This window comes from Rhodococcus tibetensis, assembly GCF_024438035.1.
GTDB lineage: Bacteria > Actinomycetota > Actinomycetes > Mycobacteriales > Mycobacteriaceae > Rhodococcus_F > Rhodococcus_F tibetensis.
Map to the genome: position 1 here is coordinate 1 of NZ_JANFQF010000025.1, position 57,671 is coordinate 57,671.

Genomic DNA, 57,671 nt, shown 5'->3' on the forward strand with positions numbered 1-57,671 from the left:
ACGGGCAGGGGCACGATCTTTTTCAGGACTCCAGGTCCAGGGGGGAAGAGTGCTCACCTGCCCGCCGCTACCGGTGACGAGTCTGCCGTATGAGCGGACTCGCTGACTCTCATTAGGGGGGGCTCACTGACCGGTCCCAGCCCGGTCGACCGCGGTAAGAAGGGATCGAAGATCCACGTCCTGTCCGAAACGAATGGAATCCCACTGGTCGTGGGCGTGACCGGAGCGAACACCCACGACAGCACGATGCTGCAACGATTGGTGGCAGCGATTCCGGGGGTGAAGTCTCGGCGTGGACGCTCGCACATCGGACCGTAGTGTTGGAGTGGTCAGCGGGGTTCACCGCGTTCTGTGCGCGGTTCGCCCAACGGTTTTCGCGGGTGGAGTCGCGGCGCCGGATGGGCGCGTACATGCGCGGACTGCTCGATGAGGTCGAACGCAAGAACGGATGGACACTGGCCGAGGCGGCCGGTGAGCAGGCCCGGAGGGCATGCAGCGGCTGCTGAACTTCTACTCCTGGGACTGCGAGGGACTCCGCGACGACGTGCGTGAGGTCGTGGTCGAGACGATCGGTGACGCTGACAAGGGCGTGTTGATCGTCGACGAGACAGGGTTTTTGAAGAAGGGCACGCGCTCGGCCGGGGTGGCCTGGCAGTATTCCGGCACGGCGGGGCGGATCGAGAACAGCCAGATCGGGGTATCTCTCGCCTACGCCTCCGACCGGGGTCAGGGGCAGAACGACCGGGAGTTGTACCTACCGAAGGCCTGGATCGGGGACCGCGATCGCTGCCGGGCCGCCGGGATCGCCGACGAGGTGGCTTTCGCGACGAAACCCGAACTGGCGCAGACGATGATCGAACGAGCCCTCGACGCCGGTGTGCCGTTCGGGTGGTTCACCGGCGACGAGGCCTACGGGCAGGTCGGCCGACTCCGGCTGTGGCTCGAATCCCGCGGTGTGGCCCACGTTCTCGCCGCTGAAGAAGTCGCAGATGGTGATCTCGATGGAGTTGCGCCAGCGCCGAGCCCACGCCGTGATCGCCGACCTGCCGGCGACCGCGTGGCAGCGGATCAATTGCGGCGACGGCGCCCACGGACCCAGGTCTACGACTGGGCGGTCGTAGACATCCGGCCACTGCGAGAACGCGGTCGCGGTCACTGGCTGCTGGCCCGACGGTCGATCACCGACCCCGACGAGATTGCCTACTACATCTGCTATGGCCCCGCCGACACCGAACCCGCCGATTTTGGCCGGGTGGCCGGCAGTCGCTGGGCGATCGAGGAGTGCTTCCAGACCACCAAGAACGAGACCGGACTCGACCACTACCAGGTGCGCGGGTACCCGGCCTGGTACCGGCACATCACCTTGTCGATGGCCACCGCCTTCCTGACGATTCTGCGCCGCGGCGCTCAAAAAAGGGATCTCCAGCCGGTACCCGAGATCTAATACCTCTGACAATCAACGAGATACGGCGATTGTTTGGGCCGCGCCGCCTGTCCGGTGCAACACGCCCTCATCCACGTCTGGCACTGGTCGAACTGGCGCCGCGCCAGCCAGGCCAGAGCACGCGCCAGCCACTACAAACGTCGACATCACAAACTGTTGTTGCAGTATTACCCGAACCTCGTTCGTGGTGTCTTCGGCGCCGTTTCACTCGGGGAACTGCATCAACCTTTGTGACGCCGTCATGGTGGCGGTAGGTGAGGACGGACCTGTTTCGATTCCCGCCTTAGCGCGAAAAGCGCTCGAGAACTTGCGGCTTTGAGTCCGAGTTGCCGGTTCCTGACCGAATCCTCTCACGCTTGCCTTACGACAGGCTCTGGTCGACGAAGGTCTGGAAAGCCCAGGCGAGCGCCTCTCGGGAGTGAAAGCTGCCGCTCTCGTAACCGACGAGCAGGTACATTGCCACCGTCGCGTTACGCTCGGCCAGCTCCCGGTCATTCGTTGCCTCGAAGTAGGCGTCCGCGATGAACCGTCGTCGTTCCTGGTCCACTTCGATCTGGATGGCCTGGACGTCCGGGTCATGAGCCGCCCACACGCGGATCGCGGCTTCGGACTCGTGAGGCAGATGCAGTCCGATGTCGATCAGGAACGTCAGGCGCTTGGCCGGGTCGGTGATCTCCCGAGCGTTACTGATGAGGCGGCCGCTCTTTTCCGTACGCCAGTACTGAATCAGCTCGGACGTGTAATCGCCCCAGTTCGCGAACGCGTGGTAGAAGGAGCCGGTTGTCGCCCCGACCGCTTCGCACACGGTCGCCAGTCTCAATCCTGCGTGCCCCTTACTGCCGAGCACGTCCAGGCCACCGTCGAGAAAGCGCAACTGGGCGCCTCGCGTGGGCACCTTCTTCTTGGCGTCGGAAGTCACACCCTCTTCTATCAGGCGAGTGGGTCCGGTCATGCGTCACCCCCCTCGTGAAATGTGACCCCTTGCATAAAAGTGTAAGTCTACTTACACTCGCTGAACGACCGCTAAAGGAGTGTGACGTGAGCAAGCCCAATCGCAACATCGGCCTGGACCCCGAAACCGAGTTCATCGAGATCTACCGAAATCTGGCCACCTACGAGTTCCCCTGGGACCTGAACCAGGCACTAAGCTTTGCCCTGTTCCGCACCTATGCGGTCCCGAGCGTCGGCAGATTGCTCGACGAGACCGGCGCCTTCACCCAGAACACCCAGAAGCGGTACGACGACACCTCGATACTGCTCGAGGTTCCCCTGCTCGAAGGTTTCGACAGCCCCAACGGAAAAGCGGCGATACGGCGCATCAATCAGATGCACCACATGTACGACATCTCGAACGAGGACTACCTCTACGTCCTCGCGACGTTCGTCGTCGTTCCCCAGCGATGGATTCAGAACTACGGCTGGCGTCAACTAACGGACGACGAACTGCTCGCCTCGGTTCGCTACTACCAGACCCTCGGCCGCCACATGGGGATCAAGGACATACCAGCCTCCTACGCGGAGTTCGAGATCCTCATGGATAGCTACGAGGCCGAGCACTTTGCGTTCGATCCCGGCGCGCGACGGGTCGCCGACGCCACGATGAACTTGCTCGCGTCCTTCTACCCCGCCTTCGCCAAACCGATCATCGATATCTTCAGCCGGGCATTGATGGACGAGCCCCTTCTGGCGGCGTTCCGTTACCGCGATCCGGGGAAGCTCGCACGGCGCCTCTCGACAGGTGGACTGCGGTTGCGTGCCCGTGTCGTCGCCGCTCTCCCGGCACGCCGCAAGCCGCAGTACGTCTACGAAATGCCACGTATCCGCAGCTACCCCAACGGTTTCGAGATCACGATGCTGGGAACATTCGCCCCCGGGTGCCCTGTTCCGCATCGTCAGTCACCGCAAACCTGACACAACCACCAGTCGACACTGCGAAGCCCTCATTTTCTTTCATCATCAGATCCAGGAGACTCCATGGGACTCGACCGCCCACACCTGTTCATCAACGGTGAGTTCGTCACCGGCACCGACACCCTCGTGGACGTCGTCGACCCGAGCACCGGCAAGGTTCTCGGAGCCGCCGCCACCGCCGGCCTCGCGGACATCGACGCAGCGGTCACCGCGGCCAACACTGCACTGCCCGGCTGGTCCGCCACCCCGGCGCACGAGCGCGCCGACGTTCTCGATCGCTTCGCCGCCGCTCTTGCTGCGCGAGGCCAGGACACCGCGACGCTGTGCAGCCAGGAGAACGGCATGCCAATCACCTTGTCGGCATCGGCCAACGGACTCGCCCCGGCGGCATTGCTCGGCATCTACGCAGGCCTCGCCCGAGAACTCACCTGGGTGCAATGGCGCCCGAGCCTCACCGGAACCACCGAACTTCTTCGAGTACCGGTCGGCGTCGTTGCGGCCATCTCCCCCTGGAACTACCCCCAGACGCTGGCGATGATGAAGATCGCACCCGCGCTCGCGGCAGGATGCACGGTCGTCTTCAAGGCCGCCCTCGAAACCGCCCTGGACGCGTTCGTCTTCGCGGACGCCGCGGTAGAGGCAGGGTTGCCGGCGGGTGTGCTCAATATCGTCCCCGCCGGCCTCGAAGCCAGCCAGCACCTGGTCGCGCATCCGGATATCGACAAAGTCGCCTTCACCGGATCGACTCCGGCGGGTCGGGCCATCGGCGAGGTCTGCGGGCGCCTGTTGCGTCCGGTCACACTCGAGCTCGGCGGCAAGTCGGCCGGCATCGTGCTCGACGACGTCGATCTCGACGTCCTCGCCCGAGGCCTCTATGGCGCCTCCTTCCCCAACAACGGCATGACCTGCTACGCGAGCACCCGACTGCTCGTGCCGGCGAACCGTTACACCGAGGTCGTGGACACCGTCACCTCCGTGGTGAAGTCCTTCACAGTCGGAGACCCACTCGATCACGGCACCCTGATCGGCCCGATGGTCACCGCACTCCATCAACAACGCGTCCTGAACTACATCGAGACCGGTAAGTCGAGCTCCGCCCGACTGACCACCGGTGGTGGCGCTGTCACCGGCCTCGACGGCTACTTCGTCGCTCCGACCGTATTCGCCGACGTCGACAACGGCGACACCATCGCCCGAGAGGAAATATTCGGCCCCGTGCTGTCGATCATCAAGTACGACGACGACGCCCAGGCCGTCCGAATCGCCAACGACAGCGAGTTCGGCCTGGGTGGGACAGTATGGTCCACCGACGCCGACCGCGCCGACGCCATCGCACACCAGGTCAAGACCGGGACCGTCGGAATCAACTCGTACACCCTCGATCTCGGATCCCCCTTCGGCGGCGTGAAGGCCAGCGGGCACGGGCGCGAACTCGGCCCCGAAGGTATCGAGCCCTACCTGACCTACCAGTCCGTCTACAAGACCCCTGCAGTCATCGGCTGAATGACCCCGCCGACTATCAGCGGCACGTCGACAGGCATGCCCACGTCGCCTGATCGATCGCTATCACTAATGTTAGGACTGAACGTGTCTAGTCAGCAGAGCAGCCGCCCCCTCGACGGCATTCGGGTACTCGACCTCACCGCAAATGTCGCCGGCCCCTTGGCTTGCCAGGTGCTCGCTGATCTCGGCGCCCACGTCGTCAAGATCGAGCCTCCGGCAGGAGAAGCCGCTCGGCGGATTACTACCACCATCCCGGGGATCGAGCACATCACTCCATACTTCTCACCGAACAATCGCGGCAAGCAATCCGTCCGTCTCGAACTCGGCAGTCCGGAGGGCGCTGCCGCCTTCCGGAAGTTGGTGAAACAGGCGGACGTCGTCGTTCAGGGAATGCGCCCCGGCACCATGGAGCGCCACGGTCTGGGACCCGACGACGTCTCGGCGGTGAACGAGCGATGCATCTATGCCTCCCTGGCCGCGTACGGCGGTGGCAGCCCACTCGAGGACCGACCAGGTATCGACATGACGGTACAAGCCGAATCCGGTTGTCTCAGCGCCCAATCCTCCGATCATGCCCCTCGCCTGATTCCGTTCCAGTTGGTCGACAGCGCGACCGGTCACGTCCTGGCGCAGGCAGTTCTCGGTGCCCTGCTCCACCGGGAGCGATTCGGGGTCGTCAATCGAGTGGACGTGTCACTCTACGACGTAGCGTGCAGCCTTGCCGCCAACTACATCACCCTGCAGATGAACCTCCCGGCGAGTACCTCCACCCAAGCACCGACCGGACGTCGTGCCGTCGCCGTCGAACCTTCGGGTGTCTTTCCCGCCTCGGACGGTCACCTCGTGCTCGCAGCGTACGTCCCAGCGCACTGGCGCAGATTCGTCACTGTCCTCGGCCGCCACGAACTCCTCGACGACCCCCGATTTGCCGATCAAGCAGCTCGCTCCAGCAATTCGGCAGCACTGCGGAAGGTCCTCGAGCAAGTACTGTCCACGAAAACTACTGACGAATGGGTCGAGTTGCTGACCGCAGCCGGTTTGATGGCAGCGCGGATCAACACCTGGAGCGAGGTGGTCCGGTCGGAGCTGTTCGACCGGCGGGGCCTGCGAGCCAGAGCCGTTCAAGATGGGCGCGACATCGAGGTTCTGGCCACGCCCGCCCGCTATTCGACATTCACCGCCGCGGACGTGACCGCTCTGCCCGCCCTCGGTGAGCACGAGACCGAGCTGCTTTCGTCCGCAGAGGACACGGTCGATCGGGTGCGCGCATGACCGCCGCAACCACAGACCTGCCGTCGAGGGGTGGCCGACACGCAAGAGCAACACCATCGAAAGGTTCCCACGACATGTCCGATCTCTACACCCGACGCGCGCTCTTCGATGACGAGCACGAGGCGTTTCGCCTCAGCGTCAGACAGTTTCTCTCCCGGGAGGTCAACGACCACATCGAGGAATGGGATGAGGCCGGTGACATCCCCCGCGAGATCTGGACTCGCGCCGGCGCACCGGGATTTCTGGGATTGCCGGTTCCCGAGGATCTCGGGGGCTCGGGGGTAGAGGACTATCGGTTCCGACTCGCCATGATCGAGGAGAGCGCCCGGGTCGGTGCCACCTCGCTTGCCGCCGGATTCTCCACGCACGCCGACATCACACTGCCGTACCTGATCGACCTCACGACACCGGAACAGGCCAAGCGGTGGCTGCCCAAAATGGCCACCGGCGAGTTCATCGGCGCCATCGCGATGACCGAACCCGGTGCCGGCTCCGATTTGCAGGGAATCCGCACCACCGCCCGCCGCGACGGTGACGACTGGATTCTCACCGGTTCGAAAACGTTCATCAGCAACGGAATCAACGCCGATGTCGTCGTGGTCGTCGCCCGCACCAACAGTGCCCCCGACGCAGGCAGTAAGGCCTTCAGCTTGTTCGCGGTCGAAACCGGCACCCCCGGATTCACCCGCGGCCGACGTCTGAAGAAGGTCGGCCTGCGGGCACAGGACACCGCGGAGTTGAGCTTCGACGACGTCCGACTGGGACCGGACGCCCTGCTCGGGCAGGAGGGGCACGGCCTGTACGCGCTGATGTCGCACCTACCGCTCGAGCGGATAAGCATTGCGGCCACCGCGTGCGCCGGTGCACGGGCAGCGCTCACGTGGACCATCGACTACATCCAGCAGCGCAAGGCGTTCGGCAAACCGATCGCCGAGTTCCAGAACACCCAGTTCGCCATCGCCGAGATGGTCACCGAACTCGAAGTCACCCAGGCCTACGTCGACGACGCCGTCCTTCGGCTCAACCGCCGCGAACTGACCGCCGTCGATGCGGCGAAGGCCAAGTGGTGGGCCAGTGAAATGCACAAGCGCATCGTCGATCGATGTGTCCAGTTGTTCGGCGGATACGGCTACGTCCTCGAATACCCGATCGCCCGCGCCTACGCCGACACCCGGATCACCACGATCTTCGGCGGAACCACCGAAATCATGAAGATGATCATCGCCCGCGACATCCTGCAGGTGCGCTGATGCCCGTGACCACCTCTTCCGCCGCGATCGTTGGCCTCGGTATGAGCGAACTCGGCAAGGTCTACGGATATAGAACCGAAGACCTCGCCGCCGCGGCAGTTCGGCGGGCAGTGGCCGACGCCGGCCTGACCATGGAAGACGTTGACGGACTGCTCGTCAGTTCCGGAATGAAGCAAGAGCTCACCCCGCAGTTCGCCGGCGACCTCGGCCTACACGAGCTCGGCCTACTCGCCTCACTGAACGCCTACGGCGCCACCGCGGGGGTCATGGTGGCCCAGGCCGACAAAGCCATCAGCGACGGCACCGCTTCCACGATCGTCTGTGTGTTCGCCGACACCCCCCTGCGCGAGAACAAGCGCACCGGCGCCGCCTGGAGCTCATCGGCAACCCACCTGTCCGGCTACCGCGGCTGGCAAACGGCCAGCGGCGCCGTGACACCCAACATTCTCTACGCGCTGGCCACCCGTAGGCATATGGAAACGTTCGGCACGACCTACGACCAATTGGCCACCATCGCGGTCGGTCAACGTCAGTGGGCCGCAGCAAACCCCCTCGCCCAGATGCGCGAGCCGATCACCCTCGACGACCATCACAATTCTCCCTGGGTGGCCGACCCACTCCGACGCCTGGACTGCTGTCTGGTCAGCAATGGTGCCGTCGCGATTGTGCTCACCAGCGCCGACCGGGCCGCCGACCTCCCCCAGCAACCGGTCCACGTCTGGGGCTACGGACAAGCTCACCGGCCACGGCTGCTCGCCAAAGACTCCCACTGGGGACTCGAAACCGGAGCGGTCGCCTCCGGTGCGCACGCGATGACGCGAGCCGGGGTGACCCACGCCGACATCGATTTCCTCGAACTCTACGACTGCTACACCTATACCGTGCTGGTGACGCTCGAAGACTACGGCTTTTGCCCGAAGGGCGAGGGCGGACCGTTCGCTGCCGAAGGACATCTCGCACCCGGCGGATCGTTGCCCTGCAACACCGGCGGCGGCCAACTGTCGAGCTACTACATGTGGGGCTTCACCCCTCTCAGCGAAGCGATCATTCAGATCCGCGGTGACGGAGGCGAACGTCAAGTGCCCAACAACGGTCTCGCGATGGTGAGCGGCAACGGCGGCATCCTCGAATACCACTCCACTGTGATCCTCGGACGGGAGGCCAGGGCATGACCGACTTCCCCACCCCCGTACGCCCGACCGAGGACAGCGCCGACTTCTTCGCCGCCGCGGCCGAGGGCAACCTTTTGCTGCGCCGATGCTCGATCTGCGGTGCCGTCCGCGGCCCACAGGTTTCCACGTGCCCCGCCTGCCACGCCGAGTCGCACAACACGATTCACTCCGAAAGTACCGGCACCCTCGTCTCGTGGAGCGTCGTGCACCGCTCACCTTTGCCGGACGTCGACGGGCCGTACACCGTCGGAATCGTCGAGGCGAGAGAAGGCCCCTGGGTCGTGCTTCGCCTCCTCTGCCCGGTCGACCACCATCTTCGGGCAGGCCAAGCCATCGCGTACGTCGGCCGGCACAGCGGCGACGACGGCGAATACATCCTTGCGGGATCTCCCGTGGAGGCAGCGCACCGGTGATCAGTCGCACTGGCGTTCCGACTGAGGATTTCGACGCCGCCACACTTCCTCCTCCTCAACACGCCGAAAGGTGAAGCACGTGCACCAGATCGAATTCTTCGACCAGCCCCATCGCGCCCGGCGATCGCACTGGATGAACCATGTAGAACGCCACGCCGCCACACTCAGCGACCGCGCCGCGATCCGGTTCGACGGATCGACCACCACATGGACCGACCTTCGGGACCGGGTGCATACCTTGGCAAAGGCCTTGTCCTCACGAGGCATCGGCTTCGGTGACCGAGTGGCGATCATCACCGGAAACCGCCCGGAGTTCATTGAAACAGTGCTCGCTGCAAACCTTCTCGGTGCCCTTGCCGTTCCCGTCAACTTCCGGCTGACCGGACCAGAAGCCGCCTACATACTCGCCGACTCCGGCGCAAAGATCGCCATCGGCGACGAGCTGGGCACCCCGATCCTTCTGGCCGCCCTGAAAGACCTTCCTGAAAGCCCCCGGCTCGTCACCATCACCCACCCCACCAACGGATTCGAGCTCTACAGCGACCTCATCGATGAGACGAACACCGAGGCGGCGGCTCCGCTACCGGACGTCCCCGAGGACTCGCCCGCCCTGATCATGTACACCTCCGGTACCACCGGACGCCCCAAGGGCGCCGTGCTGACCCACCTGAACCTGCAGGCCCAAGGTGGCACCGTGACACGGGCCTTCCAGTACGTGGACGAAGACGAGGTCAACCTGATCGCCTCCCCACTGTTCCACATCGGTGCAATCGGCTCCGTCGTCCCGACCCTCTTCGTCGGCGGCACACTCGTCCTCCATCCCACCCGAGCGTTCATCGCCGACGCGGTTCTCGACCTGCTCGAGAATGAAGGCGTCACCAGCGTATTCTTGGTCCCCACCCAGTGGCAGGCACTGTGCGCAGAACCCGGCATCGCCACCCGGAACCTCGAGCGGCTACGTGTCCTCGGTTGGGGCGCGGCGCCGGCCAGCGACACACTCCTACGCCGGATGGCCGACACCTTCCCCGACGCGATGAACGTCGCACTCTTCGGCCAAACCGAGATGTCCCCGGTGACGTGCGTGCTCCACGGCAAGGACGCGATCCGCAAACTCGGCTCCGTCGGCCGGCCCATCGCCGCGGTCACAGCCCGCGTGGTCAATCCGGACATGGAAGACGTCGAACCGGGCGAAGTCGGTGAGATCGTCTACCGTGGCCCTGGTTTGATGCTCGGGTACTGGAACAAGCCCGATGCGACGGCCGATGCCTTCCACGGCGGCTGGTTTCACTCGGGTGATCTCGTCCGCGTAGACGAGGACGGCTTCGTCTACGTCGTCGACCGCGCAAAAGACATGATCATCTCCGGCGGCGAAAACATCTACTGCTCAGAGGTGGAAAACGTACTCGCAGCCCACCCCGAAATCGCCGAGGTCACACTCATCGGCCACCCCCACCCCGTGTGGGGCGAAACACCGGTCGCCTATGTGGTCCTCCTGGATCCGGCCGCCGCACTCGACATCGACTCCCTTCGCGAATGGGCATCAACATCCCTCGCCAAGTACAAACTGCCCACCCGACTCCAGGTGATCGACGCTCTCCCCCGCAACGCGTCCGGAAAAATTCTGAAGAACGCCCTGCGTACGCACCCCCCACGAGACGAACCGGCAGCAGGGGCATCCTGAGATCACACCACGGCCTCGGGAACTCGACCTTCGACAGCCGACACATGTCGATCCACGACAGACACCACCCAGCCACATCTCCAACGTGACCACCGTCAAAGCATATTCAGTCCAGCGTGTCCGGTGGACACATCGTTGACATAGGAGGCAACCCGTGCAAGTCCGAGGAGCAGTTCTTCGCGACCCCGGAGGGCGATACGAACTGGAAGATCTCACGCTGCGGGATGTGCGAGCAGGTGAACTTCGCGTCCGCATTGTCGGTGCCGGCTTCTGCCATACCGACCTGCTCCCCCGCCGACCCGACTACGCGGCCTCCCTCCCGATTATCACCGGTCACGAAGGGGCCGGCATCGTCGAAGCGATCGGTCCCGGGACACCGGGCTTCGATATCGGCGACCACGTTGTTCTGTCGTTCGATTCCTGCCGTGCCTGCCGCAACTGCGTCACAGGCCATCCCGCATACTGCGACACCTTCTTCACAAGAAACCTGAGCGGAGCCGGTCCCGAACAAGATGCCCTCATCACCAACAGTCACGGTGATCCGGTAGCCGCACGTTGGTTCGGCCAATCCTCCTTTGCGACGCACAGCGTCGTCACGGCAACCAACGCCGTCAAGGTCGACCCCGACCTCCCGCTCGAAATACTCGGGCCCCTCGGGTGCGGCATTCAAACAGGTGCCGGATCCGTTCTCACCGCCCTGAGGGTGCACGCCGGATCCACTTTGATCGTCTTCGGTGCAGGAGGCGTGGGACTGAGCGCGGTCATGGCAGGTCGCGTCGTCGGCGCCGCGAAGATCATTACAGTCGACCTGAACCCCGTACGACTCGATCTGTCCCTCGAGCTCGGTGCTACTCACACCATCGACGGCTCTCGAGACGATGTACTGGATCGACTTCGCGACGTCACCGAGGGAGGTGCGCAGTTCACCCTGGACACGACAGGCGTCCCCTCGGTGATCAACACCGCGGTCAACGCTCTACGACCCACCGGAACCTGCGGACTGCTCGGCGTGCAACAAGGCAATCTCACCCTCGATCCCCGAGTTCTCGCGGTAGGCCGGACCGTCACCGGCATACTCGAAGGCGACGCCGTACCCCAAGTTCTCATCCCACAACTGCTCGAGCTGTGGCGTCAAGGCCGGTTTCCATTCGACAGGATGATCAAAAAGTACCCACTTTCGGACATCAACCAGGCCGAAAAAGACACGCTCGCAGGAGAGACGATCAAACCAGTGCTCATACCCTGATGGAGCCGATCGAACCGAAGATTTCCGCATTCCTGGCATATCCACCCACACCTAGATCGACCGAAAGAGAAGCAGATCGCATGCCTTTCCATCACACGCAAGACGTAGACCTGTTTTATACGGACGCCGGCGAGGGACCCGTGGCCTATCTCATGCACGGCTGGGCATGCGACTCGCATGACTGGTCGTGGTTGATCCCCCACCTGCGCGATCGCGGATTCCGCGTCTTAGCAGTCGATCACCGCGGCCACGGGCACTCGTCTGTTCCGGAGGCCGGGTACACACCGCAACAAATGGCGTCGGACGCCGCAAACCTCCTGAGGAGCGTGGGCACAGGGCCAGCCCTGATTGTCGGACATTCAATGGGCACGATCGTTGCATCCGCACTTGCCATCGAGCACCCTGATCTGGTCAAGGCGTTGATCCTCATCGATCCCGTCTACAACCGCCCCGACGATTCGCTCGACCCCGTAATCTCCTTGGTCAAGGCGGGCGACCCCAGACAGAGTGTTGCTCACATCTTCCGGTCGAACTTCTACACAGCCGGCGTCCCGGCCTGGATCCCCACCTGGCACGAACGTCGTGTGCTCGGAACCGCCGAGCACGTTGTCCGAGAGTCATTTCTCGGACTGTTCGGGAGCACGTCTGCACTTGGCCGAACGTCGGTGGCAGGTGAGTACCTCCGGTCACGGACGTGCCCCACACTGGCGGTCTACGCCGCGGAGGAATCTACCTGGATAGAACGCCAGCTTCCCGCCGGCTCCCTCGATCGGATCGCGGTCATCGACGGTGGTCATTGGTTGCATCAAGAACGCCCCGACGAGTTCCACTCGATCGTCGACGATTGGCTCGAAACCCTCACCGGCGCAGGCGCAGGCGCAGGACTCTGATTCAATCCGGGCGCCGAGTTCCCCGCGGGATCTCGAGTACGCGCTGAGAACCTCGCCGAGGATCTCGGTGTCAGTCCGACTCCAGTCAGAGAGGCCCTCCAGGCGCTACGGGGCCAGGGATTCTCGAGTCTCGAGCCCGGAAAGGTTTCCGCGTTGTGGCGCTCAAGCGATCAAGACATCGATGACGTCTTCCTCGCCCAAGCGTTCCTGGCAGGACAAAGGGCGCGACGCGCCGCCACGAACCTCTCCGACGACGAACTCGACAATCTGACACAAATGCACGACAAGATCGATCAGGCAGCTGCACGGAGAGACCGTGAGACCGTCCAGGATCTCAACGACAGTTTTCATCGAATCATCAACAAGAGCGCGGGTTCCCCGAAGCTGAGACTGTTGCTGAGCAATACACTGTTCTACGAACCGAGCCGTTCTTTACCACAAATCATCAGTACCCCTCATCGGACCATCGCCGGGAAGTCCTGAGCGCATTACGTCACCGCGATCCGGACGCCGCAGAGCAATCGATGTCCCACCTAATCTCCCATTCCGGCCACTTGTTACGTGAATCTCTCAGCAATCGAGGAATCGAAGACGCCAGTTTGCCGATCACACCCCGACTGCCCGCTTCTGCTGCCGACCAACTCCAGCAGAAACCGTACGATTGATCGAGGCAGAAGGCAGACGGGCCTATGCTGCCGGTGTTGACGTTCGTGACCGTACCGGCCTCGCACGCGTGGTCGCAGAAGGTGTCGATTGCCTCGCACGACTCGACATCGTCGCGGCCAATGCGTCGATCTGCACCGTCCAACCCCATGAGGACGTCACCGCGACCGTGTGGCAGACAACCATCGATGGTCAACTTGACGGGTGTCTGGCATACGTAGCCCCGGCGCCCCGGACGGCCGAGGTGCGGCGAAACACCTGATGGCAAATCAACATCCATGCCCTGCCAGGTCGTCGAGTCCAAGGAGCACCGGCGGCATGGCACCTGCACGAACGGGTCCATGACACGGAGGGCTAACGTCGACCGAGTCGCGAGGCCCCGGCCACTATCAATCTCGACACCGTCGATCGCGTTCATCAACTCCCCCACTTCTGCCGTGTGAACGCGGACATGTACCCGCCGACTCGTCGACCGCACGAAGGAGGTTATGACGTCCCCGCAGCTCACTGGCCGACAACGGCGCGTGCATGGCAGACAGCGGCGTGATCGCGAATCGGCAGCATGGTTCACGGTTACCGGCCGTGTCGATCACCCTGGGCGCGCTGTCCATTCGTTCATTCTGGATGGTCGGTCTCGGCTTCATCCTCGGCGTGACAGCGGTCCTCTGCGGGGCCATCGCCACGTTGCGGTCCTCGGTAGCCGAAGACGAGGCCGCATCCTTGCGAGCCTTACTGGGCGTCGTTGCCGGCGCCGCCGGAATCACCACCTCCGCTATCGCGCTGTTGCCAATGCTGGCGTTCATGTGATGCGCCAGGCCGACTCGGCAGTTCCCCCCAACGGTGAAGGATCCGTCTACCCTGATCAACCGCCCTACTCAGGTTGCTGCATGGCCTGTCCCCAAGGTCGTAGAGGCGTAACCCGGATGGTTACACCTGAGGACCAAACAGGCGACCCACCGGCGAATGATCGGTACCCGATCCGCGCTGTACATCCGACCTTGAAGGATCCGATCGATTCCTCGCACATCAAAAGGCCTCCTACTCGAAACCCTCACCCACGTGGAACGTCCTCGACAACCCCACTAAACCGGTGCAGCATCCAGCCTCGCCCGTCGAGCCATCACCGCGGCACCCGAATCGGAACCGAGACGCCCGTCAGTACCAACCCACACGGCCGACTCCCCAACACGCGCGCATGACCTCGACTGGGTACGGAATGCACTGCGGGTCTGTGACTTTCTTACCACCGTGCGTTCCTTGAGTTACTCCGACCGAGCTTTGCTCACCTTCGCCATTCGATGGGCCCCTTTTGGCGGCGCGGAGCCTGAGGAGTTATTCACCACGTTCGGCGTACCACGGACGAGATTCCTGCAGCTACTCCACGCCGCCATGGCACCAAGACCGTCAGACCCCGACCCGTTGCACGCCATGAAGGAAACCCTTCACATCGACCTCGCCCGCGCATGGCGAGACTCACCAACAGAAAGTGGGGATTAGCAGCCCGGGCCGTTCAGTCGATGCACGCGGCCCGCACTTAAGAAACAATGGAATTAACCGATTTCGGAGTGGCAACGGTCGCTGTGGTCGGCGGCAGGTGCGTCCGAATCGCGGTTGGTTCGTCTGAGGAGGTAACTCTCATCCACCACCGGGTGGGAGCGCACCTTCTTCCCAGAGGAACTCTCCGATGACCACCCACCTCACCGCCCACTCTCCCGCTGTCGATTTCGGGGGTGCGCGATGAGTACCCCAGCCGTCCTGGTTGAAGACTTGCACGTCGCCTACGGCGAAACTTCGGCCCTCGACGGCGTCGACCTGGAAGCCGCCGCCGGGACCACCCTCGGGGTGCTCGGCCACAACGGTGCCGGCAAGACCACCCTGATCCGTACCCTGACCACCCTGGTGCGCCCCACCGTCGGCCGCGTGCAGATTGACGGTCTCGACGTGGTAGCAGACGCCACCGAGGTTCGCCGCCGGATCGGCGTGACCGGCCAGTACGCCGGTCTCGACGAATTCCTCACCGCGCGGGAGAACCTGGAGCTGATCGGCCGACTGACAGGGTTGCGCCGCACCGCCGCCCGCGCACGGGCCGACGCGCTGATCGACCGACTCGGGTTGCACGAGTATGCAACCCGGCGAATCGGGGAACTTTCCGGTGGCTCCCGCCGCCGGGTCGACCTGGCGGCCAGCCTCGTCGGCTCCCCGTCGGTGCTGTTCCTGGACGAACCGACCACCGGCCTCGACCCACTTGCCCGTGCCGGACTGTGGGACGTCGTAGAGGAGCTGACCGCCGCGGGCACCACGGTCGTGCTCACCACCCAGTACCTCGACGAAGCCGACCGGCTCGCCGACCACATCGTCGTCCTGAGCCGAGGCCGGGTCGCCGCCCGCGGAACCCCCGCCGAGCTGAAACGAATAGTCGGCGGCAAGGTCCTGAACGCCACCATTCCCGCCCATCAGCTCGCCGACCTGCCGTTCACTCCGGACACCGATCGCCGGATCGACGGCGGCCGGGTTCGGGTGTCGGTCACCGTCGCCGACGCCCCCACCGCGACCGCGCTGGTCGCCGACCTGCACCGCGCCGGCGTCGAGATCACCGACCTGGATGTGAACTCCCCCAGCCTCGACGACGTCTTCACCCACCTCGCCCACACCACCGGAGCCCACCGATGACCACCACCCGCACCACCACAATCGAGCGTTCCTCGATCGGAAACCAGCTCGCCGCCCTCACCGTCCGGAACCTGCGCACCAGCGCCCGTGTCCCGCAGTTGCTGATGTTCTCGCTGACCATGCCGATGGCGATGCTGGTGCTGTTCAGTCAGGTGTTCCGCAGTGTCGCCGCCGGACCGGGCTTTCCGGCCGGGGTGAGCTACATCATCTTCCTCACCCCTGCCATGCTCGCCGTCTCCACCGTGATGGCCGGCACCAACGCCGGAGTGTCCGCGGCGATCGATCACACCAACGGTCTGCACGACCGCTTCGCGGCCCTGCCCATGCGGGCGGCGTTGCCTGGGATGGCTCGCACCATCAACGAGGCCGTCTTCACCCTCGCCCGCGCAGCACTGCTCGGGATCGCGGCGGTGGCATTGGGGTTCGAGTTTTATGGCACCGCCGTCGATGCCGTCGCCGCGGTCGTCGTGCTGGTGGTGCTGGCGGGGGCGATGAGCGCCTTGTTCGGGCTGATCGGGGGCCGGCTCCGCCGCCCGGATGTCGTTCAATTTGCCGGGATGATGGTGATGATGCCGCTGATGTTCATCTCGAGTGCGTTCGCGCCGATCGAGACCATGCCTGGCTGGATGCGGGCCATGGCGACGTTGAATCCGGTCGCGCATGCTACCGACGCCCTGCGCGGTCACGTGCTCGGCACCGCCACCGCCGGCGACACCGCCGCGGCCCTGATCGCGGCGATCGGGTTGTGGGCCGTGGTCACCGCCGTCCCCGTTCTCACCCGCGTGCTTCGGCCGACACGCGCTCGCTGAACGACGACCACCCGCCCTGTCCCTCCCCGCGAAAGGGAGGGACAGGGCGGGTTTTGCGTGTGCGTTGTTCTTCCGGCGCCGGGCACTCTCATAACCCCCACCCTGCGAAAGGGTAGGGGCACTCTCTGGTGTGCTGCGGTCAGCGACTACGCCCGGTGCGGGCATCGACGGCGCTCATGCGGCGGCGTCGAGCAGATGCAGTTCCTCCGCCACGATCAGATCGACTTCTTCGCTGGTCAGACCCGAAAAGAGATGTGTGGTCAGCATCGCTCTCACCTCCTCACCGCGCTCTAGTGGTTCGTCGAACTGGAAAACCCGAAATCGACATCGACACCCATACAGACGAGGGAATCCGGATCGGGACGCAGGGGTAATGCTCCGTTTCGCGGTGCGTCCGATCGCGGTGACCGTCGTCCGTACCTGTTGAGGCGACTGAAGGGGGTCGCCACCGCGCCTCGAGGCGGGGATGCTGGAGACGGAAAGGAACCACAGATCATGAGCGAGGAAACAGCCGCCACCGCGAACACACCGCAACCGGAACCAGATGATCTCGACCAACTCTGGCGCCGCTTCTCGAGTGACCTGCGGGCCTTCATTGCCCGCCGGGTCTCGCGTCCCGAGGACGCCGAAGACATCCTGTCGATCGTGTTTCTGCGGATGGCCAAGAGCCTCGACAATCTGCGCGAGCAGGACCGGCTCCTTGGGTGGATGTACGCCATTACCCGCAACGCGATCACCGATTACTACCGGTCCGCGCCCCATCGGCGCGAGCTGCCCGTCGATGCCGTCCCAGAGAACCCTCCCGCCGGCGAACCCGACATCGACGAGGCGGCGGAGAAGGAACTCGCCTCCTGTTTGGTGCCGATGCTCTCCGGGCTGCCCGCCGAGCAGGCCGCGGCTGTGAAGATGGTCGACCTCGACGCCCGAACCCACGCCGCCGCGGCCAGTGAGGCGGGAATCTCGTTGTCGGGGATGAAATCCCGAGTCCAACGCGGTCGTGCCACTCTTCAGGCCCGGTTACACGCCTGCTGTGAGATCAGCCAGGACCGCACCGGTCACGTGCACGATTACCAGCCCCGCGACGGCGGAGCATGCGCCTGCGGAGCCACCACGCCGGCGGACCAGTAGACCGCACACCGTCTCTGTGAGGTGACTGGTCGTCGCGTGTCCCCAGCGCAGACGGCGGTGCGGTGCGAGCTCACATTCGCTCGCACCGCACCGCCGAGTTACCGGGTGAGGACTACTGGCAGCCGCATCCACCGCCCGCCGTTGCCGCCGCACCGCAGCATGTCGCCTTCTCGCTGTGATCGCAACAGGTGCTTTGCCGTTCGGTGCTGCAACACGTGGGCGCCGCAGCCTGCGGCGATACGCCCGTCCGATCCGTCGCCGGGTTCTCGAACTCGTGGGGGTTCGTCATGGTGACTCCTTGATCCGTAGGGATGGATACCAGGACAGACGTTGAAGAGCGGGAAAGGACGCACCCGGCACGGACGGACAGGCGGGACCCGGTCATGCGCCGGTGGCACGGGCAGTGGTCGGGAACAGGGACTCGAGGCCGTCGATAATGATGTCGAGGCCCTTGTCGAGAAGTTCCGCACCGCCGTAGTCGGCGAGTTCGGAAGCGAGGGAGCGTAACCGGGGAAACTTGCTGCGCGGCAGGCGGTGCAGTCCGAGGCGGAGGACGTCCTCCGACTCTTCGGGATCCTCGATCAGTTCCTGGAGTTCGTCGAGAATGTGCCCTTGCAGGAACCCGAAGAAGAGCCGGTAGGAGCGCAACGCATTCGGCGGGGAGAATCCGGCCCGGACGAGGAGTTCGAGGAAGTCCTCCAGCGGACGAAGCGTGCCCAGGGGTCGTGATCCCAGAGGTGTTGCGAGGGGGCGGGTAACCAGCAGCGGAACGACATTGGGGTGCTCGAGTGCGAGGTCTCGGTAGCGGTGCGCAACTAACCGCAGTTCGTGTGTCCACTCCTGCGCGTCGGGGTCGATGACGAGTTCCCGGAGCACGAGGTCGATGACACCGTCGAGGAGCGCCGCCTTGTTCTCCGCGTAGCGATACAGGCTCATCGCGTCACGGTCGAGTGCCTGCGCCAATCGGCGCATCGAGAGGGCATCGACGCCCTCGTGGTCGACGATTTCGAGGGCGGCGGCCAGCACATGCTCGGTGGTCAGCGGGGTCAGACGTGCCCGAACCCGGGGACGGCCCTTGATGGTGGTCGACTCGGCCGAGTCCGTGCGCGCAACCATCGCAGCCTCCTTGAAATGATACGGAGCACAAGAGCGCGTCCACGCCGGATCACGCCTTATGCAGCCCTTACCTACACCGTACGCTTGCACTGTAGTTACTTATGGGTATGCTTACGGGGCATGGGTTCGCTCCAGCAGAGGGTCGCGCTCACCATCACGTCCACCTCATTCGAGGAGACGTACGCGGTGACCCGGATCTGCACTGCAATGCCGGGCACCCCATTGAAGGAGTCCTTCATGACCTCCACTAATCCTGCCGCCCACACCAGCACCGGAGCCGTAGCGCCCGGCAGGCGGACTGACCTCGATCCGCGCCGCAGCACGGAGACGAAGGCCGCGTTCAAGACCACCGAGTTCTTCGTCTACGTCGCCGCCGTCATCGGAGTCCTCATCTCCTCGTATCTGGTGCAGACGACCGATGCACACGAGGACTATTTCCGGGCGGACCGTGCCTGGTTCTACATCGTCATTCTGACGATCGCCTACATCGTCAGCCGGGGCATTGCCAAGTCCGGCAGCCCCGAGCACTACACGGACACCGATCGGCACGCCGGCGTCTGACTCTTTTTCGTAGCGCGGGGGTTCCGGCGCGTTCGCCGGGCCCCCGCGCTACGGAGTCGCCGATCGACTCCGTGACACCCCTCCCGATCCGAGGGACGTCCGTGCCTCGGACAGTTGGATCGAAGTCTTGTCAGTATCGTTCTCTCCTTTGGTGGTTGACGGTGCTGCGCCACCGCACATCATTACCGCTCCCACCCGCACCGTGCACCCCTCCCTGGTCGAACTACCAGGCGTCCAGCGGGTCCTCGACCTCGCGGGGCCCATCGTATTGTCGGTTGCCGTGGCCGCGACGACATCGCCCTTTGTTGCGGCCGTCGGTTTGCTCACCGTAACGCGTGGCCGGGTTGCGCTGCGCCGCAACCTCACTTCTCGATAAGAAAGGTCTTCCCATGTGGATTCTCGTCACCCGTCTGCTACGCCGATGGAAGATGCTCGTTCTCGCCCTTCCCCTCGTCGCCGCCGCACTGTCCCGGCTCGGTAACCACCTCGAACGACGCGCCGGCAAACCGACCACCGCATCACGCGGGCTGCTCGGAATCTCGCGTTTCGCCCGGCGTCGAGCCGGCACCGATGACGCCAACCGTCCGGCCGGCCGACGCCTATCATCCGACTCTCTCGACTTCAGGAGCCACGCATGACCGACAACACCACCACCTTGATCACCCAGCTGCGAGTCCTACTGGACCTGACACACACCGAAATTCAGGTCGCCGAGACCCGGATCGGCCAAGCCCGAACAGAAGCCGTCCGCCGGGAGCTGTCACAGAACGCCGGCAACGCCCGCGAGCGCGCCGGCGCCGTGGAGGAAGCAATCCGGGACCTCGGTGGACTTCCCGACGTCGTGGGCCCGTTCCTCGGTCGCGCGACCGCAATGGTGAAGGCGATGGCCGAGCAAGCCCAGCCGTTCGACGAGGCCCTGCTCGGTGACCTGATCCTCGAGCATCAACTGCTCGACCGGGCGCGCTATCTCCGGGCATTGGCGACCGCGTCGCGCCACACCGTCATCGTTGCCCTTGCCGGGCGACTGATCACCGCACACACCGCAACAGTCGAATGGTTGACGACGGTGCTGGCCGAGGACGCGCTCGGCGGCCCGGCGGCATTGCGGCGCACCCCGATGCAGGCCGCGACCGGGACCGCGATCCGGTTGATCACTGTCCCGGCGTCGTGGTCGGCGCGCGGACTCGATCGCGCCATCGACACCGTTCAGGCCGCCCCGGACCGGATCGGCGCGCTTCTGCGCCGCGGCGCCCATGCCGGTGACGTAGCCACGAAGACGCTGGTCGCCAGCCGCGATGCCGCACTCGAATCGGCCGAAGCGGTGACCCGCCGAGAAGGCGCATCCGGCGTCGCGGATGCCATCCGCACTGCCCGTACCGCCAACGGTTCTCTCGAGGACGAAGAGCTCCCGATCTCCGACTACGCCGAACTCAATGTCTCCGGCGCGGTGGCCGCGGTGAAGGAACTCACGGCACCCGCCGACCTTCGCACCATCATCGCCCACGAAGAGGCGAACAAGAACCGCCACGGAGTGATATCGGCCGCGCAGGTCCGCCTCGCCGCCATCGCACAAGAGGTCGTTGGCATCAGCTGACGCAATGACGTAGAGCGCGCGGCGGTATTCGACAGAGCCTGTGGGCACGGCTCAGGCAGCAGTAGCGTCGCGCGCCCGCGTTCGGCAAAGTTTTGCGGGTTGCACAGAAGCCGTGCAGTCATCGAACGAGCCCGCAAGCTCTGCGTCGTAGCCGCTCGTATCCCCACACCGTGAACTGACGGTATCCATTTCCCAGCTCGCCGACCTTTCGAGCCCAGTTTTCCCGCCATCAGGAGAATTTCATGAACGAGCAGAACACGTCCGGACACGCGCGCGAGGGCCTCCGCGACTCGGTCAAGGACACGGTGAAGGAACTTGCCGGGGCGGTGACCGGTAGCGACTCGCCGGCCACCGAAGAAGAAGAGGCCGTCGAGGCCACCGACGAACACCGGCGAGCTGTCCGTGCAGCGGCCGCCGCCCGCGACGAGGCGGACCGAGTTCGGCGCGCCGCCAAAGGCCTCAGCGGTAACGCCGGCCTGTCCCTTCCCGCGGATCATCGAAGATCTTAAGAACATCCTCACCGTCCCCATCACACTCTTGCGCGTGCAGCACAAAGATTGTGCGCGTTCCACTGCAACTCGTCGAAGACCAGTTGATCTCCCGGCCGGCAACCGAATCACCGGCCCGCCTGTCGAACAGGCACGCCGGCGTGAGGACGAGCGCCAACGGGCCGCCTGACGGGACTTCAGCCCAACGCACACAGGTCGCGAAGAAGCAGGCCGATCAGCTCGCCGCCCCACGCACCGAGACGACCGCCAACGAGAAACGCTGACCAAACCAAACAATGTGCCGTTCTGCCGATCAAACGAAGGCCGTGCTCGCCACAGCATGGTGCCCCGCAGTTACGCGCAACTCCGCACCCTATTCGGTCGCCGGGATCCCGATACTGTCCGTTCCCGGACCGGCTACCGCCGAGGGAATGTCAGTGGGCCATTGACTCGCGGGCAGATTCGTCGAGGACCAACAGCTTCTCACTGTCGGTGAACTGGTCGGCACTATTCTTCACCACTGACGTCGACAAGTGTGTCCCTGAACCGAGTGAACACCGCGGTCAACCTCGACCAGCACCTCGACGGCGACATCGACAACGTCAAGATGGTCACCTGCGGTGGCCAGGCCACCGTCCCGGTGGTCCATGCTGTCCCTTCTCGCGTTGAACGTGGCGGCGCACCGGCTGGACAGGCGGACAGGACAGTGATGGGGCCCGCTTAGACACCAACGGTCCAGTCAGGGAGTGGGTCAGACGCGGATCCGCAGCTACCAGCGCCGCACAGGTGTCGGCCTCGGCGCCCATCAGCGCATCGCTGAACGTGGAGAACAGACTCCGTCGGAGGTCGGGGGCACACGCAACCCGCTCGCGCGAGGTGGCAGTTGTCCAAAAGATGAACACCCATGAGCCCATGACCCCCATCACTATGAGTGTGCCGACGATTCCAGGCAGACGAGTCCATAGTTGCAACCGGTCTCAGCCGGCGATGACCCGTATGGACTCTCCTACCGAAGTCAGTCCGACCAGATCATGAACGTCCCAATGATCTCGCCGAGCATCGCGGCACAGATTCGATCCGCTGCTGATTGCGACCACATACCGTCACGAAAGAAGAGAACGCGTCGATGCCCACACAGGTGCTCAGCAGTTCCAAGCCAACACCGGCACCATCCCCTGAAAGCGCAATTCCGGAAGGGGCTGACGGCGACTGCCAGCCGCGACGAACCCGGCGCCATCACCACCGCAGGTACATCGCGTCACCTCAGAGGCTGGGGCATGTCCAGCTCACCGCCGAGGCTCGGGACTTCGTCGTGTTCGCTTCGAGATGGTCTCCCCATGGGCGAGCTGACCGTCCTGTTTGCCGAAGCCTCTCCCCCACCGCTCCACTTTCGGCGATTGCGGGCCACAACGCCCTCGGTACCCGCAGACGCAGCGAGGGCGAGGCCACCTTATGACCGCTGTGCACCAAGAATGCGTCCGCGCCGTTCCCCCGTGGCAGCCGCTGTTCAAGGCCACGACAGGGGTGGCGCTTCTCCTCATCGCCACTATCCCCCTGAGCGGCGCGCGCATACACCAGGCGGTTGCGGTTTCAACGAGAGTCTTTGTTGCATACCCGGACTACCGGTTGCACGACTCGTACGAGGGGCATACGAACTGGGATCGAAATGGGCTTCAGGTTCGCAAGCCAGAAGTATCACGCTCCGTCCTCGATTGGCACGCCCGAGGGGGGTGTGGGGTGCGGCCGTCGCCCCGCTTCCCTTTTCTTCCCTGTCGGGGCGGTACACGGCGAGGCCGTACACGATGCCCGTGTCGCGGTGGTCACTCCTGTCCGCCGCAGAGAAGTTCCAGCCCCGAGCTCCAGTCGAGGTCGCCGCCGGCAGGAACGCGGTCCGTTGCAACCGGCCGGTTTGTCGGTACCTGATCCTCGTCGGTCCGGCGTATGCGACCTGCGGCGCTTGACAGATGTAAGATGACCGGTCACCCTATCGATATGGCGCGTGCACCAATTCGGCCTCTTATCGTTCAGAAGGGCACGCAGGTGTTCCTCGAGCGTGGCTACTCTGGGTCAGCGGTGCAGGACATCACCGCTGCGGCCGAAGTGCCCAAGGGATCGTTCTATAACCACTTCGAAAGCAAGGAAGCGTTCGGCGCAGAGGTTTTACAAGAATTTTTTGCCGATCTGCAACGAACGATATCTATGACCCTCGAGGCTACCGGCGTACCGCCGCTACGCAGACTGCAAAACTATTTTGCAGCGATTATTGAAATTCTAGACGGGCAGGATTACGTATACGGCTGCTTGATCGGAAACTTCAGCGTAGAACTCAGTCCGTTGAGCGATGTTGTCAGAACTGAACTCTTGCGCATTTTCGAACAATGGGTGAAGCCGTTCCAAAAATGCATCATTGAAGGCCAGGAGACGGGGGCGATTCGTGGCGATTTGGCTCCAGATCTGTTGGCCGATTTCTTGCTTGCCTCCTGGCAAGGTGCCATCATGCGGATGAAGATCGAACGCAACCGTGGACCATTGGATCAATTCTTGACCGTCGTGTTCGACGCGCTCTTGACGCCGTCGAAAAATGAAATTTCCTAGGAATTCTGTATGGCTCACTAACACGTTCGCCGATGAACGACAATCGGCGAACGGCACAGTGGTATGCGACGAAAAAATGGTACCGGCAGGTTTGCGCTGGAGCGACAACGAAATCGTTAGAGGCGCTTACGTAGAAGCGCTACTAGATTTATCCCGCTCAGAGTAGTAATCTCCACCACAGCAAGTGGGCGGCCGACGGCCGACTTCTCGCTTCGTGTTCCGGCCGATCTGCGTGCCGCACTTTCTGGGCTACGGACTCCTTCCGCCTTGCACGGACCCAGCTAGTCAGCTTCAGATCGAATGGCATGTCACCCAGCCAAGATGACCGGTCATCTTGGGCCTCATCGAGATAGCCCGACCGGTCTGATTGTGCCTCTCGGCAATGCGCCTATCGCAAGATGACCGGTCAGCATATCTCTAGAAAGGAAGATCAAAATGTCCGAAATCGGTACAGCCTTCTCCTTCGACCCTCACTACATGGAAGTCTTGGGTGAGCGGATGCACTACGTCGACGTCGGACCGCGCGATGGCACTCCGGTGCTGTTCCTGCACGGGAACCCGACCTCGTCCTACCTTTGGCGCAACATCATCCCGCATGTATCGCCTACTCACCGGTGCATTGCTCCGGACCTGATCGGGATGGGAAAGTCGGACAAGCCGGAACTCGGCTACTCCTTCGACGACCACGTCCGGTACCTCGATGCCTTCATCGAAGCCCTGGACCTGGAGGAGGTCGTCCTTGTCATCCACGACTGGGGCTCAGCTCTCGGATTCCATTGGGCCAAGCGCAATCCGGGACGAGTCAAGGGCATCGCCTGCATGGAGTTCATCCGCCCCATTCAGACCTGGGACGACTGGCCGGAATTCGCACGCGAGAGCTTCCAAGCCTTCCGGACCGGCGATGTCGGCCGGGAGCTGATCATCGATCAGAACGCCTTCATCGAGGCTGTGCTCCCGAAGTGCGTCGTCCGTCCGCTTACGGAGGTGGAAATGGACCATTACCGCGAGCCCTTCCTTAAGCCTGTCGACCGCGAGCCGCTGTGGCGCTTTCCTAATGAGTTGCCCATCGCCGGTGCGCCGGAGCACATGGTCTCCGTCGTCGAGGACTACATGAACTGGCTGCACCAGTCACCTGTTCCGAAGCTGATGTTCTGGGGCACACCTGGTGTACTGATCCCCCCGGCAGAGGCCACGCGACTCGCCGAGAGCCTCCCCAACTGCAAGGCCGTGGACATCGGCCCTGGACTGCACTACCTCCAGGAGGACAACCCGGACCTTATCGGCAGTGAGATCGCTCGCTGGCTCCCCGCACTCTAGTTCGCTCCCGGTCGGGTACGCGAGCGTCCTCGTCGTAGCCGAGAGTGGATGCCGACCGGTCTACGAGCACCGGGCGGCATCCACCCTTCGATGCCACGGCCCGCGATCTCCGCGACTGGAGAGGAGCAGGATAGGCATGATCGAGAGGGCGAAATCGGTGAACAGATCGACGATTTCGGAATACCGTGACCGCGGCGCGAGCACCCACGTCCCGAGGAACCAGGTTTGTCCGTTGTTGTGAAGTGTTGCATTGGACAGCTCCTCGAAAACCTCCTGCAAGGGCACCTCGGCGTCAACACCTACTTGTCACGTTGTCGTCTCACCATCTCGGTGATCCAGACGGGTGCGAACGGTGACGTGCAATTTTCAGGCGTCGGGTAGTCCTCGAGAACGTGCAACCGTTCGCCGATGTCGATGGCGCGTGCTCGATGCTCGGCGTGTTCGATCCCGATCTGGGCCAGGCAGTGATTCATCGCCCACTGCAGGCGGTCCGGGGCATCCTTCATCTGCGCTTCGATGATGTCGAGCAGTCCTGCGAGGTCGAGGCCCTCGGGCTTCTTCACCACGCGATCGGTGGCCAGCGCCCAGCCGGCACTCGCGACCACGGGATCCGGATCGGCGAACCAGGCCAGGCGTAGCTCTTCGGCGTGCGGATTTTTCTTCACGACGTAGTTGACGAGCCAGTCGTGCACCTTGGGTGTGCGCGCCTGACGCAGCATGCCATCCAATTCGTCACGCTCGAACGCCTTCGGGCGACAGATCAGGATCGCCAGCAGTCTCGCCGCGCTGTCACCCGTGTCCCAGAGTTCGCGGGCGAGTTCCTGCTGGGTCTTGAGCCGCTTGGCAAGTGCGCGCAGCTTGCCGAGGTTCACGCCGTGGTCGTCACCGTGCTTGACGTTCACCTCGCGGGCCCTCGGATCCTCGAGTTCTGCTAGCTCGGCCAATACCTCGGCCACCGTTGTCGGGCCCGCCGTCGTCTGAGCCACGTCTCTCTCCTGTCCGTCGCGTGGGAAACAGCCTACGACGAGGGGTCGACACGTTGCTGACCTGCAGTATCGACGGCTGTGGTGTTGCCGAGGTTGGTTGCGGCCCAGTTGGCGAGCAGGGTCATGGCGTCGGCCGAAGGGCTGCCGGGTTCGGAGCTGTAGAGGGTCAGCACCAGACCGGGGTCGGCGGGCAACGGCATCGTTTCGTAGCCGATGGTGATGTCGCCGACGACGGGATGGTGAAAGGTCTTGGTTCCAGTGTAGTGCAGGCGCACATTGTGTTTGGCCCAGCGGACCCGGAACTCTTCGCTGCGGGTGGACAGTTCGCCGACCAAGCCGGAAATGCTGCGATCGTAGGGGTCGCGGCCGGCGTCGGTGCGCAGCAGGTTGACCGCGCCGTCGGCCATCAGGTCCCAGTCGGGGTAGAACTCATGCGCGCGAGGGTCGAGGAAGCAGAACCGCACGAAGTTGACCGGCTTCGCGGGATCGGGATGCAGCGGGTCCGGGTACAGCGGGCTGTAGAACGCGTACGCCAGCTGGTTCCCGCAGACGAGGTCGTGGCGGGCGTTGCGCACGAACGCGGGCCCGAGGTAGTTGTCACATAGCCGCTGCACCATCGGCCGGATGGTCTTGGTACGGCGGGGCCTGCTCCGCTGTGCTCCGGTAGTGATTGCACGGTGCAGGTCGAACAGGTGCGAGCGTTCGGCGTCGTCGAGGTTGAGAGCGCGGGCTATCGCGTCGAGCACGGATTCGGAGACGCCGGTAACTTTGCCGCGTTCGATCTGGGTGTAGTAGTCGACCGAGAGCCCGGCCAGCGTGGCGACTTCCTGGCGACGCAGACCGGGAACTCGGCGTTTGGCGGCGTCGTACACCGGCAACCCCACCTGATCAGGGGTGATCTTGGCCCGCCGTGACGCCAGGAACTGGCCGATCTCGGCCGCTCGTTCGGTGGACTCCATAGAAGCGACGTTACGACCCAGGTGCCAGTGATTGCCAGGTTCTTGCGAGAGGGGTGTGGCCGGCACCCCTCTCATCTTCGCCTCCCACAGCGGCCGTGCGCCGCGTTGCATGGATGCCGGAGCGCACAGGTGCTCCGAATCCGAGCAATTTCAAGACAACGAGGTGACATGACCGCGCAGCCGGCAGTCCGAATGAAGCCGAGCACTCGGCTGCCTGTCCTGGTGTACGTGTTGGCGGCCGGGATCTTCCTGATGGGCACGACCGAGTTCATGGTCGCCGGACTTCTGCCCGACGTCGCCGCGGATCTGGGTGTGGATATTGCACAGGCTGGATTGCTGGTCACCGCGTTCGCGGTCGGCATGATCGTCGGGCCACCGGTGATGGCGCTGGCCACGCTGCGTTTACCCGCACGGTTCACCCTTGTCGGTGCGCTGGCGGTGTTCGCGGCCGGGCATGTGGTGGCCGCGTTGAGTGAATCATTTGCCGTGGTGACCGCCTCGCGGGTGGTGACTGCGCTGGCCACCGGCGCGTTCTGGGCGACCGGTGCGGTGGTGGCGGCCGCGGTCGCCGGGCCCGGAGCTAGCGCGCGGGCGCTGGCGGTGCTGTCGGGCGGGCTCAGCCTGGCCGTGGTCGCCGGGGTGCCGCTAGGCACCTTTGCCGGTCAATTCAGCGGCTGGCGGGGTCCGTTCTGGATGCTGGCTGTGCTGGCGCTTCCCGCGATCGTGGCTGTGCTGCGGTTCGCGCCCACGACGGCGAGGGACGGCCCCACCCAGGTCTCGGTCGGTGCGGAGATTGCTGCGGTGCGTCCGTGGCGGGTGTGGGTGCTGCTGGGTGTGATCGTGCTCGCCCAGGCCGGGTTCCTCGGCGCCTACAGTTTCATCAGCCCGCTGCTGACCGAGCGCGCGGGCATCCCCGTCGCACTGGTGCCGTTGGTGCTCGTCGGGTTCGGGATCGGTGCCCTGATCGGCACGACACTAGGTGGTCGGCTCGGAGACCGTCGTCCACTGGCCACGATCACCGTTGCGGTTTCGCTCACCGCAGCCCTGCTCCTCGTCCTCGCGGCGACGGCCGGTGACTCAGCAATCGTGGTCGTAGTGGTCGTGTTGCTCGGTGCGTCCGGTCTCGGCGCAAACCCGGTATTGATCGCCCAGACACTGCGATTCGCCGGCCACGGCCGGCTGGCGTCCTCGCTGGCGACCTCGGCGTTCAATCTCGGCACCGCCGCCGGTTCCGCCCTGGCCGCGACCACGCTGTCGACCTCACTGGGCTTGGCCGGCCCGGCGGTGCTCGGCGCCGCGGTGACCGGATCGGCGCTGATCCCCATCGCCCTGCTCGCCACCACCCGACCAGCCTCCGAAGGCAACAAGGCAATGGACGAACGCAGCGCCACCAAAACCCTCCTCACCCTCTGACGAACAACAAACTAGGAGAACACAACGATGAACACCCTCTCCACACGGCGACGCGATCGCCGCTGGATGAAGCTGGCAGGCACCGGCATTGCCGTGATCGGCGTCCTCGCCGCCTCGGCCTGCGCCCCCGCCGACCCGGCCACCGCGTCCTCGACACCAGCGGCCCAACCGGCGTCGAACCTGCCCGCCGGTGATACCTCCCACGGCGCGGACAACTTCTATACGAGCGACCGCGTCACAGTCGAGAAGGTGACCTTCCAGAACCAGTACCGGATGAACGTCACCGGCAACCTGTTCGTGCCCAGGGACGTCGATCGCAATGCGACACATCCGGCGATGGTGGTCGGACACCCGATGGGTGCGGTCAAGGAGCAGAGCGCCAACCTCTACGCGACCAAGATGGCCGAGCAGGGTTTCGTCGCCCTGTCCCTCGACCTGTCGTTCTGGGGTGACAGCGACGGCGAGCCCCGCAACGCCGTCGCTCCCGACATCTACGCCGAGGACTTCAGCGCCGGCGTGGACTTCCTGCGCACCCAGCCGTTCGTCGACACCGAACGCATCGGCGCGCTCGGGATCTGCGGCAGCGGCAGCTTCGTCATCAGCGCAGCCAAGATCGACCCCCGCATCAAGGCCGTCGCCACCGTCAGCATGTACGACATGGGCGGCGCCAACCGCAACGGGTTGGGTCACTCGGTCACCCTCGAGCAGCGGAAGGCCATCCTCGAACAGGCGGCGCAACAGCGCGACGTCGAATTCAGCGGCGGACCCACCGAATACACCAGCGGCACGCCTGAACAGCTGACCGATCAGTCGACGGCGGTCGAGCGCGAGTTCTACGACTTCTACCGCACCGCGCGGGGGAACAGCCCCGACACCACTACCCATCCGACGCTCTCGAGCAACGTCAAGTTCATGAACTTCTACCCCTTCACCGACATCGAGACCATCTCACCTCGGCCGATGCTGTTCATCGCCGGCGAAAACGCCCACTCCCGCGAGTTCAGCGAAGAGGCTTACCGACTCGCCGGTGACCGCAAGGAACTGGTGATCGTGCCCGGCGCCGGCCACGTCGACCTCTACGACCGGGTCAACCTGATCCCGTTCGACAAGCTGACCGAGTTCTTCACCCAGAACCTCACCTGACGGCACGCGAGCACTCCCCGCATCCTGGGGATGAACGGTCGGTGCATCGATCAGACGTTCACCCTCCCCCTCGACCTTCGAGGTACGCCGCCAGCACAGGCCCGATGACGGCGAGGGACTGTGGCTCGATCATGTCGTTGTGGCCACAGTCCACCGGGTGCTCGTCGATGCGCCCGGTGACGAGCGGTTGCCACTCCTGCGCCGACCGCGGCCGGGTGGTGGTGTCGTCGTCACCGACAGCCGGAAAAATGAGCAAGTTGCCTTCGTAAACCTGGGGAACGAAGCGGTGCATTAGATTTCGCGAGTTCTCGTAGCCGGCGTTGATCCGCTCGAGGTGCTCCGCCCGCACCCCGGAGTCACTTCCCCAGGACTCGTTGAGCAGCCGGGCCGCCTCCTCGTAGGTGAGGTCGCCGTCAGTGTCGATCACGAGGCCGAGTCCACGGAGGAGCTCGAGCATGTCGAGCTTCCCGAACAGGGCATCCTCACCGTTGTCGGGGTAGCTGTCCATGACGGCCAACAACCCGACCTCGTCACCGGTGTGCTGAAGTTCGACGGCCATGGCGTGGGCGATGACACCGCCGAGCGACCAGCCGAGCAGGTCGTACGGGCCTCCGGGCTGGACGGCCTTCATCTCCTCGACGTAGCGGTGCGCGAGCTGCTCGAGGGACGAGTATTCACCGTCACCACTGATCATGGGCAGTTGCAGTCCGTATGCGGGGTGGTCGTCGGGCAGGTAGCGCACGAGACCCGCGTAACCCCAGGAGAGTCCGATGCCGGGGTGCACGCAGAACAGCGGCCGCCCATGGCCCTCGCTGCGCAGCGGAATCAGCACCGCCAGCACATCCTCCACTCCTCCGGCAGTAGTCGGGAGGGCGAGTCGGCGGGCGATCCCGGACGGTGTCGGGTCGAGGAACATCCACTGCAGCGGAATCTTCCGGTCCAGTCTCTGTTGGAGGGCGCCGACCACTTTGGTTGCGAGCAGTGAGTTACCGCTCCTGTCGAAGAAGTTGTCGTCGGCACCTACCCGGTCGACGCCCAGAACCTCGGTGAAGACGTCGACAACGGTTGCCTCGAGATCGTTTGCGGGCAGCCGGAACCGATACCCGGAGAGGAACTCCGGCGCCGGCAGGGCGGCGCGGTCGAGCTTTCCGACCGGAGTCAGCGGGATCTGATCGAGCGCGACGATCGCGGCAGGCACCATGTGCGCGGGTAGCCGCTCACCGACGAACCGGCTCAATTCTGCGGTGTCGACATTCCCGCCTCCGGCCGGGCGCACATAGGACACGAGCAGCGACTCGCCACTCGGCCCGGACCGGCCGATCGTCACGGCGAACCCGACGGCAGGGTGATCGGTGAGGGCCGCGTCGATCTCCCCGGGCTCGATGCGGAAGCCACGTATCTTGACCTGGAAGTCACTGCGACTCACATACTCCAGAGTTCCTTCGGGCCGCCACCGCACCACGTCGCCGGTGCGGTACATCCGCTCTCCCGGGGCACCCCAGGGGGCGGCCACGAAACGCGACGCCGTCGACGCAGGCCGACGGTGGTAACCCGCAGCCAGGGCACGCCCCGACACGTACAGCTCGCCCACCACCCCCACCGGAACCGGACGCAACCGGGAATCGAGCACCACCTCCGAGACACCTCGCGTGGGTGCTCCGAGAGTGATCGGTTCACCGGGCGCCAGTACGGGACTGATGTTGGACATGATCGTGGTCTCGGTTGGCCCGTAGGCGTTGAACATCCGGCGGCCCGGCGCCCATCGGGCGACGAGTTCCGGTGGACACGCTTCGCCGGCCACGACCAGCGTGCGCAGGGACTCGAAGCCGACGGGGTCCATCGACGCCAGCGCTGTGGGAGTGACGAAACCATGGGACACCCGTTCGTTGCCGAGAAGCTCGGCCAGTTCCGCGCCGCCGAAGATCGTGGGGGGCGCGATCACCAGGGTCGCACCTGCGCAGAATGCCATCACGAGTTCGAAGACCGACGCATCGAAGCTCGGCGACGCGAAGTGCAGCACCCGGGAGTGCGCGCTGACGACGAGCACGTCGCGTTCCTCGGCCGCCAGATTCGCCAGGCCGCGGTGGGTGACGGTCACACCCTTCGGAGTTCCGGTGGAGCCCGATGTGTAGATCAGGTACGCGGGATGCCACTCGTGCAGGGGTGCAGTGCGATCCGCATCCGAGACCCGGGCAGGCGACTGCACACCGGTGCGCTTCTCCTCGCCCGGATCATCGAGCACGAGCCAGTTCACGAGATCGGGCAGCCGATCTCGGTGCGCCCGGACCGAGATTCCGTACGCCGCAGCGGAGTCGGTGAGCATGTGCTCTATTCGTTCGAGCGGATACCCGGGATCGATGGGCAGGAATGCCGCGCCCGCGCGGGCGACGGACCAGACCGACAGCACCGATTCGACCGACCGCGACAGGCTCAGCGCCACCGAAGTTCCCGGGCCGACACCGAGTTCGATCAGTCTGCGGGCCAGCCGATTCGACGCCTGGTCGAGTTCGCGGTACGACATCGACCGGCCCTGGTAGCGGATCGCCTCCGCATCCGGGTTCTGTTCGGCTGCCGCGGACAGCAGATCCGGCAACAACAGAACGGGCGCATCGAGCGCTCCGCGGGCCGGCGTCAGTTCCGCGACCTCGTCTGCGCGAAGTATCTCGATGTCGCCGACCGGAATGCCGGAGTCCACCGTGACGGCGTCGAGGACGCGCACGAACCGCTCCGCGAAACCCTCTACCGTGCGGGCGTCGAACAGGTCGATGGCGAAGTCGATGGCACCGTCCATCCCGTCCGCCACACCGTTCGCTTCGAACTTCTCGGCGAGGATTACCTCCAGGTCGACCTTCACGACGTCGAGGGCCGGGTCCAGCCCCTCTACCCGCAGTCCCGGCAACGCCAGCACGGGACGCTCGTTGTTCTGGAACTCCAGGGAGACCTGGAATACCGGTGAATGAGCGGTGGACCGCACCGGCCCCACCGCGTCCACCACGCGCTCGAAGGGGACGTCGGCGTGCGCAAATGCAGCGAGGTCCGCGTCCCGCACCTGCGCGAGGAGGCCCGAGAACGGCTGTCCCGGTTCGACTGTGCTGCGCAGGGCGAGCGTGCCGACGAACATCCCCACGAGATCGTCGAGTGCCGCTTCCCCACGTCCGGCGATGGGGGTGCCGATCACGATGTCCCCGGTACCGCCGAGGCGACCGAGCAGCACGGCCAGCGCGGCGTGCACGATCATGAACTCCGTCGAATGATGCAGGCGGGCCGTCGCACGGATCCGCTGGTGCAGTTCCGCGTCCACCACAAAACGCACTCGGTCACCGATGAACGACTGCTGAGCGGGCCGGTGGTGGTCGGTGGGGAGTTCGAGTAGTTCGGGAAGCCCGGACAACGCCGACCCCCAGAACGCAAGTTGCCGCGACAGCAAGGATTCGGGATCGTCCTCGGAGCCCAGCAACCGTCGCTGCCACAGCGTGTAATCGGCGTACTGCACGGGCAGCGGCGTCCAGGCCGGTGGCAGACCCCGCATGCGGGATTCGTACGCGACCATCACGTCGCGCACCAGCGGCGCCATCGAGAATCCGTCAGCCGAAATGTGATGCACCACCACGGCGAGCACGGAGACGGCGCCGCCGAGTGAGAACAGTGCGATGCGCAGCGGCGCGGCAGCGGTGACATCGAAGCCGGTCGACACGAGGCGCGCCAGTTCCTGCTCGAGCACGGACTCGTCCGCAAGCGCAATCGGCGCGAGATCGGGAACCTCGGGTTCGAGTACTTCCTGCACGAGCTCACCGTCCCTGAGCGGGAAGCGGGTACGCAGCGATTCGTGCCTCGTCACGACATCGACAAGCGCGGAAGTCAGGGCGTCGACGTCGAGTTCGCCGGTGAGCCGCACGAGCATCGGAATGTTGTAGGCCGGCGACGACGTGTCGAACTGGTTGATAAACCACATGCGTTGCTGGGCATAGGACAACGGGATGCGTTCGGGGCGCTGCCCGGTTGTGAGGGCGGGGCGACCCGACGGACCGGCGCCCGCATGTTCGATGCGCGCGGCGAACGCGGCGACCGTCGGCGCCTCGAACAGCACCCGGACGCCGACATCGGCGCCGAGGGCCGCACGGAGCCGGGCCACCGCGCGGGTCGCACTCAGGGAGTTTCCGCCGAGGTCGAAGAAGTTGTCGTCCGCACCTATGCGGTCGATGCCGAGAATCTCGGCGAACGTGTCGGCCACCGTCTCCTCGACCGGATTCGCAGGAGCGCGGTATTCGCCCGCAGCAAGGCCGAAGTCGGGTACCGGCAGGGCCTTGCGGTCGAGCTTGCCGACCGCGGTCAGCGGAATCTTCTCCAGCACGGTGATCGACGACGGCACCATGTGGGCGGGCATGCGTTCGCCGAGGTGCCGGCCGATCTCGGCGGTGTCGAGTTCGCGCCCGGGTATCGGCACGAGATACGACGCCAGGAAGGTGTCGCCGGCGGGGCCACGGTGAGCGAGGGTGACCGCGAACCGGACGCCCGGCTCGTCCGCGAGAGTGGCGTCGATCTCACCGAGTTCGATGCGGAATCCACGAACCTTTACCTGGAAGTCGCTGCGGCCCACATATTCGATGGTCCGGTCGGCAGTCCAGCGCACGATGTCGCCGGTGCGGTACATACGTTCTCCGGACCCCGCGGGGTTGGCCACGAACCGTTCCGCGGTGAGCCCGGGGCGGCGGTGGTAGCCGCGCGCCAGACCAGCCCCGGCCACATACAGCTCCCCCGGAACGCCGACGGGCACCGGCTGCAAGCGGGCGTCCAGCACCAGTTCGGTGACCCCACGGATCGGTCCACCGATCGTGATGGGCTCGCCTGCCTGCAGGGGCTCGCTGATGTTCGACATGATGGTGGTCTCGGTCGGCCCGTAGCCGTTGTACAGCCGGCGCCCCGGCGCCCACCGGGACACGAGATCGGGTGGGCACGCCTCCCCACCGACGGTGACGTCGGTGAAGTGCCCCAGTCCGGCCGGGTCGAGGGACGCGAGTGCCGACGTGGTGACGAACGCGTGGGTGACACGGCGGCTCGCGACGAGGTCGGCGAGTTCGTCCCCGCCGAACACGGTGGGCGGTGCGATCACCATTGTCGCTCCCGCGCCGAAGGTCAGCAGGTATTCGAATGCGGCTCCGTCGAAACTCGGCGTCGAGAAGTGCAGCGTCCGGGACCCCGGGCCGGCGGCGAACCGGGCGAGTTGTTCGCGCGCAAAGTTGTCGAGGCCGCGGTGCGACACCACCACACCCTTGGGCCGGCCGGTGGAGCCCGACGTGTAGACAAGATAGGCGGCGGTGTCGAGAGTGACGGGAGCCGCGCGTTCGGCGTCGGTCACCGCCGCCGCGGACGCGCCAGCGCACTCGTCGGCGAACGGCGGGTCGTCGAGAACGAGCCAGGTGGTGTCGCCGGGCAGCCTGGGTCGGTGTTCAGCTGTCGTGAGGCCGACGGCGCATCCGGAATCGGTGAGCATGTGCGCGATGCGCTCGTCGGGATAGTTCGGGTCGACGGGAACGAAGACGGCCCCGGCCTTGGCCACCGCCCACAGGCACAGCATCGAGTCGAGGGAGCGGGGAATACCCACGGCCACCGCAACTTCGGGACCGGCGCGGGCGAGGAGGACGCGCGCCAGCCGGTTCGATCGCTCGTCCAGCTCGCGGTAGGTCAGCTCGCGCTCGCCCGACGACAGTGCCACCGCATCCGGGTCCCGCCCCGCGGCATCCGCGAAGATCTGGGGGAGCGTCCGGGTGGAACCGCCCGGCGCGCCGCGCACAGGCACCAACTCGTTGCGCTCACGATCGGTGAGCAGCGACAGTCCCGCGAGCGGTACGTCGGGACCGCCGCAGGCATCGAGCACCCGCACCACCCGCCCCGCGATGCTCTCGACAGCGCCCGCATCGAAGAGGTCGGGAACGTACTCGAACTTCAGGTGCAGCCTCTTCTCGGCCGAGGCGACGAGGCTCAGCGGGTAGTGGGCGGCGTCGGCCGCGTCGACGCCGAGCACCCGTAGGCCGGCGATATCGGTCTCTTCCGACAACCCCGCACGGTCCACCGGATACGACTCGAACACCGTCAGCGTGTCGAACCCCACGCCCGGCCCGGCGGCGTCTTGAATCTGCGCGAGACCCGTGTAGTGGTGATCGAGCATCGCCGCCTGTTCGCCCTGTACCCGTTCGAGCAAGGCCCACAAAGTTTCGCCCGGGCGCAGCGTCACCCGCACGGGCACCGTGTTGATGAACAGGCCGATCATCGTCTCGATGCCCGACAGCTCCGGCGGCCGCCCGGACACGGTCGCACCGAACACGACGTCGTCCCGTCCGGTGAGCATCCCCAGCACGATTCCCCACGCCGTCTGAAGGATGCTGTTGAGGGTCAACCCCCGGGAACGTGCGAAATCGCGCAGCTGGTTCGTCCGGTTCTCGTCGAGGTCGAACGCCCATTCCCGCGACACGGTGGACAGGCGTCGGGCCCGGTCCCCGGGGACGAGCAGCGTCGGTTCCTCGACACCGGCAAGAGCGTTCGCCCACGCCCGCGCCGACGCACCGGTGTCACGTCCGGTCATCCACGCGAGGTAGTCGCGGTAATCGCGCACCCGCGGCAACGGTGACAGGTCTGCGTCCGTGGCATACAGCGTGAGCAGTTCCCGGATCAGTAACGGCATCGACCAACCGTCGAGGAGGATGTGATGGTTCGTCGACACCAGGCGGTACCGACCGCCCGGCATCGCGACGAGGAGGAACCGGATCAGCGGAGCGGTCGCCATGTCGAACGGGGTGGTCCGGTCGTCCGCGAGCAACCGCCCGAGTTCGACGGTGGCCGCCTCGTCACCGAACGTGCTCAGATCGATCTCCCGCCAGGGCACCATGATTGCGCGTTCCACCACCTGGACGGCCCGCCCTTCGGCGTCGTGGAGGAACGCGGTGCGCAGGTTGGGGTGCCGTTCGAGGAGTGCCCCGGCCGCCCGATGCAGACGCGACGCGTCCACGCTGCCGCCGAGTTCGAGGCTCAGCTGGACGAGGTAGGCATCCACGGACTCGTCGGCCAGCTCGGCGTGGAACAGCATGCCCGCCTGCAACGGCGACAGCGGCCACACGTCGACCATCGACGGGTAGCGCCGTTCGAGGTCGCCGATCGCGCGCTGGTCGAGACGGACGAGATTCAGATCGGACGGGGTGAAACCGCCACCACCCGACTGCACCTGCAGGGTAAGGGCTGCGAGCGCCGACACCCACAGGTGCGCGAGTTCGCCGACATCCGCGGTGGTGAGCACCCCGAGGGGGAACCTCCACGTGGCCGTCAGTTCGGGGCCGGCGCCGGAGTCGGTGGTCATTGCGTTCACGTCGACGGCCGCGGGCACGGGCAGACCGGTGTGCGCGGCCTCGGCCAATCCGGCGTCGGAGATCGGCATCCAGTCACCGTCCCCTGTGGTGCCGGCACCGAGCCTGCCGAGGTAGTTGAAACTCAGCTGCGGCGAAGGCAGAGCCGAAAGATGCGGCGCCGTCTCCGGATTCAGGTAGCGGAGCAGACCGAAACCGATACCGTGGTCGGGGATCGCGTGCAACTGCTCCTTCACGAGTTTGAGCGCAACGGCCGCCGCCGGGCCCGCAGCGAACGCGTCGTCGACGTCCACCCCGGTGAGGTCGAGACGCACGGGGAAGATGCTGGTGAACCAGCCCACCGTCCGGGCGAGATCCGCCCCCGGCACCACCTGTTCTTCACGCCCGTGTCCCTCGAGCGTGACGAGGGCGCCCCCGGATTCGATCCCGCGTGCCCGCCGCCATCGCACGAGAGCCAGGGTCAATGCGGCGAGCAATCCGTCCCCCACGCTGCCGTGGAACGCTTGCGGGACGGTGGTCAGCAGCGCCTCGGTCACGTCCACCGGCACCCGGACCTCGACCTCGGCGGTCCGGATGTCCGATGCGGTGAGGATCCGGGACCCGAGCAGCGGGTCGGGGGCGGCGAGCATCCCTCGCCACAGGGCGAGTTCGGCGGCCCGGCGCGGCTCCTGCGCGGCGTCGGCAAGCCCATGCGCCCACCGGCGTATCGACGTCCCGACGGCGGGCAGAGCCGGCGGCGCATCCGTGCGCACCTGGGCACACGCCGAAGCCAGGTCGGGGATCAGGATTCGCCACGAGACCCCGTCGACCACTACGTGATGGGCGACGATCAGCAGGCGTCCGGTGGTCCGGGGGGTCGCAGCGCTCTCGAACCACACCACCTGAATCATCACGCCCGACTCCGGATCGAGCCGGTCGGTGGCCGCGTCGAGTTCACGCGCAGCGACGTCACCGAACGTCGACTCGAGCGGCACCGTGCGCACGACCGCGGTGGCCCGCACCCAGCCGATCGGTTGCACCGCCATCGACCAACCGTGCTCGGCCCGTTCGCTTCGCGACAGCCGCGCGCGCAGTACGTCGTGGCGGTCCAGGACGGCCTGCACGGCGGCCGTCAGCGTGGTTTCGTCGAGATCGGCGGGGGTGGTGAACAGTGCGGCCTGCGAGTACCGGCGGAAGTCTCCTCCCCTACCCAGCATCCACTGCACGATCGGCGTGAGGGGGACCTCGCCGACGCCGCCGCCGGGCAACTCCTCGAGAGTGACCGCCTCGTCTCCGGCAGTCGCGATCTCGGCGAGAGCGGCCACGGTTTTGCGTTCGAACACGTCCCGCGGGGTGATGCTCACTCCGGATGCCTTCGCCCGGGTGACGAGTTGGATCGACATGATGGAGTCGCCGCCGACGGTGAAGAACGAGTCGTCGACGCCGACCGACTCCAGACCCAGCACCTCGGCGAACAGATCTGCGAGTATGCGTTCCGTGTCGGTTGCCGGGGCGCGCCCGACCGACACCTGTTGTCCGAAGTCCGGATCGGGCAGCGCGCGCCGGTCGAGTTTTCCGTTCACCGTGAGCGGCATACTGTCGAGCACCACTATGGCGGCCGGAACCATGTGCGCGGCCAGCCTGCGGCCCAGCGTCTCGATGATCCACGACGGGTCGAGCGTCCGGCCTGACTCGGGTACGACGTATCCCACCAGGCGTTCACTGCGCGACAACACCACCGACTGCGCTACCCCCTCGCAGGCGAGGAGCGCGGATTCCACCTCACCGAGCTCGATCCGGAAGCCCTTCACCTGGACCTGGAAGTCGTTGCGACCGAGGTACTCCAGCTCCCCGCTCCTATTCCACCGGCCCAAGTCGCCCGACCGGTACATCCGGGAACCCGGCACGTACGGATCAGCGACGAACCGGGTCGAGGTGAGAGCGAACCGGCCGAGGTATCCACGCGAGACCTGGGCGCCCGACACATAGAGCTCGCCCACCACTCCCGGCGGCACCGGGTGGAATCGTCCGTCGAGCACGTACACGCGCAGTCCGGGCAGCGCCCGGCCGATGACGGAGGCCGAGGCATCGTGGGCGAGCGCCTCGTTCATCGGCAGGTGGCTGACATGCACCGTCGTCTCCGTGATGCCGTACATGTTGACCAAGGTCGGTGCCGAGTCGCCGTGCCGGCTGTACCAGCGGGTGAGCTGTCCCAGGTCGAGGGCTTCACCGCCGAAGATTACGTAGCGCAGCGCCAGATCCGTGCCGCAGGCCACCCGGTCCTCCTCCGCCAGCTGGTAGAACGCGGTAGGCGTCTGGTTCAGCACGGTCACCCGCTCGTCGCGGAGAAGCCGCAGGAACGTGTCGGGTGTTCTCGTGGTGAAGTAGTCGACCACCACAAGGCGGCCGCCGTGGAGAAGGGCGCCCCACAACTCCCAGACGGAGAAATCGAAAGCGGCAGAGTGGAACATGGTCCATACGTCCGCGGAGTCGAACCCGAACAGGGGCCGGGTGCGCGCGAACAGGGTGCCGACGTTGCGGTGCGACACCTGAACGCCTTTCGGCTGCCCCGTCGATCCGGAGGTGTAGATGACGTACGCCACCGCGTCCGGATGCAGGGGTCTGGTTCGCTCTGCATCGGACACCGGCAACGGCGACACACCGTCGAATTCGGCACCTGTACCGGCGCTGTCCACGGCGAGAATCGGGACGTTCTGGCCTCGAACGGATTCCGCCTCGCTCTCGGTGGTCAGCACGCACACCGGCCGTGCATCGTCGAACAGAAACGCCAACCGCTCGGCCGGATACGTGACATCGATCGGAACGTAACCCGCGCCCGACTTCACCACCGCGAGCAACGCCACCACAAGATCCACGGATCGGGCTGTCGCGACTGCCACCAGCGATTCGGGGCCCGCGCCTCGGGCGATCAGGTTCCGTGCGAGGCGGTTCGATCTCGCGTCGAGTTCTTCGTACGTGAGCGAGGCACCCTCGTACACGACGGCCGTCGCCCCGCGGTTCCGTTCCAGGGCCTGGGCGAAGAGCTCCGGCAGCGTCGCCGCCGGTTCGTTCGGCTCGGCCGGCTCGGCAGTGGCCGGTAGGAAACGGTCCCGTTCGCCGGGGTCCAGAATGTCGATGTCCCCGACGGGCGTGTCCGCGGCGGAGGTCACCGACTCGAGCAGGCGCACGAACCGCTCCCCGAGACGGAGCACGGACTCGCGGTCGAGAACATCGGTCGCGTATCGGAGGCCGGCGCCGATCCCGGCAGGGGCGCCGTCCTCGTCGACGTGTTCGGCGAGGCTCAGTTCCAGATCGAACTTCGCGACGTCGAGATCCACCTCGAGCGATTCGACGACCAGGCCGGGCAGCTCGAGGTGGGTACCCACCGCGTTCCGAAACTCGATGAGTACCTGGAACAACGGGGCGTGCGCGGTCGACCGCTCCGGGGTGAGATGATCGACCAGACGCTCGAACGGAATGTCGGCGTGCTCGAATGCACCCAGATCCACCGACCGCACGGCGGTCAGCACCTCCGAGAACGACGCCCGCCCGTCCACCGGGGCCCGGAGTACCAGCGTGTTGACGAACATGCCCACCACGTCGTCGAGCACCGCCTGCCCACGTCCGGCGACCGGTGTTCCGATCGGGACGTCGTCCGTTCCGGACAGCCTCGACAACAGCACGGCAAACGCGGCATGAACCGCCATGAAGAGTGTCGAATTATTTTCGGCGGCTATTGCATTCAACGCGCGATGCAATCGCGCAGGCACGGCGAACTCCACGACGTCGCCGCGGTACGACCGCTGGGCAGGGCGGGGCCGGTCCAGCGGAATCTGCAGCACCTCCGGTATCCCGGATAGGGTGCGCGTCCAGTACCCGAGTTGCCTCGACATGACGGAGTCGGGGTCGTCCTCGGCGCCGAGAACGGTCCGTTGCCACACGCTGAAGTCGGCGTACTGCACCGGCAGCGGTGTCCACGCGGGTGTTTCCCCCATGGTTCTGGCGGTGTACGCGAGCATGATGTCGCGGGCCAGCGGCATCATCGAGAACCCGTCGGCCGCGATGTGGTGGACGACGATTGCCAGGACGTGCGACTCGGCTCTCACCTCGAATAGGCTTGCCCGGAACGGTATGTCGATACTCACATCGAATCCGGTGGCGACCAGGGCGGCGAGCGCCTCGCGCAGCTCCCGGTCACCGGATACGGTGACCGGATGCAGGGCTGGGGTGGCCCGTCCGGGATCGACGATCACCTGGTGTGGTCCGTCGACCGAACCGGGAAACACGGTGCGCAGGGATTCGTGCCGCTCCACCACGTCGCCCACTGACGCGAGCAGGGCGGCCCGGTCGAGCGCACCGGCCAGCCGCAGTGCGATCGGAATGTTGTAGGCGGGCGACGACGTGTCGAACTGGTTGACGAACCACATACGCTGCTGCGCCAGCGACAACGGTATCCGCTCGGGACGCGGCCGGGCGGCGAGGGCCGGCGAGGGAATGTTCGCGGTCGCCGCCGACTCGATCCGCACGGCCAGGTCTCCCACCACCGGTGCGTCGAACAGGGCGGCCACTCCGAGCGCGACGTCGAGTGCCGAGTTGATGCGTGCGACCGCGCGGGTGGCGCTGAGTGAATCACCGCCCAATTCGAAGAAGCTGTCGTCCGCGCCGACTCGCGCAATCCCGAGGACCTCGGAGAAAACCCGCGCGACAGCTTCTTCCACCGGCGTGGTCGGCGCCCGGAAACCCGTGGCCGTCGACGCGAAGTCCGGTGCCGGCAGTGCTTTCCGGTCGAGTTTGCCGACGGGTGTCAGCGGGATCTCGTCGAGTACGACGACGGCGGCGGGAACCATGTACTTCGGCAGGATTCGTCCCGCAAACGCGAGCACCTCCGGTGCCACCACCTCCGCGCCGTTGTGCGGCAGGACGTACGACACCAACGCCGTGTCCCCGAGTGGGCCGGGCCTGCCGAGGGTGGCGGCGAAGTCGAGGTTCGGGTGGGTGGTGAGGACGGAGTCGATTTCCCCGAGCTCGACGCGCTGCCCGCGGATCTTGACCTGGAAGTCACTACGCCCGAGGTACTCCAGGGTGTGGTCCCGGCGCCACCGCACGACGTCACCGGTCCGGTACATCCGGCCGGCGCCGTGCGGGTTGGCGACGAACCGTTCGGCGGTGAGTGCCGGACGGCGGTGGTACCCGCGGGCCAGGGCCGGTCCCGCAATGTACAGCTCGCCCGGAACCCCGGCCGGCACCGGCTGCAGTCGTGGGTCCAGGACGGACAGGGTGATGCCGCGGACCGGACTGCCGATCGTGACCGGCTCACCCGGAATCATCGGCCGGCTCAAGGTGGTGAGAACGGTGGCCTCGGTGGGCCCGTACCCGTTGAACATCGCCCGGCCCACACCCCAATGGGCCACCAGTTCGTCACCGACCGCATCGCCGGCGACCACGAGCGCCTCGAGGTGTTCGATGCCGTCGCGGTCCACCGTGGCGAGAACCGCCGGAGTAATGCAGGCGTGCGTGACGCGTTCCCGCCGCAGCAGCGCCGCAAGTTCCGCACCACCGTAGATGCCGGGTGGCGCGATCACCAGCGTCGCACCGGCGGCGCACGACTGGATGACCTCGAGGATTGCCACGTCGAAACTCGGGGAACAGATGTGGAGGCACCGCGCCTCATGGGAGATGGCGTAGTGCTCGCTCTGCTCGGTGAGAAGATTCGCCAGCCCGCGGTGGGTGACGACGACACCTTTCGGCCGGCCGGTCGAGCCGGAAGTGTAGATCGCGTACGCGGCGTGATCGACGACGAGCAGTGAGCGTCGATCGACGTCGGTGACGCGGGCGCGGGACGCGGCAGAGAGGGCCTCGTCGACGCCCGGATCGTCGAGCACCAGCCACGGCACCGATTCGGGCAGGCGGTGCCGATACGCCGAGGTGGTCACGCCGAGCGCCGCACCGGAGTCTGCGAGCATGTGCTCGATGCGGTCGGCGGGATAGTTCGGGTCCACGGGCACGAACGCCGCACCTGCCTTGGCAACCGACCACACCGACAGCACCGACTCCGGTGAGCGAGGCAGGCCGAGTGCCACGAACGTTTCCGGTCCTGCGCCCCGCGCGATCAGCACGCGGGCGAGGGCGCTCGACCGCTCGTCCAGTTCGCGGTAGCTCGTCTGCCGTCCCTCGAAGAGGAGAGCTGGAGCCTCGGGACGAGGTCCGAACCCGTCGGTGAGCAGTTCGGGCAGCGTGCGCGGTGGGCCGGAAGGCGCGCCGGACACTGCGGTGTATTCCTGCAGTTCCGCCTCCGACAGCAGGGTGAGCCGAGCGAGCGGAATGTCGATGTCCGACAGCATGACCTGCAGGACGCGGGCGACCCGAGCCGCTACCGACTCGGCGAACTCGCTGTCGATCACGGCCGGTTGGTACCGCAGTCGCAAATGGAGTGCCGTGTCCACGTGCGCGATCAAGGTGAGCGGATAGTGGGTGGCGTCGATCCCCTCGACTCCCGCGAGCCGCATACCGTCGATGTCCGTGTCCTCCGACAATCCCATCCGGTCCACCGGATACGACTCGAAGACGGTCAAGGTGTCGAAGACGGCACCGTCTCCTGCGGCACGCTGGATTTCTGTGAGGCCCACGTAGTGGTGGTCGAGGAGGGCAGACTGTTCGGCCTGAAACCGTTCGAGGAGTTCGGCGAGCGTCTCCTCGCGGCGCAGGCGCAGCCGGACGGGCACCGTGTTGATGAACAGGCCGACCATCGACTCGATGCCGGCGATCGCGGGCGGGCGACCGGACACCGTGGCTCCGAACGTGACGTCCTCGCGGGTGCCCAGTGTCGCAAGCACCAGCCCCCAGGCGACCTGCACGAGGGTGTTGGTCGTGAGACCCCGCGCTCGGGCGAGCGCCTCGAGCACCCGGGTCTTCTCGTCGCCCACGTCCAGGCGCACGTCCTCGGGGTCGGCGAAGCTCGGTTCACCCCGCGCAGCGGGTGCCACGATGGTCGGCTCGTCCGCGCCGGCGAGTGCGGACACCCAGGCGGCGGTGGACCGTTCGTGATCTTGTTCCGCGATCCACTGCAGATAGTCGCGGTAGGACGTGCCCCCCGGTAGGGCGGCGGTGTCGCCCGCCGTGGCGTACAGGACGAGCAGATCCTTGATCACCAAAGGCGTCGACCATCCGTCGAGAAGGATGTGGTGGTGCGTGAGCACCAGTCGGTAGCGGCTGGGTGCGGTACGCAGCAGCGTGAACCGGAGCAGCGGAGCCCTGGACATGTCGAACGGGAGAGCGCGGTCCACGGCCATCGCCGCGGTCACTTCCGCGGTAATCCGGGTGCCGGTCTGGTCGGACAGGTCGATGTTCGACCACGGCGCCGTCACGGAGTCGAGGACCACCTGCACTGGCCCGCTGCCGGTGTCGGCGAATGCAACTCGCAGGTTGTGGTGCCGGTCGAGCAGGCCCTGCGCGGCGCGGCGCAGGCGGGCGGCGTCGACGGCGCCGTGGAGGTCGAGCACCAACTGGACCATGTAGGCGTCCACGTGCTCTTCGGACAACTGGGCGTGGAAGAGCAGGCCGGCCTGCAACGGCGACAGCGGCCAGATGTCCGCGAGGGTGGGATACGTGTTCTCCAGCCGGTCGATGTCCGCCTGCCCGAGGGACACCAGATCCAGATCGGACGGTGTCAGGCCACCGGCGTCGGGCCGACTCGCGTGCTCGGCCAGCAGGGTGAGTGCGCGAACCCAGAGGTCGGCGAGTTCTTCCACGTCCGCACTGCGCAGGACACCGGTCGGGAAGGCCCACGTCGCCGTCAGGACGGGTTCGCCGTCCCGCATCGTGGTGGCGGCGTTGACATCCACGACCCACGCGACCGGCATGTCGCGGTTTTGGGTTCCGCCGAGGTCGGAGCTGCCCTCGACGGGCAGCCATGGCACGTCACCCATGCTGGTCGCCACGCGGCCCAGGTAGTTGAAACTCACCTGCGGCGGCGGGAATCGGCGGAGCACTGACGCTGTCTCCGGGTGCAGGTACCGAAGCAACCCGAACCCGATTCCGTGGTCGGGGACCGTGAGGAGTTGTTCCTTGACGGCCTTGATCGCAGTCCCGGCAGCGGATCCGCCGGCGAGGACGGCATCGACGTCGACGCCCGTGAGGTCGAGCCGCGCGGGAAACAGGCTCGTGAACCAGCCGACGGTCCGGGACAGGTCTGCACCGGGGACGACGTGGTCCTCGCGACCGTGGCCTTCGAGATTGATCAGCGCATCGGCGGTTTCGACACCGCGCTGCCGACGCCAGCGGATCATCGCCAGCGCCAGCGCCGTGAGCAGGCCGTCGCCGACGGTGCCGTGGAACGCCGCCGGGAGTGTGGTGAGGAGTGCGCCCGTCACGTTCGACGGCACCTCAATGGCGATACGGGCTTGTGCGGCATCGATATCGACGGCCGGATCCAGCGATCGGGAGCCGAGCAGTGGGTCGGCGCCGTCGAGCATGGACCTCCACAGCTCGACTTCGGCGCGGCGATTCACCGCGGCGTCCATCAGTCCGTGCGCCCATCTCCGCATCGACGTGCCGATGCCCGGCAACGCCGCGGTGAAGCCTTCGGCGATGCGGGCCTGCGCCGCAGCCAGATCGGTGATCAGGATGCGCCACGACACGCCGTCGACTACGAGGTGATGCGCGATCAGCAGCAGACGTCCGCGACCGTCAGGGCCGTCGAACCAGAGCACCTGCACCATGCTCGCGGTCGCCGGATCCAGGCGGTCCGCCGCCGCGTCCAGTTCCGCGGCCGCAATCGCGGAGAACTCGCCGTCGAACGAGTCGACGGGCACGCGCCGGATCACCGCCTCCGGCGACACGGACCCGGGCGGCAGCACCGTCAGCCCCCACGCCCCGTCGTCGCCGGCGAGACGTGCGCGGAGCATGTCGTGACGATCCAGCACCGCGCCGACTGCGCCGGCGAGAGTCTCGTGTGTGAGCCCGGGGGGCGCCGTCACCAGCACCGCCTGGGAGAAGCGCTTCAACCTGCCCCCGCTGCGGTCGAGCATCCATGCGACGACGGGTGTCGGCGGTACCGGACCGATACCCCCTCCGGGAAGCTCCTCGAGCACCACGGAATCCGGGCGTTCTCGATGCGCCGCCTCGGCGAGACCGGCGACCGTTCGGCGCTCGAACACATCGCGCGGCGACAGGATCAGACCTGCTGCCTTCGCCCGCGCCACCAGCTGGATCGACATGATGCTGTCGCCGCCCAGCGCGAAGAACGAATCCTCCACCCCCACCGAGTCCAGTGCGAGCACGTCCCGGAACAACGCGGCGAGCAGTTCCTCCGTCTCCGTCCCGGGGGCGCGGCCGCCGGTGAAGACGGCACCGAAGTCCGCGTCCGGCAGCGCTTTCCGGTCGAGCTTTCCGTGTACGGTCAGCGGAAGCGCCTCGATCACCACAATTGCAGCAGGAACCATGTACGACGCCAAGCGAGTACCGGCGAATGCGAGAAGTGCCCCGATGTCGAGGTCGGCCCCGGGTCTGGGAACCACGTACCCGACGAGCCGATCAGCTGACCCGCCGCTGCGCCGCACGTCCGCGACGGCGGCCGCCACATCGTCGTGTGCGAGCAGTGCCGACGCCACCTCACCGAGTTCGATCCGGAAGCCGCGGATCTTCACCTGGAAATCGGTGCGGCCCAGGTACTCCAGTTGCCCGTCCTTCATCCACCGAACGAGGTCGCCGGTCCGGTAGATGCGGCTGCCGGCGGGCCCGAACGGGTTGGCCACGAAGCGTTCGGCGGTGAGGGCGTAGCGGCGATGATAACCGCGTGCGAGCGCCGGGCCTGCGAGATACAACTCGCCCGCAATTCCCACCGGCACGGGCTGTAATCGCGCGTCGAGGACCGCCTCGCCGAAGCCGAGAGTGGGCGCACCGATGGTCACCGGTTGGCCCGGCACCATCGGGGAACTGATACTCGACACCACCGTCGACTCGGTCGGCCCGTACGCGTCGAACAGGTTCCGCCCCGGCGCCCAACGTGCAACCAACTCGGGCGGGCAGGCCTCGCCGCCCGTCACCACACATATCAGATCATCAAGTCCGGCGGGATCGACCGAGGCCAGCGCCGCAGGTGTCACGAAACAATGGGTGACCCGCTCACGACGCAGCAGATCCGACAACTCTTCTCCGCCGTACACGGAAGGTGCCGCGATTACCATCGTGGCGCCCGGTCCGACCGCGAGCATCAGTTCCAGGATCGAGGCGTCGAAGCTCGGGGACGCAAGGTGCAGGGTTCGTGCCACCGGGGTCGTGGAGAACGTATACTGTTGCTGTGCCGCAAAATTCGCGAGCCCGCGGTGAGTGGTCACCACGCCTTTCGGCCTGCCGGTCGATCCCGACGTGTAGATCAGGTACGCGGGGTGATCGATGTGCAGGGCCGACGTCCTCTCGGCATCCGTCGCCGGTGTCGCCGGGAACATCGCCAGCTCCGCTTCGATCCCGGGATCGTCGAGTGGCAGCCACGGGAGCGCACCCGGAAGCGACGGGCGAAGCTCGGCCGTCGTGAGGCCGGCCACGGCGTCGGAGTCCCCGAGCATGTACTCGATGCGCTCGGCGGGATGGTTCGGATCGACCGGCACGAAGGCCGCACCGGACTTTGCCACCGCCCACACGGCCACCACCGATTCGATCGACCGCGACAGTGCGAGCGCCACAACCCGTTCCGGACCCACCCCACGTGCGATCAACAGTCGCGCGAGCCGGTTCGACTGGTTGTCGAGGTCACGGTAGGTCACGCGCCGCCCCTCGAAGGACAGCGCCTCGGCAGCCGGGTCGACGGCGGCGGCGTCCGTCAACAGCTCGGGCAGTGTGCGTGCCGGCACGCCACGGCCGCCATGCACCGAGGTCAGGGCGGCCCGTTCCTGCGGGCCGAGCACGTCGATGTCGCCCACCCGGACATCGGGATCGACCGCCACTGCGGCCAGGATCCGGACCAGGCGCTCCGCGAAGCCGGCCACCGTGCCTTCGTCGAAGATGTCTGCGGCATACCCTAGCGCCGCGGTGATACCTCCGGGAGCGCCGTCGCCGTCGGTGTTCTCGCGCAGACTCACCTGCAGATCGAAGTTGATCGTCTCGAAGGGAAGGTCCAGCGCTTCGACGTGCAGACCCGGCAGTTCCAGTTCGGGGCGTTCGGTGTTCTGGAATTCGAGCATCACCTGGAACAGCGGCGAATATGCAGTCGACCGCGACGGTCGCAGGCTTTCGACCACCCGCTCGAAGGGGACGTCCGCGTGAGTGAACGCGCCGAGGTCGCTCTCGCGCACCCCCGTGAGGAGTTCGGCGAACGTGCCGGCACCGTCGACGCGGGTGCGGAGCACCAGGGTGTTCACGAACATTCCCACCACTTCGTCGAGTGCGGCCTCGCCTCGTCCCGCGATCGGTGTGCCGACGGCGATGTCGTCCGACGCGCTCAGTCGCGACAGCAATACCGCCAAGGCCGCGTGCAGGGCCATGAACACGGTAGAGCCGTGTGTGCGAGCCACCTGCACAATGCCCTGGTGTAGCTCGCGACCGATCGCGAACTCGATCCGGCTACCCTTCAGTGTCCGGGCCGCCGGACGGGGCCGGTCCGTCGGAAGTTCCAGCACGTCGGGTAGTTCGGCCAGCGTCGCCGTCCAGTAGCCCAGTTGGCGAGCGAGCGGCGACGACGGCTCTTGTTCGGATCCGAGCCAATCTCGCTGCCACAGAGTGTAATCGGCATACTGGACCGGCAACGGCGCCCAGTCGGGTGCAGCGTCGTGGTGCCTGGCGGTGTACGCGGCCAGAACGTCACGGGCCAGCGGCACCATCGAGAAGCCATCGGCGGCGATGTGGTGCACCACCACGGCCAGCACGTGCTCGGCCACGCCTCGCTCGAACAGCCGGGCGCGGAGCGGAGTTTCCACGGTTACGTCGAATCCCGTCGACAGCAACCGGTCGACCTGCTCGCGGAGGTTCTCCAGACCGCTGGTGGTCTCCGGTTGAATGCTCGGCATTGCCTCGAGTGCAGACAGGATCACCTGCCGCGGCCCACGATCGGTCAGTGGGAAGACGGTGCGAAGGGACTCGTGCCGCTCGACGACGTCGGCGATCGCCGCCTGCAGCGCAGACACATCGAGAGTACCGCTGAGACGCAGGGCGATGGCCACGTTGTAGGCCGCAGAACCGGTGTCGAACTGGTTGATGAACCACATCCGCTGCTGTGCCAGCGAAATCGGTACCTCGCGCGCAGGATCCCTCGGGGCGAGAGCCGGCCGCGCCCACTCCACCGTAGTCCCGGCCTCGGCGCGGGCGGCGAGGCCGGCGACGGTGGGCGCGTCGAACACGTCGCGCACACCGAGACGGTCACCGACTGCGGCATTGACGCGTGCCACCAGCCGGGTGGCGGTCAGCGAATTCCCGCCCAGGTCGAAGAAGTCGTCGTTGGCACCCACCCGGGCGATGCCGAGCAGGTCGGCGAACACGGCAGCGACAATCTCCTCCACCGGGTTGCGGGGAGCAACGAAACTGACCGTCGACGTGCCGAATTCGGGTTCGGGCAACGCTGCGCGGTCCAGCTTGCCGTTCACGGTGAGAGGCAACGAGTCGAGTACCACCACTGCGGACGGCACCATGTATGAGGGTACCGACGTGCCGACCGAGTCGAGTACTGCCGACGGATCGACGGCCGCACCCGCCTCGGGAACGACATACCCCACCAACCGATCCCCGTCGCGGTCGTCGGCGCGGACCACGACCACCGACTGCGCCACTCCGCCGCACGCGGCGAGCGCCGCCTCCACCTCGCCGAGTTCCACCCTGAATCCGCGTAGCTGTACCTGAAAATCACTGCGGCCCACGTACTCGAGCCGGCCGTGTGGACCCCATCGCACGATGTCGCCGGAACGGTACATGCGCGCCCCCACCCTGCCGCGGGTGAAGGGGTCGGCAATGAAACGAGTTGCCGTCAAAGCAGATCGGCCCACGTACCCGCGGGACACCTGTTCGCCGGACACGTACAACTCGCCGACCACGCCGGGCGGCACCGGATGGAGGCGGCTGTCCAGGACGTACACCCGCAGCCCCGGAAGCCCCCCACCGATCACCGACCCGGACACGGACGACGCCAGCGCGCGATCGAGTGCGAGGAAGCTGACGTGCACCGTGGTCTCGGTGATGCCGTACATGTTCACCAGTACGGGGGCACGGTCGTCATGTCGGGTGTACCACCGGTCGAGCTGACCGATGTCGAGCGCTTCACCACCGAAGATCACGTACCGCAACGACAACGCCGTCTCGTCGGCGTTTTCGATCACGCTCGCCGCCCGGTCGGCCTCCGTCAGCTGGTAGAAGGCGGTCGGCGTCTGGTTCAGCACCGTCACCCTTTCCCGACGGAGCAGTTCGAGGAAGGTATCGGGAGACCGCGCCGTGAAGTAGTCGACCAGAACCAGCCGGCCACCGTGAGCCAGCGCTCCCCACAATTCCCACACGGAGAAGTCGAAGGCGTAGGAGTGGAAGAGGGTCCACACGTCGGATGAGTCGAACCCGAACAGGTTCCGGGTATTGGCGAGCAACGCGACCACACAGCGGTGCGGCACCTGAACACCTTTCGGGCGCCCGGTGGATCCCGACGTGAAGATCACGTAGGCGACGGCGTCCGCCCGCAGTGGCCGCAACCGGTCCGAGTCGGTGACGGGAAGCCCCGAGAAGCTTTCCACAGCGCGGTCGGTCGCCGGATCGTCGATCATCACCAGTGCAGTCCCGTTCGGTGCCAGCGCCCCGAACTCCGCGCTCACCACAGCACACACGGGGTGCGCGTCTTCGAAGATCGCGGCAACGCGCTCGGCCGGATAACTGGTGTCGACCGGAACGTAGCCGCCGCCGGCGGCGAGCACCGCCAGCAACGCGACCACGAGGCTCGGGGTTCTCTCCACCATCACCGCGACCAGCGTTTCGGTTCCGACTCCGCGTGCGATCAGCAGCCGCGCCAACCGGTTCGCCCGTTCCTCGAGCTCGGCGTAGGTGATCCTGTCGTCACCGCACACCACGGCGACGGCGTCCGGTGTCTTCGCCACCGCGCGTGCGAACAACTCGACGAGGGTGTGCGACCCGGCCCGGACGCCCTCGTTGTTCCACTGGTCCAGCACGAGGCCGCGCTCGACCGCGCCCATGACGTCGATGTCCCCCACGGTCACCGCCGGATCCGTCACCACCGCCCGCAGAACGCGGACGAATCGTTCCCCGAATCTCGCCACTGACGTGTGGTCGAAGACGTCGGTGGCGTACAAGAACCCCGCCGACATGCCTGCGGCAGCGCCCTTGTCGTCGTAACGCTCCGCAAGTGACAGCTGTAGATCGAATTTGGAAACACCCGGGTCGACGTCGACCGCTTCGACAGTGAGGCCCGGCAATTCGAGGTGCGCTCGCACCGTGTTCTGGAATTCCAAGAGCACTTGGAACAGCGGCGAATACGACGTCGAACGCACGGGGGCGAGCTCGTCGACGACGCTCTCGAACGGCACATCGGTGTGCCCGAACGCACCGAGATCCGTGTCACGGGCCTCGGCCAGCACGTCGGTGAAGGCGGCGTCCGGCCGTACCCGGGTCCGCAGCACCAGCGTGTTGACGAACATCCCCACGAGGTCGTCCAGCGCCGCCTCGCCACGCCCCGCGATCGGTGTGCCCACGGCCACATCGCCCGATCCCGACATCCGCGACAGCAACACGGCGAAGGCCGCATGCATCACCATGAACAGAGTCGCGTTGTGCTCGCGCGCGAGCAGGAGCAGTTGCCGGTGCAGACCGGCGTCGATCGGGAACGACGCGCACCGGCCCTGAAGTGACCGTGCGACAGGCCGGTTGCGGTCGAGTGGCAGGTCGGCGACCTCGGGCAGTTCAGACAACGCCTCTCGCCAGTACCCGAGCTGCCGGGACAAGAGACTGCCCGAATCTGCGGGACTGCCGAGGAGCCCGCGCTGCCACACGCTGTAGTCGGCGTACTGCACCGGCAACGGTTCCCAGGAGGGCCGGGCGCCCGCCCGCCGTGCGGAATAGGCCACCATGAGATCGCGGGCCAGCGGCGCGAGCGACGCCCCGTCGGCCGAGATGTGGTGCACCACGATCACGAGCACGTGTTCGTCCGGGCCGATCCACAGGAGTGCGGCGCGCAACGGCACAGTGCGACTGACGTCGAACCCGACGGCGAGGAGCGTCTCGATCCGCTCGTTCAGCGACTCGTCGCCGTCGACACGCGGGGTGAGGTCGGGAATGACCTGTGCCGCGTCGACGATCTCCTGGTACGGGCCGTCTACCGATGCGGGGTACCTGGTGCGGAGCGATTCGTGCCGCTCGATTACGTCGCCGACCGCGGCCCGCAACGTGTCCGCGTCGAGAGGGCCGAGGAGCCGTACAGCCATCGGAATGTTATAGGCCACCGACCCCGTGTCGAACTGATTGAGGAACCACATCCGCTGCTGCGCCAGTGACAGCGGAATCCGCTCGGGCCGCTCACCCCGGACGAGAGGCCGCCGATCCGCGAGTGCCGTACCCGCGCGCCGGACGTGTGCCGCGAGGAGTTCAGTGGTCGGTGCATCGAACAGGGCACGCACGCCCACGTCCGATCCCAGAGCGGCGTTGATCCGCGCAATCACCCGCGTCGCCACCAGCGAGTTGCCACCGAGGTCGAAGAAACTGTCGTCGACGCTGATCCTCGCGACACCGAGAATCTCGGTGAACACTTCGACGATCGTTTCCTCCACCGGATCGGCAGGCGCGCGGAACTCCGCGGCGGCAGAGAGGAACTTCGGTTCCGGCAACGCTGCCCGGTCCACCTTCCCGACCGGGTTCAACGCGATCTCGTCCAGCACCATGATCACCGCGGGCACCATGTATGCCGGCAACCGATTCCGCACCTGCCGCAGCAACTCGGCGGTCTGGATCGGCCGCCCGGCCGCAGGCACGACGTACGACACCAGCACGGTATCCCCGGAGGGGCCCGGCCGCCCGACCGTCACCGCGATCCGCACGTCCTGATGCGCCTGCAGTATCGCGTCGATCTCGCCCAGCTCGATCCGGAATCCCCGAACCTTCACCTGGAAGTCGCTGCGCCGCAGATACTCCAGGGTGTGATCGGGTCGCCAGCGCACCACGTCACCGGTGCGGTACATCCGGCCGGGGCCGTACGGGTCGGCGACAAACCGCACCGCCGTGAGCGCGGGCCGTCCGTGATACCCCCGGGCCACACCGGCTCCGGCGATGTACAACTCGCCCGGAACGCCGACGGGTACCGGGTGCAGCCGGGCATCGAGCACAACCTGCTGGGTACCGCGGATCGGCCCGCCCAGGGTGATCGGGCCTCCCGGTGTCATCGGCGCACTGATGTTCGCCATTATGGTGGTTTCGGTGGGGCCGTAGGCGTTGTGCAACCGGCGGCCCGGCGCCCACCGGGCGACCAGCTCGGGCGGGCAGGCCTCCCCGCCCGTAACGACGTCGAGGAAGTCGCCGAGCGAATCGGGCGGAATCGTACTGAGCGCCGCCGTGGTGACAAAGCCGTGCGTGACGCGCTCCGACTGCAGCACGTCGGCGATCTCCGTGCCACCGTAGGTGGTCGGCGGCACGATCACCATCGTCGCCCCCGCCCCGAATGCCTGCAGGTACTCGAATACGGACGCGTCGAAGCTCGGTGTCGAGAAGTGCAGCGTGCGAGACGATCTCGTCACCCCGAACCGCTCCTTCTGGTCGAGTGAGAAGGAGTCCAGCCCACGGTGCGTGACGACCACGCCTTTGGGCCGTCCCGTGGAACCCGAGGTGTAGATCAGGTATGCCGAGTTGTCGAGATGCAGGGGCCGGCGGCGATCGGCATCGGTCAGCGGCGTGTCGGACCGCGCGGCACGCTCGGCCCGGAAGTCGGGATCGTCGAGCACCAGCCAGGGAATCGAGTCGGGCAGCTGCTTACGCAGGGCTTCCTCTGTCAGACCCAGCACCGCACCGGAATCGGTGAGCATGTAGTCGATTCGGTCGGCGGGATAGTTCGGGTCCACCGGCACGAACGCCGCCCCCGCCTTCGTGATCGCCCACACCGAGGCCACCGATCGGAACGAGCGTGGCAACGCCGATGCCACGAAGGACTCCGGGCCCACACCACGATCGATCAGCACTCGCGCAACCTGGGTCGACCACCGGTCCAGTTCTCGATACGACAACTGCTCGCCTTGCCGGGACAGTGCCGTCGCCGCGGGGTCGAGTGCCGCGGCGTCCGCGAAGAGAGCGGGCAGGGTCCGCTCGGATCGGCCTGGGCGACCCCGTACCGGGGTCAGCGCCGAGAATTCCTCGTCGGACAGGATCGTGATGTCGCCGATCGGAACGTCCGGGTCCGCGGCCACCGCGTCGAGTATCCGGCCGAAGCGCTCGGCCGCCACCCGAATAGTGTGGGTGTCGAAAAGGTCAGCCGCGAAACCGAATTCGACGGTGACGCCTGCCGGTTCACCCGACTCGTCGGTCGCCTCAGTGACGGACGCGCACAAGTCCAGACCGGAGACGGGTGCACCGCGGGCGCCGTTCTCGCGAGTGTCGAGGAGCACTTGGAAGATCGGTGCGTACGCGTCCGACACCGAGACGTCGAGTTCGCGCACCAGACGCTGGAACGGGACTTCGGTGTGCGCCAACGCCTCGACAGCGACGTCCCGAACCTGGTGAAGAAAGTCCCGGAACGACGCCTCGCCCGCGTACCGGGCACGCACCACGACGACATCGGTGCGCTCGTCCACGTCCACCGGGATTCCCACGGCGAGGTCCTCGCTGCCGGTGACCCGGCCGAGCAGAACCGACAGCGCCGCGAGAAACACCGTGCGGGTGGTGGTGCCTGCAGCTGCGGCGAGGGCAGCGACACGTCGATGCAATGCGCCCCCCAGCATGACGGACACCCGGTCACTCGCCTGTGACAGCTGCGCGGGCCGGGGCCGGTCACTCGGCAACGGCAACAGGTCGGGCAGTCCACCCAGCTGCCGGCGCCAATACTCCACTTCGGCTGCCTCGCGCAGCAGACGCTCACCGGTGCGGGCAGTGGTTCGGTGAACACTGCCCACCTGCGACTGCGGATCTGCGACGGTGAGTTCCTCGAGCAACTCCAGGAACTGTCGATGATGATCCCTCAGTTCGGTGCTCTCATACCGGCTGGGGTTGGCCCGGAAGTCCACGAAGATTTTGGTGGGTGTACCGCTCTGGTAGACGTTGATCAGCAAGTCCTCGACCGGACCGGACGTGACGATGTGGAAGTTCCCGGTGAGGGGGCCCAGCGCGACCTCCTGACGGAACAACATGACGTTTACCATGGGCCCGTACAGCTCAGCCGCCTTGTCGCCGGCGTCACGGCGGATGTCGTCGAGACTGCACCGCTGATGCCGCAAGGCGCCCACCAGTTCACGCTGCACCTGTTCGACGAGTTCTCCGACGGTGTCCCCGCTGCGGACACTGACCGGCAACGGCGCCACGTTGACGAGCATCCCGCCCGAGTTCCGCAGCGCGGCCGTCGTCCGCGCCGAGACCGGAATGGTCACCAGCACATCGGTCCTGCCGGTACGCCGCGACAAATAGCACGCGGCAGCGGCGATCAGTATGGCCGCTGACAGGCTGTCGCGGGAATCGAGCACCGCCACAACGGCGTCGGACAGTGCGGCGCTCTCCACCATGCTCGTGGCCGACACCTGTCCCGTCCTGCGCGCCAGCGTGGTCCCCTCGACCCCGGCCACTCGCTGCGACCAGTACTCACGGTCGGTGACGAATCGCTCCGACGTCCGGTACCGGTTGTCGAGGTCGTACAACTGCCGCAGGTTCACCGCACGGTTCGGATCCGGCTCACGAGGGGCAATCGACGCGGAGTAGCGGTGTGCGATGCGGCGCAGCATCGTCATGGCGCCGTAACCGTCGAGCGCCACGTGATGAATTCGGCTGTACCAGAGGAAGTGCGTGTCACCGATCTGCAGGATGGACGTCTCCACCAGGCGATCTGTACTCAGGTCTATCGGTGTGACGTAGTCACGTTCCATCCAGTCGTGCGCCGCCGCCTCGGGGTTGACCTCGTTCCGGAAGTCGAGGTAGGCGATCGACGTGTCGGTCGCCTGGTCGACATACTGCAGCGGCTGCCCTTCGATGTCGTCCACCTTGAGCAACGGCGACTCGAACTCGAAGGCCGTCTCGACCGTCTCCCGCCGGAGCAGGTCGACATCGAGTACGCCGGAGAACTCGACGTACTGGGCGATGAAGATCGGGACCCGGGGTTCGAGCTGCTGAGCGAACCAGGTGGCCCGTTGCGCTGCCGACAAGGGGAACGGTTCCGCGTTACCCAACCCCGAACTGACCGTCTTCTGCGATTTGGCGGGTGCCACTGTTTTTCCTTTCGGAAACGGATCCCCGACAGGATCAGCGCGCGCGGTGAGTCTGCCGAGACAGCGAGGTGCGGGAGCCGGCGCGGTTCTCCCGTCTCCGAGATGGGTACCTCACGTAGTCCACGGCACACTCGAATTCGCCCCACCCTCACCAGGACGGACACACTATTTCGAGTATCCGCCCCTCAAAGCACCGGCGTCCAGGAAACGGCAGGTTCGGCACCGATGGATACTGGGCGCATGACCGAGCGACTCGACACCCCAGGGATCGATGCGGCGGACTTCCGGGTCCATGTCGTCACGCAGGCCATTCGCCTTTTCGCCGAGAACGGCTACGAGGCCACCACCGTCGAGCAGATCGCGACGGCCGCGGGGGTGTCCCGCCGCACCTTCTTCCGTCAGTTCCGGTCCAAGGAAGACGTGATCTTCGCCGACCACGAATCGTTGCTCCAGCAGGCGGGTGACTACCTGACCTCGGAATCCGACGACCCGTGGGCCGCTGTGTGCAGGACCGCGGGCCTGGTGTTCGACCGGTTCCAGGAGAACCGTGAGCTGTCCGAGCGCCGGTACCGGGTGGTGCAACGCGTCCCGGCGCTGCGTGACCGCGAAATCGTGACCGGCGTGCGGTACGAGCGGCTGTTCGTCGACTATCTCCGCAACGTGGTCCCTACCGAGCCGGTGCTGAAGGTGATCGGCTTCGCGGCCGCCGTCACCGCGTGCCACAACCATCTTCTGCGGAACATGATCAA

The 57,671-nt window shown here is 66.0% G+C and carries 32 protein-coding genes and 2 pseudogenes (1 of these 34 running past the window's edge); 29 read left to right on the forward strand and 5 right to left on the reverse strand.

What is annotated here, in order from left to right; translation table 11 throughout:
• Positions 1 to 114: 114 nt before the first annotated feature.
• The 3 genes and pseudogenes from NOF53_RS23485 to NOF53_RS23495 form a co-directional block, all read left to right on the forward strand.
• Positions 115 to 297, forward strand: a pseudogene (locus NOF53_RS23485) (transposase); the annotation flags it as partial.
• A gap of 20 nt (positions 298 to 317) precedes the next feature.
• Positions 318 to 506, forward strand: coding sequence for a hypothetical protein (locus NOF53_RS23490; protein ID WP_255973301.1), 189 nt, complete (start codon positions 318 to 320; stop codon positions 504 to 506).
• Complete coding sequence (locus NOF53_RS23495) at positions 491 to 1,444, forward strand: IS701 family transposase (RefSeq protein ID WP_255973303.1); 954 nt, start codon at positions 491 to 493, stop codon at positions 1,442 to 1,444. Before NOF53_RS23490 ends, NOF53_RS23495 begins: the two co-directional genes overlap by 16 nt.
• 361 nt (positions 1,445 to 1,805) lie before the next feature.
• Here NOF53_RS23495 and NOF53_RS23500 read toward each other — a convergent pair whose 3' ends face one another.
• A complete protein-coding gene (locus NOF53_RS23500) occupies positions 1,806 to 2,396 on the reverse strand; it encodes a TetR/AcrR family transcriptional regulator (protein WP_255973305.1) in 591 nt (196 codons plus the stop codon).
• An 86-nt stretch (positions 2,397 to 2,482) separates the two neighbouring features.
• Between NOF53_RS23500 and NOF53_RS23505 the strand changes: the two genes are divergently transcribed.
• From NOF53_RS23505 to NOF53_RS23575, 15 genes are all read left to right on the forward strand, one after another.
• Entirely contained in the window at positions 2,483 to 3,355 is an 873-nt protein-coding gene (locus NOF53_RS23505; RefSeq protein ID WP_255973307.1) for an oxygenase MpaB family protein, read from the forward strand.
• A 63-nt stretch (positions 3,356 to 3,418) separates the two neighbouring features.
• Complete coding sequence (locus tag NOF53_RS23510) at positions 3,419 to 4,858, forward strand: aldehyde dehydrogenase (protein ID WP_255973309.1); 1,440 nt, start codon at positions 3,419 to 3,421, stop codon at positions 4,856 to 4,858.
• 84 nt (positions 4,859 to 4,942) lie between these two features.
• Complete coding sequence (locus NOF53_RS23515) at positions 4,943 to 6,130, forward strand: CaiB/BaiF CoA transferase family protein (protein WP_255973311.1); 1,188 nt, start codon at positions 4,943 to 4,945, stop codon at positions 6,128 to 6,130.
• 74 nt (positions 6,131 to 6,204) lie between these two features.
• A complete protein-coding gene (locus NOF53_RS23520; protein ID WP_255973313.1) occupies positions 6,205 to 7,380 on the forward strand; it encodes an acyl-CoA dehydrogenase family protein in 1,176 nt (391 codons plus the stop codon).
• A gap of 5 nt (positions 7,381 to 7,385) precedes the next feature.
• Positions 7,386 to 8,552, forward strand: coding sequence for a thiolase family protein (locus tag NOF53_RS23525; protein ID WP_255973315.1), 1,167 nt, complete (start codon positions 7,386 to 7,388; stop codon positions 8,550 to 8,552).
• Positions 8,549 to 8,965, forward strand: a complete 417-nt coding sequence (locus NOF53_RS23530) for a Zn-ribbon domain-containing OB-fold protein (protein WP_255973317.1) — start codon at positions 8,549 to 8,551, stop codon at positions 8,963 to 8,965. The genes NOF53_RS23525 and NOF53_RS23530 overlap by 4 nt, the downstream gene beginning before the upstream one ends.
• A 133-nt stretch (positions 8,966 to 9,098) precedes the next feature.
• A complete protein-coding gene (locus NOF53_RS23535) occupies positions 9,099 to 10,646 on the forward strand; it encodes an AMP-binding protein (RefSeq protein ID WP_255973429.1) in 1,548 nt (515 codons plus the stop codon).
• Positions 10,647 to 10,800: 154 nt separating this feature from the next.
• On the forward strand, positions 10,801 to 11,892 hold the full coding sequence (locus NOF53_RS23540) for an NAD(P)-dependent alcohol dehydrogenase (protein WP_255973320.1): 1,092 nt from the start codon (positions 10,801 to 10,803) through the stop codon (positions 11,890 to 11,892).
• A 152-nt stretch (positions 11,893 to 12,044) separates the two neighbouring features.
• Entirely contained in the window at positions 12,045 to 12,782 is a 738-nt protein-coding gene (locus NOF53_RS23545) for an alpha/beta fold hydrolase (protein ID WP_255973432.1), read from the forward strand.
• 153 nt (positions 12,783 to 12,935) lie between these two features.
• Positions 12,936 to 13,265: an FCD domain-containing protein gene (locus tag NOF53_RS23550; RefSeq protein WP_255973322.1), complete on the forward strand. Its 330-nt coding sequence runs from the start codon at positions 12,936 to 12,938 to the stop codon at positions 13,263 to 13,265.
• Positions 13,266 to 13,443: 178 nt separating this feature from the next.
• Positions 13,444 to 13,707, forward strand: a complete 264-nt coding sequence (locus NOF53_RS23555; RefSeq protein ID WP_255973324.1) for an SDR family NAD(P)-dependent oxidoreductase — start codon at positions 13,444 to 13,446, stop codon at positions 13,705 to 13,707.
• Between the two features lie 266 nt (positions 13,708 to 13,973).
• On the forward strand, positions 13,974 to 14,252 hold the full coding sequence (locus NOF53_RS23560; RefSeq protein ID WP_255973327.1) for a hypothetical protein: 279 nt from the start codon (positions 13,974 to 13,976) through the stop codon (positions 14,250 to 14,252).
• A 930-nt stretch (positions 14,253 to 15,182) separates the two neighbouring features.
• Entirely contained in the window at positions 15,183 to 16,115 is a 933-nt protein-coding gene (locus NOF53_RS23565) for an ATP-binding cassette domain-containing protein (RefSeq protein WP_255973329.1), read from the forward strand.
• Positions 16,112 to 16,924, forward strand: a complete 813-nt coding sequence (locus tag NOF53_RS23570; RefSeq protein WP_255973332.1) for an ABC transporter permease — start codon at positions 16,112 to 16,114, stop codon at positions 16,922 to 16,924. Before NOF53_RS23565 ends, NOF53_RS23570 begins: the two co-directional genes overlap by 4 nt.
• A gap of 495 nt (positions 16,925 to 17,419) precedes the next feature.
• Complete coding sequence (locus tag NOF53_RS23575; protein WP_255973334.1) at positions 17,420 to 18,052, forward strand: sigma-70 family RNA polymerase sigma factor; 633 nt, start codon at positions 17,420 to 17,422, stop codon at positions 18,050 to 18,052.
• A gap of 381 nt (positions 18,053 to 18,433) precedes the next feature.
• Here NOF53_RS23575 and NOF53_RS23580 read toward each other — a convergent pair whose 3' ends face one another.
• Positions 18,434 to 19,168, reverse strand: coding sequence for a TetR/AcrR family transcriptional regulator C-terminal domain-containing protein (locus tag NOF53_RS23580; protein WP_255973337.1), 735 nt, complete (start codon positions 19,166 to 19,168; stop codon positions 18,434 to 18,436).
• A 120-nt stretch (positions 19,169 to 19,288) separates the two neighbouring features.
• Here NOF53_RS23580 and NOF53_RS23585 point away from each other — a divergent pair, with 120 nt between their 5' ends.
• The 8 genes and pseudogenes from NOF53_RS23585 to NOF53_RS23620 all read left to right on the forward strand — a co-directional run bounded on the left by NOF53_RS23585 (position 19,289) and on the right by NOF53_RS23620 (position 25,723).
• Entirely contained in the window at positions 19,289 to 19,729 is a 441-nt protein-coding gene (locus NOF53_RS23585; protein WP_255973340.1) for a hypothetical protein, read from the forward strand.
• A 389-nt stretch (positions 19,730 to 20,118) separates the two neighbouring features.
• Complete coding sequence (locus tag NOF53_RS23590; protein WP_255973343.1) at positions 20,119 to 20,367, forward strand: hypothetical protein; 249 nt, start codon at positions 20,119 to 20,121, stop codon at positions 20,365 to 20,367.
• Positions 20,364 to 21,323: a ferritin-like domain-containing protein gene (locus NOF53_RS23595; protein ID WP_255973345.1), complete on the forward strand. Its 960-nt coding sequence runs from the start codon at positions 20,364 to 20,366 to the stop codon at positions 21,321 to 21,323. The genes NOF53_RS23590 and NOF53_RS23595 overlap by 4 nt, the downstream gene beginning before the upstream one ends.
• Positions 21,324 to 21,565: 242 nt before the next feature.
• Entirely contained in the window at positions 21,566 to 21,832 is a 267-nt protein-coding gene (locus NOF53_RS23600) for a hypothetical protein (RefSeq protein ID WP_255973348.1), read from the forward strand.
• 50 nt (positions 21,833 to 21,882) lie between these two features.
• A complete protein-coding gene (locus tag NOF53_RS23605) occupies positions 21,883 to 22,095 on the forward strand; it encodes a hypothetical protein (RefSeq protein ID WP_255973350.1) in 213 nt (70 codons plus the stop codon).
• A 278-nt stretch (positions 22,096 to 22,373) separates the two neighbouring features.
• A pseudogene (locus NOF53_RS27985) lies at positions 22,374 to 22,478 on the forward strand (acetaldehyde dehydrogenase); the annotation flags it as partial.
• Between the two features lie 1,325 nt (positions 22,479 to 23,803).
• On the forward strand, positions 23,804 to 24,406 hold the full coding sequence (locus NOF53_RS23615; protein WP_255973353.1) for a TetR/AcrR family transcriptional regulator: 603 nt from the start codon (positions 23,804 to 23,806) through the stop codon (positions 24,404 to 24,406).
• A gap of 435 nt (positions 24,407 to 24,841) precedes the next feature.
• A complete protein-coding gene (locus NOF53_RS23620; RefSeq protein ID WP_255973355.1) occupies positions 24,842 to 25,723 on the forward strand; it encodes a haloalkane dehalogenase in 882 nt (293 codons plus the stop codon).
• A 299-nt stretch (positions 25,724 to 26,022) separates the two neighbouring features.
• Here NOF53_RS23620 and NOF53_RS23625 read toward each other — a convergent pair whose 3' ends face one another.
• Together NOF53_RS23625 and NOF53_RS23630 are read right to left on the reverse strand one after the other, a co-directional pair.
• A complete protein-coding gene (locus NOF53_RS23625; RefSeq protein ID WP_255973357.1) occupies positions 26,023 to 26,709 on the reverse strand; it encodes a DNA alkylation repair protein in 687 nt (228 codons plus the stop codon).
• 32 nt (positions 26,710 to 26,741) lie between these two features.
• The gene (locus tag NOF53_RS23630; RefSeq protein ID WP_255973359.1) at positions 26,742 to 27,668 is read right to left on the reverse strand and encodes a helix-turn-helix transcriptional regulator; all 927 of its coding nucleotides are present in this window, start codon (positions 27,666 to 27,668) and stop codon (positions 26,742 to 26,744) included.
• A 168-nt stretch (positions 27,669 to 27,836) separates the two neighbouring features.
• Here NOF53_RS23630 and NOF53_RS23635 point away from each other — a divergent pair, with 168 nt between their 5' ends.
• Both NOF53_RS23635 and NOF53_RS23640 read left to right on the forward strand, forming a co-directional pair.
• The gene (locus NOF53_RS23635) at positions 27,837 to 29,081 is read left to right on the forward strand and encodes an MFS transporter (RefSeq protein ID WP_255973361.1); all 1,245 of its coding nucleotides are present in this window, start codon (positions 27,837 to 27,839) and stop codon (positions 29,079 to 29,081) included.
• Positions 29,082 to 29,108: 27 nt separating this feature from the next.
• Positions 29,109 to 30,224, forward strand: a complete 1,116-nt coding sequence (locus NOF53_RS23640) for an alpha/beta hydrolase (RefSeq protein ID WP_255973363.1) — start codon at positions 29,109 to 29,111, stop codon at positions 30,222 to 30,224.
• 58 nt (positions 30,225 to 30,282) lie between these two features.
• On the opposite strand, the gene NOF53_RS23645 is transcribed toward NOF53_RS23640, so the two are convergent.
• The gene (locus NOF53_RS23645) at positions 30,283 to 56,922 is read right to left on the reverse strand and encodes a non-ribosomal peptide synthase/polyketide synthase (RefSeq protein ID WP_255973365.1); all 26,640 of its coding nucleotides are present in this window, start codon (positions 56,920 to 56,922) and stop codon (positions 30,283 to 30,285) included.
• A 240-nt stretch (positions 56,923 to 57,162) separates the two neighbouring features.
• Here NOF53_RS23645 and NOF53_RS23650 point away from each other — a divergent pair, with 240 nt between their 5' ends.
• Positions 57,163 to 57,671 carry the 5' portion of a TetR family transcriptional regulator gene (locus NOF53_RS23650; protein WP_255973367.1) on the forward strand. 190 nt of this gene lie beyond the right edge of the window, so only the first 509 of its 699 coding nucleotides appear in the window; the start codon lies at positions 57,163 to 57,165; its stop codon lies off the right edge, out of view.

Coding starts and splice junctions, on each gene's coding strand:
- NOF53_RS23495 (WP_255973303.1), top strand. CDS start 491: ATGCAGCGGCTGCTGAACTTCTACTCCTGGGACTGCGAGGGACTCCGC.
- NOF53_RS23500 (WP_255973305.1), bottom strand. CDS start 2,396: ATGACCGGACCCACTCGCCTGATAGAAGAGGGTGTGACTTCCGACGCC.
- NOF53_RS23510 (WP_255973309.1), top strand. CDS start 3,419: ATGGGACTCGACCGCCCACACCTGTTCATCAACGGTGAGTTCGTCACC.
- NOF53_RS23520 (WP_255973313.1), top strand. CDS start 6,205: ATGTCCGATCTCTACACCCGACGCGCGCTCTTCGATGACGAGCACGAG.
- NOF53_RS23530 (WP_255973317.1), top strand. CDS start 8,549: ATGACCGACTTCCCCACCCCCGTACGCCCGACCGAGGACAGCGCCGAC.
- NOF53_RS23535 (WP_255973429.1), top strand. CDS start 9,099: ATGAACCATGTAGAACGCCACGCCGCCACACTCAGCGACCGCGCCGCG.
- NOF53_RS23545 (WP_255973432.1), top strand. CDS start 12,045: ATGCACGGCTGGGCATGCGACTCGCATGACTGGTCGTGGTTGATCCCC.
- NOF53_RS23560 (WP_255973327.1), top strand. CDS start 13,974: ATGGCAGACAGCGGCGTGATCGCGAATCGGCAGCATGGTTCACGGTTA.
- NOF53_RS23565 (WP_255973329.1), top strand. CDS start 15,183: ATGAGTACCCCAGCCGTCCTGGTTGAAGACTTGCACGTCGCCTACGGC.
- NOF53_RS23570 (WP_255973332.1), top strand. CDS start 16,112: ATGACCACCACCCGCACCACCACAATCGAGCGTTCCTCGATCGGAAAC.
- NOF53_RS23575 (WP_255973334.1), top strand. CDS start 17,420: ATGAGCGAGGAAACAGCCGCCACCGCGAACACACCGCAACCGGAACCA.
- NOF53_RS23580 (WP_255973337.1), bottom strand. CDS start 19,168: ATGGTTGCGCGCACGGACTCGGCCGAGTCGACCACCATCAAGGGCCGT.
- NOF53_RS23585 (WP_255973340.1), top strand. CDS start 19,289: ATGGGTTCGCTCCAGCAGAGGGTCGCGCTCACCATCACGTCCACCTCA.
- NOF53_RS23590 (WP_255973343.1), top strand. CDS start 20,119: ATGTGGATTCTCGTCACCCGTCTGCTACGCCGATGGAAGATGCTCGTT.
- NOF53_RS23595 (WP_255973345.1), top strand. CDS start 20,364: ATGACCGACAACACCACCACCTTGATCACCCAGCTGCGAGTCCTACTG.
- NOF53_RS23600 (WP_255973348.1), top strand. CDS start 21,566: ATGAACGAGCAGAACACGTCCGGACACGCGCGCGAGGGCCTCCGCGAC.
- NOF53_RS23615 (WP_255973353.1), top strand. CDS start 23,804: ATGGCGCGTGCACCAATTCGGCCTCTTATCGTTCAGAAGGGCACGCAG.
- NOF53_RS23620 (WP_255973355.1), top strand. CDS start 24,842: ATGTCCGAAATCGGTACAGCCTTCTCCTTCGACCCTCACTACATGGAA.
- NOF53_RS23630 (WP_255973359.1), bottom strand. CDS start 27,668: ATGGAGTCCACCGAACGAGCGGCCGAGATCGGCCAGTTCCTGGCGTCA.
- NOF53_RS23635 (WP_255973361.1), top strand. CDS start 27,837: ATGACCGCGCAGCCGGCAGTCCGAATGAAGCCGAGCACTCGGCTGCCT.
- NOF53_RS23640 (WP_255973363.1), top strand. CDS start 29,109: ATGAACACCCTCTCCACACGGCGACGCGATCGCCGCTGGATGAAGCTG.